Origin of the sequence: Mesorhizobium tianshanense, from assembly GCF_007830515.1 — a bacterium.
GTDB classification, from domain to species: Bacteria; Pseudomonadota; Alphaproteobacteria; order Rhizobiales; family Rhizobiaceae; genus Mesorhizobium; species Mesorhizobium tianshanense.
The window spans coordinates 1-57,671 of sequence record NZ_VLKT01000040.1 but is presented as its reverse complement, the minus strand read 5'-3'; the positions used below and the strand labels follow the sequence as shown (position 1 = coordinate 57,671).

The following is a 57,671-nucleotide window of genomic DNA, read 5'->3' as shown; positions in this document are numbered from 1 at the left end:
GCCGACAGCTTCAACCGGCGCAAGGTCATGCTGATTGCCCAGACCTTCATGCTGGTCGTCTCGGTTCTGCTGACCGTCTTCACCTACCTTGGCCTGATAACGCCCTGGACGTTGCTCGCCTTCACCTTCCTGATCGACAGCGGCACGGCGCTCAACAACCCGTCATGGCAGGCCTCTGTCGGCGACATGGTGCCGCGTGCCAAGCTGCCGGCTGCCGTCGCGCTCAACTCCTTGGGCTTCAACCTGACGCGCAGCGTCGGCCCGGCGATCGGCGGCATCATCGTTGCCGCCGCGGGTGCTGCGGCGGCCTTTGCCGCCAACGCGCTGAGCTATGTCGGGCTCATCATCGTGCTGGCTCGCTGGAAGCCGGACCTGCCGGCCTCGACGCTGCCGCGCGAGACGCTGGGCGCGGCGATGGGCGCCGGCCTGCGCTACGTCGCCATGTCGCCCAACATCGGCAAGGTGCTGGTCAGGGGCGCGGCCTTCGGCTTCAGCGCCGGCGCGGTTCTGGCGCTGTTGCCGCTGGTGGCGCGCGACGTCGTCAGAGGCGATGCCTTGACCTACGGCGTCATGCTCGGCGCTTTTGGCATCGGCGCCGTCGGCGGCGCGCTGATCAGCGTCCGGCTGAGGCAGATGCTGTCCAGCGAGACGATGGTGCGCATGGCCTTCGCCGGCTTCGCGCTCTGCGCCTTCAATGCCGCCGTCAGCGACCACGCCTGGCAGACGTCGCTCGGGCTGCTCATCGGCGGCGCCTGCTGGGTGATCGCACTGTCGCATTTCAACGTCACGGTGCAGATGTCGACGCCGCGCTGGGTCGTCGGCCGGGTGCTCTCGGTCTATCAGACGGCGACCTTCGGCGGCATCGCGCTCGGCAGCTGGATCTGGGGTGTCGTCGCCGATGCGCATGGCGCCGAACTCGCGCTGATCGCGGCCAGTGTCGCGATGCTGGCGGGCGGCGCGATCGGCCTCTTGCTGCCCTTGCCGCAGCAGGCGGTGCTCAACCTCGATCCGCTGAACCGCTTTAAGGAGCCGCATCTCGGCCTCGACCTCAAGCTGCGCAGCGGCCCCATCGCCATCATGATCGAGTACATCATCCGTGAGGAGGACGTGCCCGAATTCCTCGCCACCATGGCCGAACGCGGCCGCATCCGTCGCCGCGACGGCGCCCGCAACTGGACGCTGGCGCGCGATCTCGAAAATCCCGCAATATGGATCGAGCACTATCACACGCCGACATGGCTCGAATACATCCGCCACAACAAGCGGGCCACCCATGCCGACGCCGTCATCGGCGAGCGTATACGGGCGCTACACAGCGGCGACGAGCCGCCCCGCGTCCGCCGCATGATCGAGCGCCCGACCACCGCCGGCACGGCGATCGTCATGCCGAAAGGACCGATCGAACATTAGGCAGTAGTCTGCCGTCCTACCCCTCGCCCGACAAATCCCGCCGCGCCTTGTCGAGCTCCTCGGCGTAGCGCCGCATCAGATGGCCTTCGGTCAGAAGCCCGACGACGACGCGGTTCGTGAAATCCTCCACGACCGCCAGTTCCTCGGCGCCGGCGCGCTGAAAGGTCTCGGCCGCGGACTGAACGTTCATGGTCGGTACCAGAACGGCGTCCTTGAACCTGGCCAGCGACACCACCGGCGTCTCGCCGTCGGACAGATCGCTGTGCAACTCCACGACGATCAGCACGCCCATATAGTGCCGGTCGGCATCCACCGCGACGACGCGCTGGGCCGAACCGAGCGGCACTTCCTGGCGAAAGGCCGCAAGCGTTTTCGAGGCATCGATGGTGCGGACGTCCTTTCGCATCATGCTTCCGACCGTCAGGCTGCGCATCCAGCCGACATCATGCGCGCTGCGGATCGTCTCGCCGCGCAGATGGAAACGCCATGTCGAGAAGGAATAGCCGAAGGTTTCGCGCACCAGGATCGCCGCCATGATCGAGGCCGCCAGCACCACTCCGGTGAGTGTCAGGTCACGGGTCGATTCCAGCGCCAGGAACGTCATCGTCAGCGGGCCGCCGACGACGCCGACGGCCAGCGACGTCATGCCGACGACAGCCGCGACCGCGGAATCGATGCCGGTCGCCGGCGAGACGAAAGCCATGATTTCGGCGAACATCTTGCCGAGCAGAGCACCGAGGAACAGCGAGGCGAAGAACAATCCACCGCGAAAGCCGGAGCCCAGCGAGATTGCCGACGCGGCGAGCTTGAGCACGAAAACGCTGGCCACCACGGCGAGCCCGTAATTCATCGCGAATTCGCGATGCAGCGCGCCGTGGCCGCTGGACAGGACCTGCGGCGTGATCAGCCCCAAGAGCCCGACGATGCAGCCGCCGATGAAGGGGCGCAGCGAGGCATCGACCGCAAGCCGTGCGAAACCGCGCTCGACCAGGCTCACCAGATGCATGACGGCAATGGAAGCGCCGCCACCCAACAGCCCGAGCAGCAGGAACGGCAAATACTGGCTGAGGGTGAGCTCCGGCAGACCGGAGAGCTCCAACGGAAACGGAACGCCGCCGAAGACCTCGGCGGTCAACGAGGCGCAGATCGCGGCGGCCATGACTGGCGCGACATTGGCGACCGAGTAGATGCCGATGACCAGTTCGAAACCATAGAAGGCACCGGTCAGCGGCGCGTCGAAGGCGGCGGCGATCGCGCCGGCTGCGCCGCAGCCGACCAGGATGCGGACATCGTTGCGGCGCAGCCTGAAGAAGCGCGCCAGCCGCGATGCCAGGCCGGAACCGACTTGCGTGTAGCCGGCCTCCAGCCCGACCGAAGCACCGAAGCCGCTCGAGATCATCGTCTGCCCGGCAATGATGAAGGTGTCGGTCAGCGACATGCGCCCGCCATAGAGCGCATTGGCTTCGATCGGATCGACCGGGGTGCGGAACTTGCGCACTCTCAGCCAGATCACCGTCAGCCCGAGCAGGATGCCGCCGATCGCCGGTATCAGCGCCTGCACCGGTTTCTCCAGCGAAAACATCGCTGAAAGTCGCCCGCCGGGCTGAACGTCGAATAGTAGTTCGTGCAGGTACAACACCAGCTCGCTCATTCCCGTGACCAGCACGCCCGCCATCACCCCGACCACGCCGGCCAGAACGACGACGACGATGCCGCGCGCCTCAAGCAGCGGCAGCGATCGGATCAGCACCGCGCGCAGCCGGCGGGCATAGACTTGTGGTTCGTTTTTGGAAAGCACCGGAGCGGCTCGCCGATATTCAAAGGGGGGTGGTGCCTGATACGCCCGGCGACATCGCATGGCAACCGCGATGCCGGCCCCGGCAGCAAGTGTGGAAAGCACGGCTTCGATGCGGCGATAAGACCGTCTTCGTCACGTCGAACCGCGTTGACGTAAACGTCAACCCAAAGCTATATGCGCCCAGCGCCAATGCGCGACAAACGCAACGAGACGAGGAGAACGGCATGAGCGTTCAGGAAATTGCCGACAAGATCAGATCGCGCGTGGCGAGTGCCGGGTTCGATCGTTCCGTGAAATTCGATACCGGCGCTGACGGCGTCATCGTCATCGATGGCGCAACTATCTCGACCGACGACGCGCCGGCCGACTGCACCATAAAGCTTTCGCTCGACGATCTGGATTCGCTGATATCAGGCGAGCTCAACCCGACCATGGCGTTCATGACCGGCAAGATAAAGGTCGAGGGCGACATGAGCGTCGCCATGGCGCTGAGCCAATTGATCGGCTGAGCCGCTCACCGATGAAAGCAGAACGCCGCCCGATAGGCGGCGTTTTTGCATTTATTCTTCAAGCGGCGAAAGTCAGAGCCACCGGCGCCTTCTGCTTGCGCCCCGCGGCCTTCAGCGTACCCTGGGCGCCGCTCAGCGCGCCGTCCACCAGTTCCAGCGCCAGCAGGCGGTGCCGCTCATAGGGCCCCGGCATGGAGAGGGCGCCGGTCTTGGCGGCCGAGAACCCGAAACGCCCATAGTAAGGGGCGTCGCCGACGAGCAGGATCGCGGCGTGGCCGAGACGCGCGGCTTCAGTGACCGCATGGCGCATCAGCGCCGAGCCGATGCCGGCATTCTTGATTGTGGGGTCGACGGCGAGCGGGCCAAGCAGAAGGGCTGCCCGACCGCCCTCGCCCAGCACGACATCCCACAGCCGCACGGTGCCTGTAACAGTGCCCGATGCATCGCGTGCGACAAAGGCCAGGCCTTCCGAAGGCCGGCGGCCGCGCCGCAGCTTTTCCGATGATTTTTTCCGGCGGCTCAAGCCCATCGCACGGTCGAGCAAAGCTTCGCGCGCCGGAACGTCGGCAGCGGTTTCGGCGACGATGATGAAAGCGCCGGCAATCTCCCCCCTTGAGGGGGAGATGTCGCCGAAGGCGACAGAGGGGGTCGCCGCGCATGAAGCGCCGGCCCCATACAGACCAAGAAAGGTCGAGCCAGCCGAACTGACCCCCTCTGGCCTGCCGGCCATCTCCCCCTCAAGGGGGGAGATCGGCCAATCGCGCTGCGCAGCGCCTTCAACAATGAAATCTGCAATTTCCATTTCCGTAATCCCTGGCGAGCGGAGATCTGTTCCACAGGCGAGCCGGAGCGGGCGATCTCTTCGCCCGCCTCGGGTGATCTGAGCAACTCTTACGAGCCGTCAGATCACGTAGGATCGGAGAGGCTCGAAGCCGTTGAAGGCAACCGAGGCGTAGGTCGTCGTGTAGGCGCCGGTGCCCTCGATCAGCACCTCGTCGCCGATGGTCAGCGACAAGGGCAGCGGATACGGCGTCTTCTCGTACATCACGTCGGCCGAATCGCAGGTCGGGCCGGCGAGCACGCAAGGCGCGGTCTCGGTGCCGTCATGCGCGGTCACGAGCGGGTAGCGGATCGCCTCGTCCATCGTCTCGGCGAGACCGCCGAACTTGCCGATGTCGAGGAACACCCAACGCACATTGTCGTTGTCGGCCTTCTTCGAGATCAGCACGACTTCCGACTTGATGACGCCGGCATTGCCGACCATGCCGCGGCCCGGCTCGATGATGGTTTCCGGGATGGCATTGCCGAAATGCTTGCGCAGCGCCGTGAAGATCGCCTGGCCATAGGCCTGCGCCACCGGCACATCCTTGAGGTAACGGGTCGGGAAGCCGCCGCCCATATTGACCATCTTCAGGACGATGCCTTCTTCGGCGAGCGTCGAAAACACCTTTTTGGCATCGCCGAGCGCACGGTCCCAGGCGGCGAGGTCGGTCTGCTGCGAGCCGACATGGAACGACACGCCATGCGCGTCGAGGCCGAGCGTCCTGGCGTGGCGCAGCACGTCGACCGCCATCGCCGGCACGCAGCCGAACTTGCGCGACAGCGGCCACTCGGCGCCTTCGCCGTCGGTCAGCACGCGGCAGAACACACGGGCGCCGGGTGCTGCGCGGGCGATCTTCTCGACCTCCTCGACGCAGTCCACCGCAAACAGCCGGATGCCGAGCTGATAGGCGCGCTGGATGTCGCGCTCCTTCTTGATGGTGTTGCCGAAGGAGATGCGGTCCGCCGGCGCACCGGCGTCCATCGCCATCTCGACTTCGGCAACGGAAGCGGTGTCGAAGGACGAGCCCATCGCAGCAAGGAGGCGCAGGATTTCCGGCGCCGGGTTTGCCTTCACCGCATAGTAGATCTTCGAATCGGGAAGCGCCTTCTCGAAGGCACGGAAATTGTCGCGCACGACATCGAGGTCGACGACGAGGCAAGGGCCGTTCGGACGTCGGGTGGCGAGGAAGTCAAGGATGCGCTGGGTAGCCATCGGGGTCTCTCCATCAGCGCCGTTCGGCGCGCACAAAGGCTGCGGGACGCGGGCTGTCGGCCTCGCGAACACGCGGTGGACAAAGGCGGGACGTCAAATCCATGGAACCAGCCGGTGGAGACCCCGGAACCATGAAGCGCCGTCTCGCGGCGGTGAACCTTGGCCTTGCCCGGCCTCGGTTCGCTTTGTCTGCCTTGGCTTGGATGGGAAACCCGTCCGCACTGCCGGCAATGAAGGTGTGCCTCTTCAGTAACCCCGGTCTTTGGACGACCGGCAGAACACCAGAAAGGCCCGCACCGTCGTTGCTTCAAGGTGTCCTCGGTCTGGCGGTTGGCCGCTAAACCGACTGGAGGGGTTGGCTCCAGTTACCTTACCGATTGCCCTCACCATTCGAGGATCGGCGGACACCCACAGGCACGTGCGACTTTGGGCAAGCGCGATATAAGAGCGAAGGATTTCACAATCAATAAAAATCGTATGCCAGGTTGTAAAATTTCCAGCGGCGAACAATGTTGGACAGACTGTATCCGGATATCGAACGCATGACAGGCACTCGCGGCCCTCTGAACGCTTTTCTCGACCTCGACCAGATTCCCGTCGCCAGCGCGCAATCCGGCCCGCTTGCCGGCTTGCGGCTGGCCGTCAAGGATATTTACGACGTTGCCGGCTATCGCACCGGTTGCGGCAATCCGCAGAAGTATCGGGAGGCTTCGCCCGCCGCGGCGACCGCGCCGGCGATCCAGGCGCTGCTTGATTCGGGCGCGCGCTTCGTCGGCAAGACGCAGACCGACGAGTTGGCCTTCTCCCTGATGGGGCTGAACGCGCATTTCCCGTCGCCGGTCAATCCGGCAGCACCCGACCGCATCACCGGCGGCTCGTCATCCGGATCCGCCGCCGCGGTCGCCGGCCGGCTCGCCGATATCGCCATCGGATCCGACACCGGCGGCTCCATTCGCGCGCCTGCGAGTTTCTGTGGTCTGATCGGCCTCAGGATCACGCACGGGCGCATTTCGCTCGACGGCACCATGCCGCTCGCCCCCTCCCTCGACACGTTCGGGTGGTTTGCCAAGGACATGGCCACCTACGACAAGGTCGGCGCGGTGTTGCTCGGCGACGATCTCCATCGCCACGAATTGCAGCGTCCTCTCACCCTGGATGCGCTGGACGGGCTCATGCTCGGCCCGCAGGAAGCCGATGAATATCGCGGCATGGTCCGCCATGTCTCTTCGGTAATGGGCACACCACGGACCAGCGCGCAGCTCTCGCATTCCACCGACGATCTCTACTGGTGTTTCCGCAAGCTGCAGGGGTACGAGGCCTGGCAAAGCCATGGCGCCTGGATCTCGCAGAGCGACCGGATGCTAGGCCCCGGCGTCAAGGATCGCTTCGAGCATGGCGCGACCATCGACGCGGCAACCGCGCAACATGAAAGGGAACGTCGCGTTTCGTTTCGTCTTGAACTTGCCGACCTGCTTGGCGAGGACGGCGTCCTTGTGCTGCCGACCGTTCCGGGTGCCGCCCCGCTCAAGGCCGATTCCTTCGACGATTTGCAGACGTATCGCGAACGCGCGCTGAGACTGCTGTGTCTTTCCGGCCTGTCCGGCTTTCCGCAGATCACGCTGCCGCTGGGCCAGGTCGACGGTGCCCCCTTCGGCCTTTCGCTGCTTGGACCGAAGAACAGCGACCGGCAACTGATGGCGCTTGCCGCGCGCATCCTTGCGACCCATCAAAAAAGGACCGCATGACATGGACACACTGACCCGCATGCGCGCCTTCATCGACGTGGTCGAGGCCGAAGGTTTTTCAGCAGCGGCGCGCAAGATCGGCCGCTCCAAGGCGCTGCTGTCGAAATATGTGCGCGAGTTGGAGGACGAGCTCGGCGCGCTGCTGCTCAACCGCACCACGCGGCAGTTTTCGATGACAGAGGCCGGCCACACCTATTACCGGCGCGCCTCGGAAATCGTGCGCGAGGTCGACAGCCTGGCCGATGCCGTGCGTGAATCCTCTGGCGACGTGCGCGGCAGGATCAAGCTTTCGGCGCCGCGCACCTTCGCTGACGCACCGATCGGACAATCGCTGATCGATTTCGCCAAGCAGCATCCCGACATCGTGCTCGACATTCGTCTCGACGATCGCTTCGTCGACCTGGTCGAGGAAGGTTTCGATCTCGCCGTGCGCATTTCGCGGCTGGAAAACTCCTCGCTGATCGCCAGGCGTCTGGCGCCGTTTTCGGTGCGGCTCTGCGCATCTCCCGAACTGATCGCGAAACATGGCATGCCGGTGCGGCCGCAGGACCTTAGCCGCGTTCCCTGCATCATCGACACCAATGGCCGCTGGCTGACCAACTGGCCATTCAAGGGCGACAGCGGCGATACGGTGAGCGTCTCGGTCTCCGGTCCGATCGAGGTCAACAGTCCGATGGCCGCAAGGGCCGCCGCCGTGGCCGGATTGGGATTTTCGATCCTGCCGGATTTCATCGCCGCGCCCGACATCGAAACCGGCCGGCTGGTGACCGCGCTGGATGACCGCATCCTGCCGGGTGGCGGCATCTTCGCCGTCTATCCGCACCGGCGCTATTTGCCCGCGAAGGTTCGCGTCTTTGTCGATTTCCTGGTGCAGTGGTTCAAGACGACCGACAGCGCATGAGCCTTCTGTCGTCTATCGGTCCCATTTTCGCCCGCTTTCTGGTAACTCTCGATATTTACCCAAGCTGATGGAATCGCGACCGAGGATGCACCTGAAACGGCAAGCAATCATGATGGCTTCGGCCATGGCGGCGATATTTGCCACGGTCGGGCCAGCCGAGGTGCATCCCCACGTCTTCGCCGAGGCCCGCCTCGAAGTGGTTCTTAGCCCGGATCACCAAACTGTGAAGGCATTGCGCCATCTCTGGCGCTTCGACGATTTGTTTTCGAGCACGGTGATGATGGAGTTCGACAAGAATTCCGACCTGAAGCTCGACGACAAGGAGCTGAAGGAAGTCGCCGACACCGTCCATGCTTCGCTGGCGGAGTTCAATTACTTCCAGCTCGTCACCGTCGACGGCAAGGACGAGGCGATGAACCCGCCCCCGCAGCTGATGGCAAATTTCGAAAACGACCAACTCATCATCCTGTTCGAATCCGAACCGAAGGCGCCGACCAAACTGGCCGGCAAGATCGACATCGGCGTCTACGATCCAACCTTCTACACAGCGATCGATTTCACCGAGGATGCCAACCTGCAGGTCGATGGTTTGCCGTCGACATGCACGAGCAAGGTCGTCCGTCCGAACCCCGACGAGGCGCTCGCCCAGAATCAGAAGACCTTGACGGACGCCTTCTTCAACGATCCGACAGGCACCGACATGAGCAAGATCTTTGCGACCAAGCTCGAACTGAGCTGTCAGTCAGAAGGATAATCCGGTGACGAAACCGTCCCTGCGTTTGGCGTTCGGCTTTTTGGGCATCGCCCTTGTGATGACGCACTTCCTCGGTGCCGCCCATGCCCAGAGCTCGCTCGGCATCGGCACCAATGACGGGATAGCGCCCACCACCGGCCCGTTCGCCCATATCCTGATGTGGATCAATCTGCGCCAGCAGGAATTCTACCGAGCGCTGGCAACGGCGATGAAGGCGATGCGCGAGGACGGCAGCAAGCTGTGGCTGCTCATCGGCCTGTCTTTCGCCTACGGCATTTTCCATGCCGCCGGCCCCGGCCACGGCAAGGCGGTGATCTCGTCCTACATGGTGGCGAACGAAGTCGCGCTCAGGCGCGGCATCATGCTGTCCTTCGTCTCGGCCCTGTTGCAGGCGCTGACGGCGATCGTCGTGATGATACTCGCCTATTTCGTCCTGCGCGGCACTGCCATCTCGATGACCGACGCGGCATGGTTCCTCGAAGTCATGAGCTTTGCCTTGATCACCCTGTTCGGCGCCTGGCTTTTGTGGCGCAAGGCCGGCCCCGCCGTCCTTCGCCTGTTCGGTGCAAACCCCGCCTACAGCCTGTCGGCCGCCAATGCCGGCCATTCGCACGCAGGGCCCTCGCATTCCGCGCATGCGCATTCGGCGCATTCCCACGCGCTTCACGACCATGACCACGATCATGGCGCGCACGACCACCATCATGGCCATGGCGGGCACGACCATCATCATCATGCGGCAGGCGAAGTCTGCGAGACGTGCGGACATTCACACGCGCCCGACCCGGCGCTGCTTTCCGGCGACCGCTTCGGCTGGCGCACGGCCTGGTCGGCAGTGGCTGCGGTCGGCATCCGGCCCTGCTCTGGCGCGCTGATCGTGCTGAGCTTTGCCTTGCTCAACGGACTGTGGTTCGGCGGCATTCTGTCGGTGCTGGCCATGGCGCTCGGCACCGCGATCACGGTCGCGGCCCTGGCGACGCTGGCGGTGACGGCCAAGAACTGGGCGGTCTATTTCGCCGGCGACGGCCGCTTGGGCAACCGCATCCACTCGATCGTCGAGATCGGCGGCGCAGCCTTCGTCTTCCTGTTCGGGCTGCTGTTGTTGTCGGCAAGTTTGAGCGCTGGCGGATAACGCCTTTGCGCGTCCGATTGGACGCGCAGCGCCCCTAGCTTGCGACCTTGCCGTCCAGCTCATCCTCGATATGGACGCGGATGATTTCGTCGAAGCTGGTTTCGGCGGTAAAGCCAAGCTCCCTCGACCGCCGCGCCTCGAACCGTGTCGGCCAGCCCTTGACGATCGCCCAGATCGTGTCGTCGGGCACCTCGCGGATCAGCCCCACCGCCCTGGAGCCGGCGACGCGTTCCAGCGCCTCGATCTGCTGGCCGACCGAGACGCCGACACCGGGCATCGTCAGATTGCGGCGCGGCCCCACGGTGCTGCCGTCGATCCCGGCGGCATGGATCAGGAAGTTCACCGCCGAGCGCGGGCTGGCATGGGTGTGCACCACCGATCGCGACACCGGCAATATCGCCTCTTGGCCGCTCAACGGCTCGCGGATGATGCCGGAGAAGAAGCCCGAGGCCGCCTTGTTCGGTTTTCCGGGCCGCACACAGATGGTCGGCAACCTGATGCCGATGCCGTCGAAGAATCCGCGCCGCGTATAGTCGGCGAGCAATGCTTCGCCCATCAGCTTCTGTGTGCCGTAGGAGGTCAATGGCGTCGGATGGAATTCGTCCGGAATGACATCCGGGAACGGTGCGCCGAACACGGCGATCGACGAGGTGAACACGACGCGTGGCGCATAGGACGCCAGCCGGACGGCGTCGAACAGCGCCCGTGTGCCGTCGAGATTGACGCGGTAGCCAAGATCGAAATTGGCTTCCGCCTCGCCCGACACGACGCCGGCGAGATGGAAGATCACGTCCGGGCGCGACGCGACCAGCCTTTCCGTCGCGCCCGCCGCGGCAAGATCGCCGGTATGGATGGCGACATCGACGCCCTCGATGACCGGTGCCTGTGGCGGCACAATATCGTGAAGGTCGAGCGCGGCGATCTTCTGGCCGCGGAGCGTTCCGTCCTTCGCCAGCCGAGCGATGAGCTTGCGGCCGACCATGCCTGCCGCGCCGGTAATCAAAACACGCATATCAATGATCCTTTTTGCGTTGGCTGCGGCCACGCAGCCAGAACACGATGAAGATGGCCACCATGAAGACAGCGGCGACGACGCCGGCAAGGATGGTCGAGACGTTGCCGATCGCCAGCATCACGGTTGGCAAATAATAGGCAGCGATGCCGAACACGAGCAGCACCCAAAAGGCGCCGATCGCCGCATTGCGCGTGTCGCGATCCATCACGCGACCCCGACACGGCGGAAATTCAAGCTCATTGCCAATGCCATGGAGTTCCCTGCGTCAGTGATAGTGGCCATGATGCGGAGCCGCGTCATGCACATGATCGTGCTCGTCATCGTGGCCATCGTGGCTGTCGGCGCACTGTCCGAATTCCGGTTCGACGGTGGCATGGCTGATGCCGTGTTCGGCGGCAAGCCGCTTCTTGATGGCGCTGACCGCTTTGTGGGCATCGACGCCATCATTGAGGCAGGCATGCAGCGTCGCCATGTTCTTGGCCCCGTCGAGCGACCAGACATGCATGTGATGCACTTCGCAAACGCCCTTGACTGTCCCCTCTATATCCCTCGCGATCAGGTCGCGATCGAGGCTCGCCGGCACGCCTTCGAGCAGGACATGGGCTGCTTCGCGCATCAGCGACCAGGCCGTGGACAGGATCAGCAGCGAGACGAGGACGGACAGGATCGGATCGATAGGCGTCCAGCCCGTCGCCAGGATGATCAGCGCAGCTATGATCGCTGCCGCCGAGCCGAGCAGATCGCCGAGCACGTGCAGGATGGCGCCGCGCATGTTCAGGCTTTCACGGTCGCCGCCATGCAGCACGAAGAAGGCAGCGATGTTGACCAGCAGGCCAGCGATCGCAACGACCAGCATTGGCCCGCCGAGCACGGGCGCAGGCGTCAGCAGGCGTTGCCAAGCCTCATAGATGATCCACAGCGCAATGGCGAAGATGGCGATGCCGTTGGTATAGGCGACCAGCGTTTTGACCCGGCCGAAGCCGTAGGTGAGGCGTTCGGTCGCCGGCCGGCCGGCAAGATGAAAAGCATACCAGGCAAGGCCGAGCGCGATCGAATCGGCGAGCATGTGGCCGGCATCCGCCAGCAGCGCCAGCGATCCGGTGAGGAGACCGCCGAGCGCTTCGGCGACCATGAAACCGGCGGTCAGGCAGGCCGCGATCAGCACCCGTTTCTTGTCGGTCGAGCCATGCACATGGCCGGCGCCGTGGCTGTGGTCATGCCCCTGCGAACCATGGTCGTGGCTATGCGCCATCTGCGAACTCCTGTCAGAGCCTGGCCCATCCCGGCAGAATCGGGGTGGGGGCCTTATATTCTTGTTTGACCGTGATCTTGCCCGAACTGGCTTCCACTTTTCGGGATCATGGTCAGGCGCCGAACTCGGCGCGGAAATCCTCGAGCCGTCGCTTCTGCCGGCCGTCGCCATCGAAATTTGCCGGATCGAGCCATGCCTCATAGGCTCTGCGCAGTGCCGGCCATTCCTTGTCGATGATCGAATACCACGCGGTATCGCGGTTTTCGCCCTTGACCACAAGATGCTGGCGGAAAATGCCCTCGAACTTGAAGCCGAAACGCTCCGCCGCGCGCTTCGACGGCTCGTTGCGGTTGTTGCATTTCCATTCGTAGCGGCGATAGCCAAGCTCGTCGAAGATGTATTTCATGAACAGAAACTGCGCTTCCGTCGCCGCCGGCCTGCGCGAGATCAGCGGCCCCCAATAGATGTTGCCGATCTCGATCACGCCATAGGCCGGATCGATGCGCATCAGCGTCTGGCGTCCGGCGACCTTGCCGCTGGCCTTGTCGATGACGGTGAAGAACAGCGGGTCCTCGCTGGCTTCGACCTTGTCCAGCCACGGCTGGAAGGCAGCGCGGGTCTCCGGCGGATAGTCGGGCAGCCAAGCGAAGCGGCCGTCGGCGTCGGGCACCGACGATGCTTCGAACAAGCCGTCACCGTGCTTTTCGGCGTTGAGCGGTTCCAGCCTGACAGTGCGCCCCTCCAGGATTTTGCGTTCGGGCCGCGGGCGCGGCTGCCAATTCTTGAGATTTTCCGTCACCCAAAGCTCCAATCCGTTTGACTTTTGCGAAAGGACGCTCACAAAAACGCTCGCTCGGTGAAAGAACCACACGGACGGGAAAAATGCTCCACACGATTTCGGCCTTCGATCGTCTCGGCGAGGAAAATGCCTTCGCGGTGCTGGCTCGTGCCACCGCACTTGCTCATCAGGGCCGCGATATCGTCAATCTCGGCATCGGCCAGCCCGACTTCAAGACGCCGCAGCACATCGTCGAGGCGGCGATCAAGGCGCTGCGCGACGGCCACCACGGCTACACGCCGGCCAACGGCCTGCTGGCGACACGCGAAGCGGTGGTGCGCCGCACGCTGACCACCACGGGCGTGGAGGTGTCACCCGAGGCGGTGATGATCCTGCCCGGCGGCAAGCCGACCATGTTCGCCGCGATCCTGATGTTCGGCGAACCGGGCGCGGAGATCCTCTATCCCGATCCCGGCTTTCCCATCTATCGCTCGATGATCGAGTTCACCGGTGCTGCTCCGGTGCCGGTGCCGATGCGCGAGGAGAACGGCTTTGCCTTCTCGGCTGAAGAGACGCTGGCGCTGATCACGCCGAAGACCCGGCTGCTCATCCTCAACTCGCCGGCCAACCCGACCGGCGGAGTCACCCCCCGCGCCGAGATCGAGAAGCTGGTCAAAGGGCTGGAAGCGCACCCGGACGTAGCCATCCTCTCCGACGAGATCTACGACGTGATGACCTACGACGGCGAGACGCATTGCTCGCTGCTCAACTTTCCCGAAATCCGCGACCGGCTGATCATCCTCAACGGCTGGTCGAAGACCTGGGCGATGACCGGCTGGCGCATGGGCTGGTCGATCTGGCCGAACGGCGACAAGAGCGCCCACCTCTACGACAAGGTGCGCAAGCTGGCGGTCAATTGCTGGTCCTGCGTCAACGCGCCGAGCCAGTATGCCGGCATCGCCGCCATCGACGGCCCGCAGGACGACGTCGCCAAGATGATGCGCGCCTTCGACCGCCGCAGAAAGGTCGTGGTCGAGGGGCTGAACGCTTTGCCCGGCGTTTCCTGCGTCACGCCGAAGGGCGCGTTCTATGCCTTCCCCAACGTCTCCAGAACTGGCTGGAAGGCCAAGAAACTGGCGTCCGCCCTGCTCGAGGACACCGGCGTGGCGCTGATCGGCGGACCCGATTTCGGCATTCTCGGCGAAGGCTACATCAGGCTGTCCTACGCCAATTCCGAAGAGAACATCCTGCGCGCGCTGGAGCGGATCGAGGCGTTTCTGGGCAAGTGAGGCAGCTCGCTGTCGACGGCGACAGAATTCACGACCGAAGAAAGGTGACATCAGATGTTTTATGCCATCCTCGCCTATCACGTGGAAGAAGCGGTCGCGGCGTTGACGCCGGAAGAGGATGCAGCGCTGATGACGGACCTGCTCCAGATCAACGAACGGCTCTACCGTGAACGCACCCTTGGGCCGGCGGCGCGGCTCGGGGCGACACAAGACGCGTGTACCTTGCGCGGGCCGGGCGCCGGAATGGTCATTGACGGACCCTTCGCCGAGACCAAGGAGCAATTGTTGGGTCTCTACGTCGTCGACTGCGCCACGCGGGATGCCGCGATCGCGATTGCACGCGACCTTCGCCGCGTCAATCCGACCGCCGTTTACGAAATCCGTCCCATTTCGCTGTATCTTCCCGGCGTGCCGTTTCCGGTCACACCATCCTAATGAGGCCGGCCCCTCACCCTCGTCCAACGAACGGCATCTTTGTCGCCATCACGGTCATGAACAGCACATTGGCGTCAAGCGGCAGGCTGGCCATATGGACGACGGCATCGGCGACGCGCTGAACGTCCATCACCGCTTCGGCGGCGATGGACCCATTGGCCTGCGGCACTCCGACCGTCATCGCCTGCGCCATGTCGGTCAAAGCGTTGCCGATGTCGATCTGGCCGCAGGCTATGTCATAGGGCCGGCCGTCCAGCGCCAGCGTCTTGGTCAGCCCGGTAATTGCATGCTTTGTCGCGGTATAGGGCACCGAGCCCGGCCGCGGCGCGTAAGCCGACACAGAGCCGTTGTTGATGATGCGGCCGCCCATCGGCTGCTGCCTGCGCATGGCACCGAAGGCGGCGCGGGCGCACAGGAACGAGCCGGTGAGATTGACCCCGACAATGTCGTTCCATGCCTCGACCGGGATCTCGTCGATCAATGTCGACTTGTAGCCCATGCCGGCATTGTTGAAGAGCAGATCGACACGGCCGAAAGCCGCCGCCACCGTCTCGAACAGGTCGTCGACCTGGTCGGCCTTGCTGATGTCGCAGGCGACCGCCAATGCCTTGGCTTCCGTCGATCCGGCCTCGGCGATCGCCTTGTCCAGAACCGGCTTGCGGCGTCCACAGAACACAGTGTTCCAGCCAGCCTTGAGCAGCGCCGTGGCGACGCTTTTGCCGACACCTGTACCGGCGCCGGTGACGATGGCGGTTCTGTAATCTGTCATGACTGTCCTCTTACAGCGCCGCGTGCCCGTTTAGGACGCGCAAAGGACGCTACTGCACCTCGATTTTTGAGCAAATTGATTTTGCGCATGATCCCTTCAAAAAATCGATTCCGATTTCGGGTTATGCGCCAGCCAGTTCCGACAAAAAGGGCGGCCATTGGCGGCCGCCCCGATCCGAACCAGGCTTGGGAGGAGGAAAGCCGATCCGACTGTCTAGAATCATGCGCTTCCTGGGTAAATGAGACGTTAACGCAAAAGGACGCCGGATTCCCGCTCTCCGAACTGAAGCCTACCGGCGCGAATTGGCGGCGGCGTTGCCGGTTGCCTTGCCTGACGCCGGCACCCCTGACGCCGGCACCTTTGCCGCCGACACTGTCGCCTCGACATGGTCGACCAGCGCGTCCGGCAGGCCGAGCCGGCCGGCGAGCAGGTCGAGATAGCCGCGTTCGGCACGCGTATCCGGATCGATGGTGAGGCGCGAGGCGGTATAGAGTTCGAGCTTCTGCGCGTCGCTTTGGGCGCCGGCGACCAGCGTATCCAGGTCGAGCGGCGTTTCCAGCTCCGACATCAGGAATTTCTCCGCGTCGGTGCCGATGCCCGCGACGCTGAGCTTGCCGGCGATCTTTTGCCGCTCGTCGTCGTCGATATGGCCATCCGCCTTCGCCGCCGAAATCATCGCCCGCACCAGCGTCAGCGTGAATTCATCCTCGCCTTGCGGCGCCTGCGAGGGGTGGAAGCTGGTATCGGCGGGCGGCGGCAGCAATTCCGGTTCGCCGGCTGCGGGCGTCTCCGCAGGCGCGTTGCCGTTCTTGTAATTCTGGTAGGCCTTGTAGGCGAGGCCGCCGATCACGGCCAGGCCGCCGAGCTTCACCGCAGTGCCGGTGACTTGACGGCCAGCGCCGGTTCCAAGCAGCACCGCGGCCAGCGCACCGGCCGCCAGCGGGTTGTCCTTGGCCATCTGCACCGCCTGACCCCCTTTGTCGCGGACGGTCGACCCCGTTCCGGGGATTTGCGAGCCGAGCAGATCGTCGAGGAGCTTCTTGGGATCGAACATCAATGCCTCCAGAATTGGCCCGGTCGAACGTGCCGGGTTAGGTTTCGGACGTCGAAGACGTAGGGCCCGCATATTGACATTACAATGACGGGCTTTGCCAATGATGGCAGAACGAAGTGATGTCAGGACCTGCCGTGTCCTAACGGCCGATATGCGGGCCCCTGCCTTGCGCCTGCGCAAGCTCGACCTGGCGCTGGCGCTCGGCGTAGCGCGCGCGATCCTCGTCTGAACGGGCGTCGAAGCAGTGCGGGCACGAGACGCCGGCAGCATATTTCGGCGACAGCCGGTCCTGCCCGGTCAGCGGATGCCGGCAGGCGCGGCACAGTTCGGCCTCACCCTCAGCGAGGCCGTGCGACACCGAGACGCGCTCGTCGAAGACGAAGCACTCGCCCTGCCAGAGGCTCTGTTCGGCGGGCACCTCTTCGAGATATTTCAGTATGCCGCCCTTGAGATGGAACACATCCTCGAAGCCGAGTGACTTCACATAGGCCGTTGCTTTCTCGCAGCGTATGCCGCCGGTGCAGAACATGGCCACCTTCCGGCCGACCAGATCGGCTCGGTGCTGCTCGACCCAGGCCGGGAATTCGCGAAAGCTCGTCGTGGCGGGATCGACCGCGCCCTTGAAGGTGCCGATCGACACTTCGTAGGCGTTGCGCGTGTCGATGACGACAGTGTCCGCATCCGAGATCAGTGCGTTCCAGTCGACCGGCGCGACATAGGTGCCGGCGCTCGCCGCCGGATCGAGATCCGCGACGCCCATGGTGACAATCTCGCGCTTCAGCCGCACCTTCATGCGATGGAACGGCATCTGCGCGGCGCTGCTGTATTTGACCTCGAGACCGGCGAGACCTTCGATGGATTCGAGATGATCAATAAGCGCGGCGACCGCCGCTTCGCTGCCGGCGACCGTGCCGTTGATGCCCTCATGCGCCAGAAGCAGCGTGCCTTTGATACCGCGTCCGCAGCAGAAGGCGGCGAGCGGGGTACGCAACGCCTCGAAGTCGTCGAGCCGGGCAAACCTGTAGAGCGCGGCGACGCGGAAAGGTTGATTGGGCAGTGTCATCGTTGAAGCCACTAAACGCTCACGAAAGCCGATTCAAGGCAGGGCGAGTAAGAGCCTCTCTTTGATGGCCTTGAAGGCCGGGCTGACGGAACCGCTGGCAGTGCGTGACATCGCGACACGCTTGCCTTCGTGGACAGAAAAACAGCCTTCTGCTAATCGGTTGAACTGCCCCAGTGCCCAGCCGGAGAGACAGAGCGAATGTCAGCCAAGACCCAAAAACTCCTGTCGCTGCTTAACGGCCAGCCGGTCATCCCGGTGCTGAAGATCGCCAATGTCGCCGACGCCGTGCCGCTGGCGCGCGCGCTGGCGCGCGGCGGCCTGCCGGCGATCGAGATCACGCTGCGGACCGCCGACGCGCTGGAGGCGATCCGGCTCGTGGCAAGCGAAGTCGAGGACGCCATCGTCGGCGCCGGCACCATTCTGGACGCCCGCCAGTTCGGCGCGGCGGCGGCAGCCGGCTCGAAGTTCATCGTCAGCCCCGGCATCACCCGCGAGCTTCTGGCGGCGGCGAAGGACAGCGACGTGCCGTTGCTGCCTGGCGCCATCACGCCCGGCGAGATCATGGCCGCCCGCGAGGCAGGCTTGCGTTTCCTGAAGTTCTTCCCGGCCGAACAGTCGGGCGGCATCGCCTCGCTCAAGGCATTCGCCTCGCCGCTCGCCGATGTGCAATTCTGCCCGACCGGCGGCATCACCGGCAAGAACGCCGCCGACTATCTGAGCCTGCCGAACGTCATCTGCGTCGGCGGCTCCTGGGTGGCGCCGGACGACCTGGTCAAGGCCGGCAAGTGGGACGAAATCGAAGCCTTGGCGCGCGCGGCGAGCAAGCTCGGGCGGTAGAGCCAATCTCTCTCACTAGCGGGAGATTGGCGGTATCGCCGACGTTCTTTTCTGCGGACAACAAAAAGCCGCGCGGGCTGCCCGGCGCGGCTTTGTATTGCTCGGTCGATCCGCTATTTGGTCTGGAAGCGGGCGACCGACAGGAACTTGACGGCATTGCCGGTGAATCGGTTGGCGTCGGCCGACTGATCGTCCGGCTGGAAGCCCGCGGTGTAGACCTCGCTCGGCGGCGTGTGCACGATGTTGTAGGCATAGCGCGGCGCCGTCGTTGCGCTGGAAACGGTGGCGACCTCCTCGCCGCTGTTCAGCGCCCAGCGCGCAGCCTGCGGCTCGGCGGGGATCACCACGGCCTTTGGACCGGGCTTCAGATCACGGGCGGTTGCCCTGGCTTCCTTGCGGGTGGTCTTCACACCCGCCCCGATCGCTGCGGCCGGATCGGAGCCGGCCGGGCGGGAAAAGACAGCCTTGCGCGGCGATGCGGCATCGACGTTCGCCGGATCGATGGAGATCGAGCTCGGCTGGGAGAGCGAAGCGACCTGGTATCCGTCGGTTGCGCTGACCCGCTCGAGGACGGCCTTGACCTCGTCGGGCTGGACCTGGTCAGTCGGCGTCAAGTCAGGCCGCGCCGACGGCAGCACCGAGAATGCATCGGTAGCGGTCTCGCCATGCCCGGCCGTATCAGCCAGCGCCAAAAGCACATCCTTGTCCTGCGGCGCAAGGTCGGCCGCTGCAATGTCGGCCGGCAGCGAGTGATCGGGACGCCAGGTCGGCAATGGAATGTTGGTGGCGGCAACCTGCGTCGGACCGGTGGCAACGGACGGGTCGGCTATGCCGAAGGGAACGCCTGCCGGCGCTTGCGCGGTCGCCACAGCCTGTTCGGTGGTGGCGGTGGCATCCGCCACGCCGAACGGCACGTTTTCGGGCGGCTGGGCGCCGACGTCGGTCTTCGGACGCGGGGCGAAATCAGGCAACGGAACGCTGCGCGCCGGCAGCGCGGCGATGATCGTTTCCGGCGTGTCCTCCTCCGGTTCCGGAGCAGGCGCATCGGCGATTTGCGGAATCTCGGCGCGCTTCGCATCCTGAGGCGACACGATGGCAATGCCCGGGAGCTGGCTGCTCTTGGCGGCCGGCGTCGGTTTCGCGCTCGCCATCTTCACGTTCTTTGACTTCGGCGTTGGCGCGGCTGCAACATCGGCGCTGTCGTCCGCCTCGTCTTCACCGCCGCCGAAGAAAGCCGCCAACAGACCGCCGGATTTCTTGGAACCGCCACCTGCGCTGGCCAGTTCGATGGCGGGAGTGCCGGCGCCCTTGCGCGCCTTGTAGGAGGCGAGCGCCTGCGAATAGCCGGGCAGCGGCTTGCCGTCGCTCGGCACATGCAGCGTCTTGCCATCGGGGAACACGCGCGCCAGTTCCCGGCGGCTGATACCCGGCCAGTGGCGCACATTGCCGACATCCATGTGGACGAAGGGCGAGCCGGACGAAGGATAGTAACCGACGCCACCGCCCTGCATCTTGAGGCCGATGTCGCGCAGTTTCTTAAGCGGCACGCCGGGAATGTAGAAGTCCATGGCTTTGCCGAGCATATGCTGGCTTTTCTTGGCGACGCCCCTGCTGCGGCCGCGCAGCATCGAGTTCGTTGACGGCGAGCGATAACCGCACACGACCTGGATATAGTCTCTGGAGCCGCTCTGCCGATAAGCCTCCCAGACCAGGTCCAGCAGGCGCGGATCCATCTTGGTCGGCTCGTTGCGGCGCCAGTCGCGCAGCAAGACATTGATCTTTTTCAGACCGGCCTGGTCGTAGCGGCCGCCGCGCTTGAAGACGATTTCCGCCTTCTCCTTCGTGTGGAGGTTGTAGAGTTTCAGTGAGCGTGACTGGGCGCTGGCGCCGGTCGCAGCCGCTGCAAGGAAGCCAAAGGCGAGAATCACCGCTGCCAGCCATCTCGGCCAGACGCTCATGTGATAGTGCCGCACGTCTGTGTGTCGTTCGACTTTGTTCAAATCAAAAGGCCTTGCAGGCTGCCGTTTGTCCCCGGATTTGACCAAACGGATGCGGTGGTGTTCACACCCGAATATCGATCCTAATGGTTAATCATCGCTTATTGAAGCCGAAATGCGGTAACACCGTGGCGATATCCCGTCAAAAATATTACGCAGGGTTTCTTGGTAAACTGCTGGTTTAGATCATGTTTCGGCCTTTGCCCGCAACACGATCTGTTACCGGACGCCTCAATGCGTGAACACTGCCGCAAATGCCTCGCCCCGGCACGCGTCACGCCCCATCGATGACTGTCAATCTGTCCTGATGCCAAACTGGCAAGCTGGCCGGACCTTGCCTCGTCAGGAAGCGAGCCGGTCGACACGGCCTGTTTCCGGGTCGATGCCATACTCCTTGAGCTTCCTGTAAAGCGTGGAACGGCCGATGCCGAGGCGGCGGGCGACTTCGCTCATCTGGCCGTTGTAATGGTCGATGGCGAGCTTGATCATTTCGAGTTCGACATCGGCCAGCGCGCGTACATTGCCGCGTTCGTCGAGCGCCCGCAGCGTACCGAAGCGGGGCTGCGGCCTGGCCGGCGAATCGAGCTCGGCCGCAGCGATGCCGTCATCGGCCGCCGTGTCCCCTCCACGCGGCTCGACGGCCAAAGGCAAGGCGGGATGTGGCAACGCGCCATGCGCATCGAGATTGACAGTGCCCTCGACCTGCGCCCGGATCTGCGGAAACTCCTCCTCGGTCAGCACGTCGCCCTCGCAAAGCACCGAGGCCCGGAAGACGGCATTTTCCAGCTGCCGGATGTTTCCCGGCCAGTCATAGGCCTGCAGCATGGCGAGCGCCGCGGCCGAAATGCCGTGCAGACGGTGACGTGTATCGGTGGGCGAGACCTTCTCCATGAAGTGCTCGACCAAATACGGGATATCGTCGCGACGATCGCGCAGCGGCGGCACGAAGATCGGATAGACGTTCAGCCGATAGAACAGATCCTCGCGGAACTTGCCGTCCTTGACCTGCTGCAGAAGATTGCGGTGTGTCGCCGAGATCAGCCTGATGTCGACCCTGACGGTCGAACGCCCGCCGACCGGATCGACCTCACCGTCCTGTACGGCGCGCAACAGCTTGACCTGCACGTCGAGCGGCAGATCGCCGATCTCGTCGAGGAAGAGCGTGCCCGAATGCGCCTCGACGAACTTGCCCGTGTGTTTGTCGGTGGCGCCGGTGAACGAGCCCTTCTCGTGGCCGAACAGGATCGATTCGACCAGATTGTCGGGAATGGCGCCGCAATTGACGGTAACGAAGGGTTTTGAACGACGGTCGCCGCTGCCCTGGATGGCGCGCGCCACCAACTCCTTGCCGACGCCGGATTCGCCCTCGATAAGGATCGGGATGTTGGACGCGGCCGCCTTCTGGCCGAGACGGATCACCCGGTCCATCGCCGGACTGTGCGTGATCATGTCCTTGAAGGTCAGATTGCCGCCGCGACGCCGCGACGTGCGCTTCACTTCGCCCTCGACCGCCTCGACCTTGAGCGCATTGCCGATCGACGCCTGCAGCCTGTCGGGAGAAGCCGGCTTGACGACGAAATCGAAGGCGCCGTGACGCATGGCCGAAACGACGGTCTCGATGCCACCCTGGGCGGTCTGCACGATGACCGGAACATGGATACCGCGCTCGCGCATCGCCTTCAGCACGCCGATGCCGTCGAGGCCCGGCATGACCAGGTCGAGGATGATCACCGAGACGTCGCTCGCATTGGGCCCGTCGAGAACATCAAGACCAGCCTCGCCGCCATCCGTGACAATCGCGCTGTGGCCGAATTTCGTCACCGCCGCCTCTAGCAGCCTGCGCTGCACGGGATCGTCATCGACTATGAGTATGGAACCTGTCATGACTGGTTCAACGATGCCCGCCCATTTTGGCCGCCTTGGGAAAACCTGCTCTATGGATCATCTTGGCACAGGGTTCTAAACAAGGTTTCAAAAAACCCGGTGAACGAATTCCTTAGCATTTGACCGGCCTCTGATTCCCCTCGAATTTTGGCCCCTCGAATCTTGGTTCTGGAAGATATGGCAATGCGCATGGTTTTTGGTCGGCAGCTTGCGGCGGCGGCATCGTCCGGTCCGGCGGAGCTTGGCAACCTTCCGGAATGGAACCTCGCCGATCTCTATGCGGGCATGGACGCCCCCGAACTGAAGCGCGACATCGCCAAGGCGGCGACCGGTGCCACCAGCTTCGAGAGCCGCTGGAAAGGCACGCTCGCCGCCGAGGCGGCGCGCGGCGACGGCGGCAGGCTGGGCGAGGCGCTTGCCGCCTATGAGGCGCTGGAAGAACTGATCGGCCGGATCGTCTCTTATGCCGGGCTGGTCTATGCCGGCAACACGACGGATCCGCAGCGCGCCAAGCTCTATGGCGACATTCAGGAGAAGATGACCGACGCAAGCGCGCATCTTCTTTTCTTCGCGCTGGAACTGAACCTCATCGACGATGCCGCGATCGAGACCGCGCTTGCTGCCGATCCCGCCTTCGCCCACTACCGGCCCTGGGTGCTCGATCTGCGCAAGGACAAACCGTACCAGCTCGAGGACCGGGTCGAGCAGCTTTTCCACGAGAAGTCTATTACCGGACGCGGCGCCTGGAACCGCCTGTTCGACGAGACGATGACCGATCTGCGCTTCGACGTCGATGGCGAGGAGCTGACCCTGGAGCCGGCGCTGAACCGCCTCCAGCACGCCGATGGCGAGGTGCGCCGCCGGGCCTCCGAAGCACTGGCCGCAACCTTCCGCAAGAATCTGCGCACCTTCACGCTGGTCACCAACACGCTGGCCAAGGACAAGGAGATTTCCGACCGCTGGCGCGGCTTCGAGGACATCGCCGATTCGCGCCATCTCGCCAATCGCGTTGAGCGCAGCGTGGTGGATGCGCTGGCCTCGGCCGTTCGCGACGCCTATCCGCGCCTGTCGCACCGCTACTACCAGATGAAAGCGCGCTGGCTCGGCATGGAGGTGATGAACCACTGGGACCGCAATGCGCCGTTGCCAGATACCCCGCAAGCGATCATCGGTTGGGACGAGGCCAAGAACACGGTGCTTTCCGCCTATCGGCGCTTTTCGCCTGACATGGCGGAAATCGCCCAGGTTTTCTTCGACCGCAACTGGATCGATGCGCCTGTCAGGCCCGGCAAGTCGCCAGGCGCCTTCGCGCATCCGACCGTGCCGTCGGCGCATCCCTATGTTCTGCTCAACTACATGGGCAAGCCGCGCGACGTGATGACGCTGGCGCATGAGCTTGGCCATGGCGTGCATCAGGTCCTGGCTGCAGGCCAGGGCGCGCTGATGGCTTCGACGCCGCTGACGCTGGCCGAGACGGCGTCCGTCTTCGGCGAGATGCTGACCTTTCGCTCGCTGCTGGACCAGACCACTGACAAGCGCGAGCGCAAGGCCATGCTCGCCCAGAAGGTTGAGGACATGATCAACACGGTTGTGCGCCAGATCGCCTTCTACGAATTCGAACGCAAGGTGCATGCCGAGCGCAAGAACGGCGAGTTGACATCCGACAAGCTTGGCCAGTTCTGGCTGGAGGTGCAGGCGGAAAGCCTTGGGCCGGCGATCAAGCTGCGCGAGGGTTACGAGGTCTTCTGGACCTATATTCCACACTTCATCCATTCGCCCTTCTACGTCTACGCCTATGCTTTCGGCGACTGCCTGGTGAATTCGCTCTATGCGGTCTATCAGAATGCCGAGCGTGGCTTTCAGGAGAAATATTTTGCGATGCTGCGCGCGGGCGGCACCAAGCATCATTCCGAGCTCCTGGCGCCCTTTGGCCTAGATGCCACCGACCCTGCCTTCTGGCAGATCGGGCTTGGCGTGATCGGCGGTCTGATCGACGAGCTCGAAGCGCTGGACAATTGATGCACAGTGCTGACCGTCCCGGGCCAACAGAACAGTTTAGCCGCAATGCATATTGAGGCCGTTCTATCCTCACTTAAATATTGTTCTTGAATAACTCTCCCTGGAATTTTTCCGTTAGCTTTCCGGAAGCTGTATGATAGCGTCCCGCCTCAAGCACAGTCGGGGCGTGCGGCTCAGGCCAGGAAAAAATCTCAGGCCGGTCACGACACTTCGGCGAATGCGACAGCGGCCGTTGGCCATGGCAGGGAAAGCCGACCGCCGACAGCTCGATTTAAGCCGGCTGTTCCGCGAACAGCGGAGCCACCATTGAATGGTCCTTGTGCCAAGGTCACCACTCCAGGCCACGGCGGATGGATCGGACTGGAGAGAGACAATGGGCACTTTTTTCTACATGCTCCTGGCGTTCCTGGTAGGTGTGTTGGTTGGCTGGTTCATCTGGGGACGCCTGCGTGGCGAGCTCGACAGCTTGCGCGGTGACATGGACCGCACGCGCGGCGAGCGCGACAGGTTGCGCGCCGACGCCGACCGCCTGACCGGTGAGCTGGATGTATGCCGCGGCGCCCGCGCCGACCTGGAGCGCCAGCTGGGCGAGGCGCAAGGCGCCAAGGCCGGCGCGACAAAGGCAGCAATCCCGGCACCGTCGGCATTGATGTCGACATCCTCGCCGGCCAAGACCGAGCCGGCCAAGTCCACGCCTGCCAAGTCCACGCCTGCCAAGTCCACGCCTGCCAAGACTGGGTCGGGCAAGTCCACGCCGGCCAAGACCGCGCCCAAGAAACCGGCGGCCGTCACGGCGGCAGCCGCGCCAAGGGCAAGTGCATCGAAAGCGGCTGCGTCGAAAACGAGCGCCACAGCCAAGAAGGCCGCGCCGGCGGCAAAGAAAGCCGCCGCAGGCAAGGCAACAGCGGCGGCAGCTGATAAAGCCGACAGTCTGCGTCGCTTGATCGGCATCGGCCCGGTCAACGAGCGGAAGCTGCACGGGCTTGGAGTCAGAACCTACGCGCAGATCGCCGCCTGGACAGCGGCGGATATCAAGCGGATCGAAGACGTTCTCGAGTTCGACGGCCGCATCGAGCGTGAACACTGGATCGAGCAGGCAAAACTGCTTGCCGCCGGCGACGAGAAGGAATTCACGCGCCGCTTCCCGACCGCGGGGACCGCGAGCAACACCTGAATTGCCTGCCGGCACCGAGCACATGACAGACTGGCGGTGCCCTCGAGGTGCCGCCAGTTTGCTTTTCGACCAGGTCAGCCTTTGCGCCTTGAGGCGCCGCTCTCTCGATTGCGCGCGATCGAGCCCCCATATAGAGCGATAGCTGGCGCCATCGATCGCAGCATCCGAGTCCCATGTCCCTGCCCTCTGCAATTTTCCGCAATGACGAGCGCGCGCATCAGCTCGTTTTCGACCGTCCGGCCGGCATCATCGTGGCGCATGAGGCGGAGGATTTCCTGCCGGCGCTGGAAATCGCGCAGGCCGCCCATGATGCCGGCAAATGGCTGGCCGGATATTTCTCCTACGAGGCCGGCTACCTGCTCGAGCCTAAACTCGTTCCGCTGCTGCCGGGCGGACGCCGCGCCCCGCTTGTCTGCCTGGGGATCTTCGACGCGCCTGTCGAACAAGCGGTCATGCGCGGCAACGCGCCGGCGACCAACGGCCCGATCTTCGACGCAAGGGCTGCCTGGTCTTCAGAAGAGTACGCAGAACGCTTTGCGCGGCTCCACAATCACATTCGCAAGGGTGATTGCTATCAGGGCAATCTGACCTTTCCGGTTCATGCAAGATGGTCGGGCGATCCGTTGGCCGCCTTCGACGCGCTGACCGAGCGCCAGCCGGTGAAATACGGTGCGCTGATCGCGCTCGGCGATCCGGTCGTTTTGTCGCGTTCGCCGGAACTGTTCTTCGAGATCGATGCCGAAGGCATGATCGAAACGCATCCGATGAAGGGCACCGCCCCGCGCGGCGCGACCAAGGCGGAGGACGAGCGGCTGAAGGCATTCTTGCTCAATGACGAGAAGAACCAGGCCGAGAACCGGATGATCGTCGATCTCCTGCGCAACGACATCTCGCTGATCAGCGAGGTCGGCACGCTGGAAGTGCCGGAGCTTTTCCGCATCGAGAGCTACCCGACCGTCCACCAGATGGTGAGCCGCGTGCGGGCCAGGCTCTTGCCCGACCTCACCATCCGCCAGATCTTCGCTGCGCTGTTCCCATGCGGATCGATCACCGGCGCCCCGAAAATCCGCGCCATGGAAATCCTGCACGATCTGGAAACCACGCCGCGCGACGTCTATTGCGGCGCCATCGGCTGGATCGCGCCCGGCGGTACGATGCGCTTTTCGGTGGCGATCCGCACCATCTCGCTCTTTTCCAGTGGCGAGGCAGTCTACAATGTCGGCGGCGGCGTCGTCTTCGATTCGACGGCCGAGGAGGAGTATCAGGAGTGCCTGCTGAAAGCGCGCTACGCGACGGGAACACCGCCGATTTCGAGCTGATCGAAACCATGCGCTGGGAGCCGGGCCAGGGCTTCCTTCGTTTCGACCGCCATCTTGCACGCCTTTATGGCTCGGCAGCAGAACTGGGTTTTGCCTACGATCCGCAGAAGGTCGGCGAGACGCTCAGGAACGCCGTCGACCGGCCCGATATCGCCTTGCGCACACGCCTCGTCCTGTCGCGCAGCGGCAAGGTGACGGCCACGGCGCTGCCTTATGAGCCGCACGCAGCCGACAAGGTGTGGAGGCTGCAACTGGCGCGGGTGCGGCTCGATTCGAGCGACACGCTGTTGCGCCACAAGACGAGTCGCCGGGACATCTATCAGCGGGCGCGAGCCGAATATCTGATCAGCCGGGCCGACGAGGTGCTGCTGGCCAACGAGCGTGGCGAAATCTGTGAGGGCACGATCACCAATCTCTTCGCCGATTTCGGAGACGGCGCGCTGGCCACGCCGCGGCTCGATTGCGGCCTGCTGCCTGGCGTATTGCGCGGCGAATTGCTGGATGAAGGCCACGCCCGCGAAGCAATCTACACCTTGGACGATTTGAAGTCGGCCAAAGCGCTGTTCGTCGGCAATTCGCTACGCGGATTGATCCCGGCACGGCTGGGCTGAAACGCAACCGAAAAGGCACCGGACGATAGTCGCCGGAGTGGACCACTAGACAAACATGCGTTCCCGACAGCCGACCCACACGCCCTATGACGGCTCATCAAAACCCTTCGCCATCGGGCTGAAGCCGCTCGACCTCGATGAATGGATCGAGATCGACGGGCATCTGCTGACCTATCTCCCCGAGAAACGGCGGCTCTATGCGGAAATCCCCGACAGGATCTTCATCGAGGAGGACGGCACGCGTGAGGCCCAGCGCGAAGTGCTCGATCTGCTCGGCGCGCATCTTGTGGCGAAATTTCCCGAAACCTACCGGCCTGCCTGTGCAGGGATCGAGGTGACCGGCGCCAAAGGCAGCATTGATGGTGCCGATACTGCCGGCGGGTTCAACGATGCCCCGCTTGTCGCAGCCTCATTGCTTGTCCACGAGGATCTGATCCTGATGCGCCGCGACGAAAATGGCTGGCGTCTTGTCGCCGGCTCGCTGTGCTTTCCCTCGTCGTGGTCGCTGATCGAAAAATTCGGCAGACCGCTGCAGGAGATTCATGCGCCGGTGCGGGCTTCGGCCCAGGCACGCGCCCGACCGACCTCATCAATCGCGTGTTCGACGGTCTCCAGGGCCAGGCCGTCGAGCGCTACAATTGGTCGATCCAGTCGGGCGACGCGCTCTACCATCCGCTCTCAGACCTTGAGCGCATCGACCGCGCCACCAACCGCCCATCCAGATTTCCGGACGGCGACATCGACGCCCAAGCGTTCATCCGCGTCGAACGGCAGACGCTGAGGAAACTTCCCGTCTCGCGTGACATCCTGTTCACGATCCGTGTCCATCTCGACCCGCTCAATGTGCTGGCGCGCCATCCCGAGCGGGCAACGCTAGCCGCGTCTTTCGCCGAGCAACTGCTGGCGCTCGACCTTGCCCAACTCGACTACAAGGGCATGACCGCCGACCGTGATCGGCTGGTCGCCTTCCTTAACCAAATGGCCAACGCAGCGTAGCCGCGGTTGGCGCTTTTCGCTGGTTTGTGACAATGATCTGTGGTTGTAGCGCTTGGCCGTCCGGCGAGAATGCCCGGCTTTCCAGCCTGTTTTGAGGAGTGTTCGATAAAATGGCGAATGAAAACTGGCCCGTTTACGGTGAGATCACCGGCCCTGTCGTGATGATCGGCTTCGGTTCGATCGGACGGGGAACGCTGCCGCTGATCGAGCGCCATTTCAAGTTCGACAAGTCGCGCATGACGGTCATCGATCCACTCGATACCGACCGCAGGCTGCTCGACGAGCGCGGCATCACCTTCATGCAGGATGCGGTGACCAGGAAGAACTACAAGAAACTTTTGACGCCGCTGCTGACCAAGGGTGGCGGCCAGGGCTTTTGCGTCAACCTTTCCGTCGACACCGGTTCGGTGGATTTGATGCGGCTCTGTCGCAAGCTGGGTGTGCTTTACATCGACACCGTCGTAGAGCCATGGCTCGGCTTCTATTTCGACACCAAGGCCGACAATGCCAGCCGCACCAATTACGCGCTACGCGAATCCATGATCGAAGAAAAGCACGCGCACCCCGGCGGGGCGACCGCAATCTCCACCTGCGGGGCCAATCCAGGCATGGTCTCGTGGTTCGTCAAGCAGGCGCTGGTCAATCTCGCCACCGACCTCGGGCTGGAGTTTTCCGAACCGGCCCAGCACGATCGCGAGGGCTGGGCCAAGCTGATGAACAAGGCCGGCGTCAAGGGCATCCACATCGCCGAGCGCGACACACAGCGCACCAAGAAGCCGAAGCCGATGGACGTGTTCTGGAACACCTGGTCGGTCGAAGGCTTCATCTCGGAGGGCCTGCAGCCGGCCGAGCTCGGCTGGGGTACGCATGAGACCTGGATGCCGAAGAACGCCAAGAAGCACAAGCATGGCTCGAAGGCCGCGATCTTTCTGGAGCAGCCGGGCGCCAACACGCGTGTGCGCAGCTGGTGCCCGACGCCCGGACCGCAATACGGCTTCCTGGTGACGCACAACGAGTCGATTTCGATCGCCGACTTCTTCACCCTGCGTGGCAAGAAGGGCAAGGTTCAATACCGCCCGACCTGTCACTACGCCTATCATCCCTGCAACGACGCCGTGCTGTCGCTTCACGAGATGTTCGGCGCCGCCGGCAAGGCGCAACCCGTGCATCACGTGCTCGATGAAAACGAACTGGTCGACGGTGTCGACGAGCTCGGTGTGCTGCTCTACGGCCATGACAAGAACGCCTACTGGTACGGCTCGCAACTGTCGCTGGCGGAAGCGCGCAAGCTGGCACCCTATCAGAACGCCACCGGCCTGCAGGTCACGTCGGCGGTGCTGGCCGGCATGGTCTGGGCGCTGGAAAATCCCGAGGCCGGCATCGTCGAGACAGACGAGATGGACTATAAGCGCTGCCTGGACGTGCAGAGCCCCTATCTCGGGCCGGTCAGGGGCCACTACACTGACTGGACGCCGCTCGACAGTCGCCCGGGTCTGTTCCCGGAAGACCTCGACAAAAACGACCCATGGCAATTCCGCAACATCCTCGTTCGATAGTGCAACATCCTCGTTCGATCGTTATATCTCGCTGTCTTGCAATCGCCCGGAAATCGGGCGATTGAAGGGGGGCGGACCGATAAGAGGATTTTGATGATGACGATTGCGCGCAAATTGCTTTCGGCCGGCATTGCCGCGACCACTGCCGTCGTCCTGGCGGCGTGTACCACCGCCGGCCCGGGCGGGCCGCCAGTGGCCACGCGGAACGCGGTCGAAGGCTCGTGGATCGACGCGCAAGGCACGGGCCTGTCGACCTTCGCTGCCGGCAGCTTCAACACCGTCGCCACCGACACCGGCCAGAAACTTTCCGACGGCAGCTACACCATGACAGGCGCTACTTCGGTCGAGATCCATGGCACCTCGCTGATCCGCCAGACGCCGATCAGCTTCAACTGCCTGCTAGTATCCACCAGCCAGCTCAACTGCACCAGCGCGAGCGGGCAGAACTTTGTCCTGACGCGACGCACCTGAGCCGATACTGAACCGCTTTCGCAAGGCACGGCGGCTTAAAGACCGCCGTGCCTTTTTTGCGCCGGCAAAGCTGACCCCGATTCCGCTTGCATGAGCCGACACGCGATGTGAGCATGGACAAAAAGCTGGCTGTTATGCTCCAGTCAAGCAGAGGGGTTAAACACCTCTGCGCATGACCCGAAAATCGGAATCGATTTTCGCTGGGGATCATGCGCAAAATCAAAATTGGCACAGCGTCCTTTGCGTGTCCTAAATGGTGCGCGGCGCTGTACTCAGGTCATCGGGGAGACGAAGATGAAGAAGATCGCCGCCATTGCCGCCCTGTCGGCGTCCGCGCTTGGCCTGTCGGCCGGCGTGTCCTTTGCCGACTACACGCTGAGCATACTGCACATCAACGACTGGCACAGCCGCATCGAAAGCAACAACAAATATGAATCGACCTGCTCGGCCGAAGAGGAGACCAAGGGCGAGTGCATCGGCGGCGCGGCGCGGCTGATAACGGCGATCGCCCAGGAGCGCAAGAAGCTGGAAGGCCAGAACGTGCTGCTGCTCAGCGCCGGCGACAATTTCCAGGGTTCGCTCTTCTACACGACCTACAAGGGCAAGACCGAAGGCGAATTCCTCAACCAGATGAAATTCGATGCCATGGAGCTCGGCAATCACGAGTTCGACGATGGCGAAGCGGCGCTGGCGCCGTTCCTGGACATGATCCAGTTTCCGGTGCTCGGCGCCAATGTTAAGGCAGACGCGCAATCCAAGCTCGGTGACCGCGTGAAACCGTCGATCGTGGTCGAGGTCGGCGGCCAGAAGATCGGCATCATCGGCGCGGTCACCAACGACACGCCGGAGCTCGCCTCGCCAGGCCCTAACGTCACGATCGAGGACGACGTCAAGTCGATCACAGCCGAGGTCGAGAGGCTGAAGGGAGAAGGCGTCAACAAGATCATCGCGGTCACCCATATCGGTTATAAGCGCGAGCGCGACGTCATCGCCAAGATTCCGGGTGTCGACGTGGTGGTCGGCGGTCACAGCCATTCGCTGCTGTCCAACACCGACCCCAAGGCGGAAGGCCCCTACCCGACGATGGTCGACAATCCGGACGGCTACCAGGTGCCGGTCGTCCAGGCGGCCTCCTATTCGAAATATCTCGGTGAGTTCAAGGTCGTGTTCGACGACGACGGCATCGTCAAGCAAGCCAGCGGCGACCCGATCTATCTCGACAAGTCGATCACCCCGGATCCTGCCGTGCTTGCCCGGATCAAGGAGCTCGGCGCACCGATCGAGGCGTTGAAGAACAAGGAAGTCGCCGAAGCCACCAAGACGATCGACGGCAGCCGCGAGAATTGCCGCACCCGCGAGTGCGAGATGGGCAATCTCGTCTCGGACGCCGTCCTCGATCGCGTCAAGGGTCAGGGTGTCGAGATCGTCATCTCGAATGGCGGCGGGCTGCGCGCCTCGATCGACCAGGGCACTATCACCATGGGCGAGGTGCTGACCGTACTGCCGTTCCAGAACACACTGGCTACCTTCCAGATTTCCGGCAAGGATCTGGTGGCCGCGCTCGAAAGCGGTCTTAGCCAGATCGAGGACGGCGCGGGACGCTTTCCGCAGGTTGCCGGCCTGAAATACGCATTCGACAGATCGGTTGCCCCGAATGCCGGGCGCGTCAAGTCGGTCGAGGTCATGGAAGGTGGCGCGTGGACCTCCATCAAACCGGACAAGGATTACCTGGTCGCCACCAACAACTATGTGCGCCAGGGCGGCGACGGCTACAATATCTTCGCCGAGAAGGCCAAGAACGCCTATGATTACGGTCCGGGCCTCGAACAGGTGGTCGCCGATTATCTCGGCGCGCATCGGCCCTACACGCCGAAGCTCGATGGCCGCATAACCGAGATCGCGGCGGAACCGGCAGCTCCGGCCGCGGAACCGGCCCAGGAACCGGCAAAGCCGACCGAGGCTGCGCCTGCCCCGGCCGAGCCGGCAAAGCCGGCCGAGACGGCTCCAGCCGCAATCGCGGAGCCGGTGATGCCCGAACTGCCGACGGGTTCGGGCGACATCGCCACGACACCGCCGACCGTCCCGGCGGAACCCGCCCCGGCAACGCCGCCACCTGCCGAGCCCGCAAAACCAGCCGAGACGGCGCCTGCGGCCACCGAAACGGCCAAGCCCGCAGAGGCAGCGCCCGAACCGGCCGAACCTGCCGAGGCGATGACGCCGGCCGGAAGCAGCCACGTGGTCGTTGCCGGCGACACCTATTGGGATCTGGCGGCAAAAGCCTACCGCGATGGCGCCAAGTGGAAAATGATCTCCGACGCCAACAAGGATTATAAGCCACGCCGGCTGCCCATCGGCGCAACCTTGACCATACCGCCCGACGCGAATTAGTCCGGCAGCCGGAATTTGAGAGCACCCGCCCGAGAAACGGACGGGTGCAGCTTTTTCAAGGTGCGGCCAGACGCTGCATTGAAAACAGGCGCGGCATCGCTAGTTTCGCGCGATGTCCGGAGAACCGCTATGACCCTCGATCCCAAAGCCGCGAAGGCCCTCGGCCCGCTGCCGCCAGGACAGCCGCCGGCCGGGGCGGGCAGGATCGGCGTCTTGCTGATCAATCTCGGCACGCCCGACGGCACCGAATTCAAGCCGATGTGGCGCTATCTCAGGGAATTCCTGTCCGATCCGCGCGTCATCGAGCTCAACAAGGCGATCTGGTATCCAATCCTCTATGGGCTGGTTCTCACCACGCGGCCGAAGAAGTCCGGCGCCAACTATGCCAGGATATGGAACCGGCAGCGCAACGAGTCGCCGCTGCGCACCTACACCCGCACCCAGGGCGAAAAACTCGCCGAGGCGCTGCGCGACCTGCCCAACGTCGTCGTCGACTGGGCGATGCGTTACGGCAATCCGTCGACCGAGAGCGTGGCCAAAGGGCTGGTCGCGCAAGGCTGCGACCGCATTCTTTCCTTTCCGCTCTATCCGCAATATTCCGCGACCACGACCGCGACCGCCAACGACCAGTTGTTTCGCGCGCTGATGAAGATGCGGCGTGCACCGGCGATCCGCAGCGTGCCACCCTACTATGCCGAACCGGTTTATATCGAGGCGCTTGCACGTTCGATCGAGCGCCACCTGGCGACCCTCGATTTCGAACCGGAGGTGGTCATCGCCTCCTATCACGGCATTCCGAAACCCTATTCCGACAAGGGCGACCCCTATCAGGCCCATTGCCTGGAGACGACCCGGCTGCTGCGCGAAAAGCTCGGCTGGGACGAGAAGAAGCTGATCACCACGTTCCAGTCGCGCTTCGGGGCGCAGGAGTGGCTGCAGCCCTACACCGACAAGACGGTCGAGAAATTGGCCGGGGAAGGCGTGAGATCGATCGCCATCGTCAATCCGGGCTTTTCTGTCGACTGCATCGAGACGCTGGACGAGATCGGCAGGGAGGCGGCCGAGACCTTCCATCATGCCGGCGGCGAGAAGTTCGCGCACATCCCTTGCCTCAACGACAGTGCCGAGGGCATGGCGGTGATCCAGGCGATGGTGCGGCGCGAACTTTCGGGCTGGATCTGAAGCGGTCATAATCAAGCGCCGCTAGCCGGCTGTCTACGCACGACAATCCACAATCACCTGATTGTAACATTTCTGAAACACACTTAAGTGTTTGGTGAAGTCGGTTGCGTTGAAACGTCTACCGCATCGGCCCGAAAGTCGGAATCGATTTTCGGGGAACACGATGTGCAGGTATAAAGAGTAGGAGCGTACTTTGTACGTCCAGTATACGCCCGTCGCTCCAATGTGGCCGGCATCTGAGGGAGAGCCAAATGGATTTCAGTGGTTTCGATATCGCGCTTGTTGTTCTTGCCGCTCTTGTCGTGCTCGTGCTTTTCAAGGGCATCCGGACGATCCCGCAAGGCTACAATCATACCGTCGAACGCTTTGGTCGTTACACCAGGACATTGAGCCCCGGCCTCAACCTCATCGTGCCGTTCGTCGACCGCATCGGCGCCCGGTTGAACATGATGGAGCAGGTGCTCGACGTCCCGACCCAGGAGATCATCACCCGCGACAACGCCACCGTCGGCGTCGACGGCGTCGCCTTCTACCAGGTGCTCAACGCCGCGCAGGCCGCCTACCAGGTCGCCGGTCTCGAGAACGCCATCCTCAATTTGACGATGACCAACATCCGCACCGTGATGGGCTCGATGGACCTCGACGAGCTTTTGTCAAACCGCGACGCCATCAACGAGCGTCTGCTGCGCGTCGTCGACGAGGCGGCGCATCCCTGGGGCATCAAGATCACCCGCGTCGAGATCAAGGACATCAACCCGCCGGCCAATCTTGTCGAATCGATGGGTCGCCAGATGATGGCCGAACGCAACAAGCGCGCGCAGATCCTCGACGCCGAAGGCCTCAAGCAGTCGCAGATCCTGGAAGCCGAGGGCCGCAAGGAAGCCGCCTTTCGCGACGCCGAGGCGCGCGAACGCTCCGCCGAGGCCGAGGCCCGCGCCACGCAGGTGGTGTCGGAGGCGATCTCCAAGGGCGACGTGCAGGCGCTCAACTACTTCGTCGCGCTGAAATACACCGAAGCGCTGACCAGGATCGGCTCCGCCACGAACAGCAAGGTCGTGCTGATGCCGATGGAAGCTTCATCACTGATCGGCACGCTCGGCGGCATCGGCGAGATCGCCAAGGAAGTCTTCGGGAGCGAAGGCGCTGCCGCACGGCAAGCCTCACGCCCGCCCGTGGTTCGCCCCAGCCAGACCTGAGGTCGACCCCATGTTCGACCGCATCATTTCCGAACTCGGCCCTTGGACTTGGATGGTTCTCGGCTTCGTTCTCCTCGTCATGGAAGTCATCGCGCCGGGCATCTTCATGCTGTGGATCGGCATCGCCGCGCTGCTGATCGGTGCAGTCTCCCTGCTCATCTGGGATGCAGGTTTCTGGACCTGGCAGGTTCAGGTTCTCGCCTTCCTCGCGATGTCGCTGGTTTCAACCTATGTCGGCAAGAGATTGGCGGGTGGACGCCATGACCCGACCGACCAGCCGCTGCTCAACCGCCGCGGCGCACAAATGATCGGCAGAATGGCGACGCTTGCCGAGCCGATCAAGGACGGGCGCGGCCGTATAAAGCTCGGCGACACGATATGGCGCGTCTCCGGCCCCGATCTGCCGGCCGGCACGCAGGTGCGCGTCACGAGCGCGGCCGATACCGATCTGGAACTGACGGTCGAGGCGGTTTAGGACTGGTCCACCCCATCCTGGCGGGGTGACTTTCAAACAGAACCTGAGGTTCGTCAGGCGGCGCCGATCCTCAGCAGGTCGTGCAGATGGACAAGTCCGATCGGCCGTCTGCCCTCGACCACCATCAGACTGGTGATGGCTGAGGTGTTGATCGTCTGCAGCGCCGTCGCCACCAGCGTGTCCGGCCCGGCCGTCTTCGGCTCCTTGGTCATGACCTGATCGACGCTCATCGCCAGAAGATTGCTGCCGATGTGGCGCCTGATGTCGCCGTCGGTGATGATGCCGATCAGCGCACCGTCCGCGGCGGTGATCGCCACGCAGCCAAACCCCTTGCGCGACAATTCGAGGATCGCCTCGCGCATTCCGGTGCCGGAAGGCACCAGCGGCAGCCTGTCGCCGACATGCATGATGTCGCGGATCTGGGTCAGATTGGCGCCAAGCTGCCCGCCCGGATGGAAGGTGCGGAAATGATCCGGCGTGAAGCCGCGCGCTTCGAGCAGCGCGATGGCCAGCGCATCGCCGATCACCAGCTGCAGCAGCGTCGATGTCGTCGGCGCCAGGCCATGCGGGCAGGCTTCCGGCGCGCGCGGCAGCAAAAGCACCACATCGGCCTCGCGCGCCAGCGCCGATTTCTCCCCGGCGGTGATCGCGATCAGCGGGATCGAGAAGCGCCTGGAATAGGCGATGATGCCCTTGAGCTCCAGGCTCTCGCCTGACCACGACATGGCGATGATGGCGTCGTCCCTGGCGATCATGCCGAGGTCGCCATGATTGGCTTCGGCAGGATGGACGAAGAAAGCCGGCGTACCCGTCGAAGCGAGCGTCGCGGCGATCTTCGAGCCGATATGGCCGCTCTTGCCGACGCCGGTGACGATGACGCGGCCCTTGATCTGCGACACCATCTCGACGGCGTGCGCGAAAGGCTCGGTCAATCCGTTTTCGAGCGCGGCCGCCAGCGCCGCGATACCGGCCTGCTCGGTCGCTACCGTTCTGAGCGCCGAGGCGATCGAAGCCTGCCCGTCGGGCCGCTTCCTGTCTGGGGATTCCGCATGCATGGCTGATGCGATTAGCGCTTTGCCGCGCGCCTGTCCAACGGAATTGCCAACCGGCAAGGGCTGACAAGCGGCCGCCTCAACCCTCCGTTAACCATCCCCATTTACGGTTCGGTAAGTATGGCGCGCGTGCGCCGCGCAAGCAGTGGTGGCGATGTCCGGGGCCCAGCCTGAAAAGAACGGAAGGCGAAACGGCAAGGCGGTCTGCGCCTTGCTGCTGGCGACGAGCGTCTTCGCCGTGCTGCGGCCAGCGCAGCCCTACGCCCAGGTAACCGAGCTGCGCGGCGAGGTTTCGGAATCGGCAATTCTGGACGACCAGCAGCGTAAGACCAGGCAATTGAGCATGGCTCAGGATCAGACGGCACAGGCAGGCGCAACCACCCAGGGCAATGCGCCGGCACCCGCCTATCAGCCGGCCAGCCCGGGCGCCGGACTGGATGACGACACCTCGCCCGCGACCGGCAGCATCTTCGATCCGCCGGAAGCCGCCGACGATCCGTTCGCCGACACCCCCGCTCCCGTCCCGCGGCGCCGTCCAGCGAGCGCGAGGCAACGCACGGCCGATCAAGACGAGGTCGACGCCGTCGAGAAAAAAAATGCCGCCACGACTTTACCCACGGCGGATGACACGGACACCGCCGAGACGGACCAGGACGCCATCAATCGTCGTGCCGTGACCATCGATTCCGCTGACAGGCAAGAGCTCGATCCGGGCGCCGAGCGCACCGAAGCCATCGAAGGTCGGGACAAGAGGACCGAGGACGACCCGTTCGCCGCAACCGGCGTCAAGCTGGGCTCCTTCGTGATCAGGCCGACGTTCGAGCAAGGTCTGACGGCGTCGTCGAATGCCGATATAAGCAGCGAGGGCAAGCCGGCCCTGCTGTCGGAAACGACGCTGCGCTTCAATGCCATCTCAGACTGGCGAGAAAATTCAGCTGTCATCGACGGTTACGGCACCTTTCTCAAGACCATATCGGGCGACGAGATTCAGGAGGCGCGGGGCCGTGTCGAGGGCACGCTCAATGTCGACCTCGACAACGATCTGCGCGCCATCGCCAGGCTCGGTTACGAGGCGGCGCCGGAATCGGCTTCGTCGCCGGTCGTCATCGAAGGCACCGTCGAGCAGCCGGTGCGCCAGACCATCAACGGCAGCCTCGCCGTCGAGAAGGATGCCGGCAAGATGCGCTTTGCCCTGATCGGCGCGGTCGCACGCGACATCTATGGCGACGCCGAGCTTTCGATGGGCGGATCGCTGTCGCAGAAGGAGCGCGACTCGACGCTTTATACCGCCACCTTGCGCACCGGCTATGAGATTTCTCCCGCCATCACCCCCTTCACCGAGGTCGAAATCGGCCGCCGGGTCTATGATTTGCGTGTCGACTCCAATGGTTTCGAACGATCCTCGACGCGGCTTGGCGTTCGGGCCGGCGCCGAACTCGACCTCGGCGAGAAGCTTGCCGGCGAGTTCTCGGCCGGCTGGCTGCGGGAGGCGATCGACGACGACCGACTGCCGGCGATTTCAGGCGCCACGGTGAACGCCGACCTCAAATGGTCGCCGGAACGCGGCACCACGATCGGCCTCACCGGACAGACGACCGTCGAGGGCACGACGACCGCTGGACAAAGCGGCGACATCCTTTATTCCGGTCGCCTCACCGGCGAGCGGGAAATCCGCGCCAACCTGACCGGGAACGCGGCTTTGGGCGTGGACTGGCGCGATTACATCGGGTCCGACGGCCATGATCTGACGCTGAGCGCCGAGGCCGGGCTGACATGGTGGCTGAACCGGTATACCGGACTGACCACGCGCGCCAGAACCGAAAAACAGACCAGCAACCTGGAAGGCCGCGACTACACGGCCCACAGCATCTTCGTCGGGGTGACGCTGCAGCGGTAAAGCAAGCCGTCGAAGGCTTGGGTGCAGGACAATCGCTTGAGATTGTGCTCAAGGCCTGCATTCCCTGAATACATAGATCCTAAACCGCCGCGCCCTGCTGCTCCGAGGGCTGGAGCTCGTCGAGAAGCTTGCGGATGACGCCTGCCATGTTCCCGTTCACGTCCTTGCGCCACAGCGCGAAAGCGACATTGGCCTCGACAAAACCTTCCGGAGAGCCGCAATCGAACGTGCGTCCGCGGTAATTGTACCCATAGAACGGCTGCTGCTGCTTCAGCTTCAGCATCGCATCGGTGAGCTGGATTTCGTTGCCGGCACCCTTTTCCTGATCCTCGAGGATTTTGAATATCTCCGGCTGCAGGATGTAGCGTCCGTTGATGTAGAGATTTGAGGGTGCCGTGCCGGTCTTCGGCTTCTCCACCATGCCGGTGATGCGGAAGCCGTGATGCGTATCTTCGCCGCGGCCGACGATGCCGTATTTATGGGCCTCGGCGGGGTCGCATTCCTGGACCGAGATGATGTTGTTGCCGGTCTCCGCATAAAGCTCGACCATGCCCTTCATGCAGCTTTTCTCCGACTGCATGATCATGTCGGGCAAAAGCAGCGCGAAGGGCTCGTCGCCGACGAGCTCGCGGGCGCACCAGACGGCATGGCCAAGGCCAAGCGGCACCTGCTGACGCGTGAAGCTGGTCTGCCCCGGCGAGGGTTGCAGCCGTTGCAGGCGGGCGAGTTCGTCGTCCTTGCCGCGCTGGGCGAGCGTGTCATAGAGTTCGAACTGGACGTCGAAATGGTCCTCGATGACCGCCTTGTTGCGGCCGGTCACGAAGATGAAGTGCTCGATGCCGGCTTCGCGTGCCTCGTCGACCACGTATTGGATGACTGGCCTGTCGACGACGGTCAACATTTCCTTGGGTATGGCCTTGGTGGCCGGGAGAAACCGCGTACCAAGGCCGGCAACCGGGAAAACTGCCTTGCGAACTCTCTTCATGCTGTCAATTATCCGCTTGTAAGACTGTTCGGCAATCCCGTTACGAGACATTTTCGCCGGAATCGAAGATTATGGAACGACAGGTCAGAAACTTCCGTAGTGCGTAAAGCACGAACGCGTCTTTTCGTTCCCAACGGCACCTATGGTAAACTAAATGCTAACCGGGTTCGGCGATGAATGATCTTCCTGTGATCAATAAGGAGGAAAAGATGTCCGTTCGCAATGCCGCAAAGCGCTTCACAAGCGTCGTTGCGGCCGCCAGCCTTTCGCTGGCCTTGCTGATGCCCACCGGATCTGCCTTTGCTGACGCCGGTTTCCGGCAATGGGTGGTGAGTTTCCGCGCCACCGCGGTGCAGAACGGCGTTTCCGGCGCCGTTTACGACCAAGCATTCAAGGGCATCAGCGATGCCGACCCGGTGGTGCTGGAAAAGGCGCGTTATCAACCCGAATTCACCGCGCCCGCCTGGGACTATTTCGACAACCGCGTCCATGACGAGTCGGTCGCCGTCGGCCGGCAGATGGCCAGGAAGTGGAAGCCGTGGCTGGACAGGATCGAAGCCAAGTACGGCGTCGACCGCTACATCCTGCTGGCCATCTGGTCAATGGAATCGAACTACGGCGAAATCCTCAAGCGCGACGACGTCATGCGCAACGTCGTGCGTTCGCTGGCAACGCTTGGCTATGCCGACCCGAGACGATCGAAATTCGCCCGCACCCAGTTGATCGCGGCGCTGAAGATCCTGCAAAGGGGCGACATCGACAAAAGCCACCTCAGCGGCTCATGGGCCGGCGCCATGGGCCATACCCAATTCATTCCCACCAGCTATCAGGCCTATGCAGTCGACATGGACGGCGACGGCAGGCGCGACATCTGGAATTCGATCCCCGATGCGTTGGCAACGGCCGCCAACCTGCTCAGAAAGAACGGCTGGCAGGCCGGCAAGACCTGGGGCTATGAAGTCAGCCTTCCCGAGGGAAGGAAGTTCCCGGCGGGTTCGAAATCACTGTCGCAATGGCAAGCGCTGGGTGTCACGCGCGTCAACGGCAAGCCGTTCAAGAATGGTGCGGAGAAAGCCACGCTGAAGGTGCCGGGCGGCCGCGGCGGCCCAGCCTTCCTGATGATCAAGAATTTCTCGGTCATCAAGCGCTACAACAATGCCGACAAATACGCGCTTGCCGTTGGCCTTCTTGCCGACGAAATCGCCGGCTACGGTGGCCTTGTGCAGGACTGGAAGCGGCCTTTCACGAAGCTCACCTTCGAGGAGAGGCAGGAGCTTCAGCAGCGGCTTTCCCAGTACGGCTACTATGACGGCAAGTTCGACGGCAAGATCGGCGAGGGATCGAAAGCCGCCATCAAGGCCTTCCAGGCGAAGGCCGGCTTGACCCAGGACGGACATCCGAGCATGGAAGTGCTCAAGTCGCTCAGGCAGAATTAGCCCTCATAGGGGCAGGCCGAGAGCCGCTCAAGGAATGGAGAGGGAGATTGGTTTCGGCTGCGCGTATCCGGGTGATCCTTCGCCGCGTGCCGATCCTGATTCTGGCCGTTGCCGTTTTGGCCGTCAGCACTGCCGCCGCCTTTCACACGCCGGCCGTGGCGCAGGAAGAACAAAGGCGGGGCTGGTCGCTGCGCGACCTGTTGTTTCCGCGCCGATACGAGCGGGTGGAGCCGCCGCGAGAGATCCAGAGGGCTAGGCCGCCGAAGGCAAAGGCAAGAAAGTCGCGCGCCGCGCCGCGCCGGCCGGCTGAGCCGACAACCCCGATAGTCGAGAAGGCGCCGGACGCCCGCACCGTCCTGGTTGTCGGCGATTTCATGGCGAGCGGCCTCGCCGAAGGTCTGGATATCGCTTTTGCCGAAAGCACCAGCGTCAGGATCGTCGCTCGCAGCAACGGTTCGTCCGGATTCGTGCGTGACGATTTCTACAACTGGCCCGAAGAGATCAAGTCGCTGATCGAGACCGAAAAACCCGCGGCCGTGATCGTCATGATGGGCTCCAACGATCGGCAGCAAATGCGCGTGAACGACGAGCGCGAACAGCCGCGATCCGAAGCCTGGACCAAGGAATACGAACGTCGGACCGAAGCGTTCGGCAAAGCCATTGCATCGGCCAAAGTGCCCTATCTGTGGGTCGGCATGCCGGCATTCAAGGCGCCGAAGATGACCTCCGACATGCTGGCTTTCAACGACATCTACCGCTCGGCGGCCGAAACTCATGGGGGCGAATTCGTCGACATCTGGGACGGGTTCGTCGACGAGGATGGCGCCTTCGTCACCAGCGGCCCTGATATCAACGGCCAGCCGGTGCGCCTGCGCACCGACGACGGCATCTATGTGTCGAAAGCCGGCAAACGCAAGCTCGCCTTCTATGCCGAAAAACCCTTGCTGAAAATCCTGGGAATAACTGCGCCCACGGGCACAGCGGCAGCCTATGCGCCAGCGGGCGCTCCCGTCGAGGCGCCGGCCGCGCCTATCGCCGTCGATCGCACCGTACCGATGCTGCTCGGCGATCCGGCGCTCGATGGCGGGTCGGAACTTCTCGGCGCCGCCCCGCCGGCAAAGGCGGACAGGAATTTGCCCGGCGAAAAGCTCATCGTCGAAGGCAAGGCGTCCGATGCATCGCCCGGCCGCGCTGACGATTTTTCCTGGCCGCCCAGGCCGCAATCAGCGGCGGCAGCTGCAACCGAAGCGACCACGGCGATCAGTCCATAACCTGTCCCAGGCCAGGCACCGAAAGGCAGAAAGCGCCTTACGATCGCTGCGAGAGTTTCGCAACGGACTCATCGCGGCAAGACGGTCGATCCCATCAGCGCCTCGTCGATCGAACACGCCGCCTGCCGGCCCTCGCGGATCGCCCAGACGACCAGCGACTGGCCGCGGCGCACATCGCCCGCCGCATAGAGCTTTTCGACGCTGGTCTTGTAGTCGCGGTCGTTGGCTTCGACGTTCTTCGAGCGGCGGCTGTCGATGGCGGTCTTCATCTGGCCGTCCAGTTCCGACACCGGCCCAACGATTGCCGGTCCGGCAAAGCCGATGGCAATGAAGGCGAGATCCGCGCGGATGACGAATTCCGTGCCGGCGATCGGCTTGCGCTTTTCATCGACCTCGCAGCATTTGACGCCGGTCAACTGGCCATCCTCGCCGATGAATTCGAGCGTCGCCACCTGGAATTCGCGCTCGGCGCCTTCGGCTTGCGAGGACGAGGTGCGCATCTTCGTTGCCCAGTAGGGCCAGACCGTGAGCTTGTCTTCCTTTTCCGGCGGCTGCGGCCGGATGTCGAGCTGGGTGACACGCACGGCGCCCTGGCGGAACGCGGTGCCAACGCAATCGGATGCGGTGTCGCCGCCGCCGACGACGACGACATGCTGGCCGCCGGCGACGATCGGCGGCGAGGGCCACGCCACCGACTGGATCGGCTCGCCACCGATGCGCTTGTTCTGCTGTACCAGATAGGGCATCGCGTCATGCACGCCGTCGAGATCGTCGCCGGGAATGTTGGCCGGGCGCGGCGTTTCCGAACCGCCGCAATAGAGCACCGCATCGTATTCAGCGAGCAGCTCCGCCACCGGCTTGTCGACGCCGACATTGACGCCGCAATGGAAGCTCACGCCCTCGCCCTGCATCTGCTCGATACGCCGATCGATATAGTGCTTCTCGATCTTGAAGTCGGGGATGCCGTAACGCATCAGCCCGCCCGGCCGGCTCTCGCGCTCATAGACGTGGACGTCGTGGCCGGCCCGGCCAAGCTGCTGGGCGGCCGCCATGCCGGCCGGCCCCGAGCCGATGACCGCGACGCGCTTGCCGGTCTTCTTTTCCGGCGGATAGGGCCGGATGTGACCGGTTTCATAGGCCTTGTCGGCGATCGCCTGTTCGATCGTCTTGATGGCAACCGGAATGTCCTCGAGGTTCAGCGTGCAGGCTTCCTCGCAAGGTGCTGGACAGATGCGGCCAGTGAATTCCGGGAAATTGTTGGTCGAATGCAGGTTGCGGATCGCATTGTCCCAGTCGCCATTGTAGACGAGGTCGTTCCAGTCCGGGATCTGGTTGTGGACCGGGCAGCCGGTCGGCCCGTGACAGTACGGAATACCGCAATCCATGCAGCGCGCGGCCTGTTTCTCGACCTCCTTGTCCGACATCGGCAGCGTGAATTCGCGGAAATGCCGGATGCGGTCGGAAGCCGGCTGGTACTTGTGCACCTGCCGGTCGATTTCGAGAAACCCTGTTACCTTGCCCATAGTCCAGTCCCTGCTGTCCAGATGGCGCGCTCGACGACGCACCCGTTAGCCTCATAAGGCAGCCATGGCAACCTTCAGTCCGAGGCCAGGATTGTTGATGAAGGCGTCGACCGGGAAGCCTGGCTTCCCGGCAACTCCCAAAGCCTATTCCGCCGCCACGCCCATGCGCATGCGTTCCATCTCGATCAGCGCGCGACGGTATTCGACCGGCATGATCTTCCGGAATTTCGGCCGGAAAGTCGCCCAGTTGTCGAGGATCTCGCGGCCCCGTACCGAACCAGTGTAGTGGACGTGGTTCGAGATCAACTGATAGAGCCGCTCCTCGTCGTGGCTGGTCATGTCGCCGGACACGTCGACGCGGCCTTTGTGATCGAGGTCGCCACCATGATGAAGCAGTTTTTCCATCAGGTCGTCCTCTTCCGGAACGGGTTCCAGCTCGACCATCGCCATGTTGCAGCGCTCGGCGAAATCACCCTTCTCGTCGAGCACATAGGCGACGCCGCCCGACATGCCGGCGGCGAAGTTGCGGCCGGTCTGGCCGATGACCACGACGATGCCGCCGGTCATGTATTCGCAGCCGTGGTCGCCGACACCCTCGACGACGGCGGCGACGCCGGAGTTGCGCACGGCAAAACGCTCGCCGGCGACGCCGCAGAAATAGGCCTCGCCCTCGGTTGCGCCGTAAAGCACGGTGTTGCCGACGATAATGGACTCGGCCGCGACGATCTTGGCCTCTTCCGGCGGACGGATGACGATGCGGCCGCCCGACAGGCCCTTGCCGACATAGTCGTTGCCGGCGCCGATGAGTTCGAACGAGATCCCGCGCGCCAGGAAGGCGCCGAAGGACTGGCCGGCGGTGCCGGTGAGCTTCACCGAGATCGTGTCCTCGCGCAGGCCCTTGTGCTTGAAGCGCTTTGCCACTTCGCCAGACAGCATGGCGCCCGTCGAACGGTCGACATTGCGGATCGGCAGCTCGATGCTGACCGGCTGTCTGGCTTCGAGGGCCGGTTTGGCGAGCTCGATCAGCTTGCGGTCGAGCACGTCGTCGATCGGATGCTTCTGCCGCTCGGTCCAGCGCACCGCCTTGTGCGGGGCGTCCGGCTTGAAGAACATCTTGCTGAAATCGAGCCCGTTCGCCTTCCAGTGCTGGATCAGCGCCCGCTTTTCCAGGAGATCGGTGTCGCCGATGATCTGGTCGAGATGGGTGCAGCCCATCTCGGCGAGCAATGCCCGGACCTCTTCCGCCACATAGAAGAAGAAGTTGATGACGTGTTCGGGCGTGCCCTTGAAGCGCTTGCGCAATACCGGGTCCTGCGTCGCGACGCCGACCGGGCAGGTGTTGAGATGGCATTTGCGCATCATGATGCAGCCGGCCGCGATCAGCGGCGCGGTCGAGAAGCCGAATTCGTCGGCGCCGAGCAGCGCACCGATGACGACGTCGCGGCCGGTGCGAAGGCCGCCATCGACCTGCAGCGCCACGCGCGACCTGAGGCCGTTGAGCACCAGCGTCTGATGCGTCTCGGCAAGGCCCATTTCCCATGGGCTGCCGGCATGCTTGAGCGAGGTCAGCGGCGAGGCCCCCGTGCCCCCGTCATAGCCGGAGATGGTGATGTGGTCGGCGCGCGCCTTGGCAACGCCGGCCGCAACCGTGCCGACACCGACCTCGGAGACCAGCTTGACCGAGACATCCGCCGCCGGATTGACGTTCTTCAAATCGTAGATGAGCTGCGCCAGATCCTCGATCGAATAGATGTCATGGTGCGGCGGAGGCGAGATCAGGCCGACGCCCGGCGTCGAGTGCCTGACCTTAGCGATGGTGGCGTCGACCTTGTGGCCGGGCAGCTGACCGCCCTCGCCGGGCTTTGCGCCTTGCGCGACCTTGATCTGCATCATGTCGGAGTTGACCAGATATTCCGCCGTCACGCCGAATCGCCCGGAGGCGACCTGCTTGATCGCCGAACGCTCGGGGTTCTTGCCGCCACCCGGCAGCGGCAGGTAGCGGTCGGCCTCTTCGCCGCCCTCGCCGGTGTTCGACTTGCCGCCGATGGCGTTCATGGCACGCGCAAGCGTCGTGTGCGCTTCCCTGGAGATCGAGCCGAAGGACATCGCTCCGGTCGAGAACCGCTTGACGATATCGGCCGCCGGCATGACCTCGTCGAGCGCGACTTTCTTGCGCCCGGTTTCTTCCGCGAGCCTGATCTTGAACAGGCCGCGAATGGTCTGCGCCCGCGCCGTCTCGCTGTCGATCTGGGCGGAATAGTCCTTGAAGGTGTCCCATGAGCCCTGGCGCACGGCGTGCTGCAGGGTGGCGACAGCATCGGGCGACCATATATGCGCCTCGCCGCGCATGCGGAACATATATTCACCGCCCACCTCGAGGCTGTTGCGCAGCACCGGGTCGTCGCCGAAGCCGTCGGTGTGGCGGCTGACTGTCTCGGTCGCGATCTCGTCCAGCCCGACACCTTCGATCAGCGTTGCGGTGCCGGTGAAATACTGCTGCACGAAATCCGACTTCAGCCCGATCGCGTCGAAGATCTGCGCGCCGCAATAGGACTGGTAGGTTGAGATGCCCATCTTGGACATCACCTTGAGGATACCCTTGCCGATCGACTTGATGTAGCGGGTGACGACTTCATAGGCGTCGACCTCCGCCGGCAGCTCACCACGCTTGTGCATGTCGAGCAATGTGTCGAAGGCCAGGTAAGGATTGATCGCCTCGGCGCCGTAGCCGGCAAGACAGCAGAAATGATGCACCTCGCGCGGTTCGCCGGACTCCACGACCAGACCGACGGAGGTGCGCAGTCCCTTGCGGATCAGATGGTGGTGGACGGCCGCCGTCGCCAGCAGCGCCGGTATGGCGATACGATCCGGCCCGAGCTGACGGTCGGACAGGATGATGATGTTGTAGCCGCCGGCGACCGCCGCTTCCGAGCGCTCACACAGCCGGTCGATGGCGCCTTGCATGCCGGCGGCGCCCTCGTTCGAGCCATAGGTGATGTCGATCGTCTTGGTGTCGAAACGGTCCTCGGTGTGGCCGATCGAGCGGATCTTTTCGAGATCGCCATTGGTCAGGATCGGTTGGCGCACTTCAAGCCGCTTGCGGCGCGAATTGCCGACGAGGTCGAAGATGTTGGGCCGCGGCCCGATGAAGGACACCAGGCTCATCACCAGCTCCTCGCGGATCGGGTCGATCGGCGGGTTGGTGACCTGGGCGAAGTTCTGCTTGAAATAGGTGTAGAGCAGCTTCGATCTGTCCGACATCGCCGAAATCGGCGTGTCGGTGCCCATCGATCCCACGGCTTCCTGGCCGGTGGTCGCCATCGGCGACATCAAGAGCTTGGTATCTTCCTGGGTGTAGCCGAAAGCCTGCTGGCGATCGAGCAGGCTGACATCCTTGCGCAGCGCACGCGGTTCGACCGGCTTCAGGTCTTCGAGGATCAACTGCGTGTTGGCGAGCCAGTTCTTGTAGGGGTGCCTGGTCGCGATCTCCGACTTGATCTCCTCGTCGGAGATGATGCGGCCCTTCTCCAGGTCGATCAAAAGCATGCGACCGGGCTGCAGCCGCCACTTCTTGACGATCCGCTCCTCCGGAACCGGCAGCACGCCGGCCTCGGAGGCCATGATAACGCGGTCGTCGTCGGTGACGATGTAGCGCGCCGGGCGCAGCCCGTTGCGGTCGAGCGTCGCACCGATCTGGCGGCCATCGGTGAAGACGACCGCCGCCGGCCCGTCCCAAGGTTCCATCAGCGCGGCATGATACTCATAGAAAGCTTTGCGATCGGCATCCATGAGCTTGTTGCCGGCCCAGGCTTCCGGGATCAGCATCATCATGGCGTGGCTGAGGCTGTACCCGCCCTGAAACAGGAATTCGAGCGCATTGTCGAAGCACGCGGTGTCGGATTGGCCGTCGTAGGAAATCGGCCAAAGCTTCGAGATATTGTTGCCGAACAGCTCGGAGTCGACGGACGCCTGTCGCGCCGCCATCCAGTTGTTGTTGCCGCGCACGGTGTTGATCTCGCCATTGTGGGCGACCATGCGATAGGGATGCGCCAGCTTCCACGACGGGAACGTGTTGGTCGAAAAGCGCTGGTGGACGAGGATCAGCGCCGTCTCGAAACGCGGATCGATCAGGTCCTTGTAGTAGGCCCCGACCTGATAGGCCAGGAACATGCCCTTGTAGACGATGGTGCGCGCCGACAGCGACACGCAATAGGAACCGATGTCCTTGTTGTCGTTCTCAGCGTAGATACGGCCCGATATGACCTTGCGCAGCAAATAAAGCCTGGCCTCATACTCCTCGTCGTCGGTAATGTCTGCCGTGCGGCCGATGAAGACCTGCCGATGGAACGGCTCGGATGCCACGATGTCCGGAGCCTTCGACAGGGACGAATTGTCGACGGGAACGTCACGGAAACCGATCAACGGAAGCCCCTCGGACTGAGCCGATTCGGCGATGATGTCCTCGATATGGGCGCGAAGCGTAGCGTCCTGCGGCATGAACCAGTGTCCGACGCCGTACTGACCCGCCGGCGGCAGGTCGATGCCCTGGGCTGCCATTTCCTCGCGGAAAAAACGGTCTGGAAGCCGCACCAGAACGCCGGCGCCATCGCCTACGAGCGGATCGGCGCCGACGGCGCCGCGATGCGTCAGGTTTTCGAGCACGGCGAGACCGTCCTGGACTATCTGGTGCGACTTCACGCCCTTCATGTTGACGATGAAGCCGACGCCGCAGGCGTCGTGCTCGTTGCGCGGATCGTAAAGGCCTTGCGCGGCGAAACCGGCATCGGTTCGCCCAATATTGGTCAGGGACGGATTTTTGACGGCTGGCGCTTTCGTCTGCGCGGCCGGGCCGTTCATCGCAGATGGCGTCATGTCCGTCATCGTCCTATCCTCCATTCCCAGCCCTTAGGGGCGCTGGTTTCCATCGGGAAGCGCATGGGCTTCCCTCTCATCCTTGCGGCACGTCTTGCGAAATCCTTGCCGAACCAGGTGGCTTTCCACATGGTTCGCATCCGGCAATCGTACAGGCCAGAGCCAGACTGTCTACCTGTCGCTCGCGGCAACAGCCGGAGAGGCCCGATGATACGCCAATCCAGCCTGTTTTGCGCGACAAAATAAGACAGCACTACTGTCCTAAATTTTTATGACAGAAATTGCGGATGCGCACAAGACCGATTCACAACAATCTTGGGCATTCGGCGACAGAAAATTACGCACGGCTATGCCAAAACGTAACCTTCGGTCGCTTGTCTCTGTCCTCGCCTCTCTCTGGCTTTACCGCTTTTCCGGCGCTTGGCACTTGCGAGCGGCATGCGAAAGCGGCCAAGGTTGCATCGACTTTCCCAGAACAGGCAAACGCATGATCTTCGCTTCCGACAATTGGGCAGGCGCCCATCCCGATATCGCCGCGGGCCTGTCAGCCCATGCCGGCGGCTTTTCCACCGCCTATGGCGACGGCGCCCTCGACCAGGCCGTCTACCAGCGCTTCAACGAAACCTTCGAGCGCGAGGTCGCGGTGTTTTTCGTGGCGACTGGCACTGCTGCCAATTCGCTGTCGCTGACCACCTATAACAAGCCCGGCGGCATTTCCTTCTGCCATCGAGAATCGCATGTCATCGAGGATGAATGCGGCGCGCCGGAGTACTTTACCGGCGGCTCACGGCTTTACGCCGTCGACGGTGCGCTGGGCAAGATCGATCCGAACAAGCTGGAAAGGGCAGTGGGCCGGTTCGCGCCTGAAATCGTCCATTCCGGGCGCCCGATGGCGGTGTCGATCACCCAGTCGACGGAGGTCGGCACCATCTATACGCTGAACGAAATCGCCAGGATTTCCGAGGTCACCAAGCATCACAAACTGCCGCTGCACATGGATGGCGCCCGCTTCGCCAATGCGCTGGTCGCGCTCGACACAACGCCGGCGGAGATGACCTGGAAGCGCGGCATCGACATCCTCTCCTTCGGCGGCACCAAGAACGGCTGCTGGTGCGCCGAGGCTATCGTGCTGTTCGATCTCGACCGCGCCGGGGAACTGGCCTTCCTGCGCAAGCGCGCGGCGCAATTATTCTCGAAATCGCGCTTCGTCGCTGCGCAGTTCGAAGCCTATTTCAAGGAGGGCTTATGGCTCGACACGGCTCGGCACGCCAACGCCATGGCCGCGCGCCTTGCGGCAGCGATCGAGGATTCCCCGTCGGCGCGTCTGGCCTGGCTGCCGCAAGCCAACGAGGTCTTCGCGGTGATGAAAAAGGCAGAGGCTGGAAGAGCGCAAGTGGCCGGCGCGGCCTTCTATGACTGGCACAAGCCGCATGGCTTTGAAGGCCATATAGGCGAGGACGAGGCGCTCTACCGTTTCGTCACCAGCTTTGCCACCACAGGCGAAGACATCGACAGTTTCGGCAACCTGATCGCCGGGTAGCGGCACTCGTCCACCAATAAAAAGGGCGGCCACCAATAAAAAGGGCGGCGCTTGGCGCCGCCCTTAGTCTCTGTGGAGACCGTTTTGGTTACGCAGCTTACGCGGCGTTCTTGGCCTCGATCTGCTTGGCCTTCGCCGAAGACGCGGTGATCGCGATCTTGCGGGGCTTCAGCTCCTCGGGAATGTTCCGCTTGAGGTCGACGAAGAGCAGGCCGTTCTTCAGCGTGGCGCCGACGACGTCGACATGGTCGGCAAGCTGAAAGCGGCGCTCGAAGGCGCGCGAAGCGATACCGCGATAAAGCAGTTCGGAGCCTTCGCCATTGCCCTCTTCCTTGCGCTCACCCTTGACGGTCAGCACATTGCGGTGGGCTTCGATCGAAATCTCGTCTTCCGAGAAGCCGGCGATCGCCATCGAGATGCGATAGGCATCCTCGCCGGTGCGCTCGATATTGTAGGGCGGATAGGTCTGCGCGCCGTCGGGCTGCGCAAGCGAATCGAGCATGGTGAAGAGCCGGTCGAAACCGACGGTCGAACGATAGAGCGGGGAAAAATCAACGTGACGCATGGATGTGTTCTCCTGTTGAGCAACAAGGTTTGCGTATGGCCGCTGCGAAACCCGTGACGGCGTTCCGGATGGGCCAGCGGCCCCGACATTGGCGGCCGCACTCAACATTTGGGGAGTAGCCGAAAGCATTTCAAGATTTCTCGATGAACGGCAGATGAACCGGGGCTTCGGCGGACGTTCAGCTTGGCGGCGCTAGACTGTTTCCAGGATCAAGCAACAGGCGGCGGTTACGGCGCCGCACGTCCGCCGGGCGCGCAAGGGACGCTGTAACACTTTGATTGCGCATGATCCCCAACGAAAATCGGGTCCGATTTTCGGGGTCATGCGCGAGGTGCCGCGACGAGGCCGACCGGGTGTAACGTCCCTTCCTCCCGGATCGACAGAGGCCGGAAGCAGTCGCAAGCTGCTTCCGGCCTTGCTCGTTGCCTGCGCTCCATCCACCCGGAACTCCTTTGCTTTTGGTGCATGGGCGTCTATCACCATGCCCTTGCTTGCATCCGATGCAGGCCTCAATGCCGGCCCCAACACAGGCCCCAATACCGGCAATGACACACGAAAACGAAGTACCGAATGACGGATCTCCTCCACGAAGTTCCCCTCTTCCACGAAATTCCGGGCAATCCGTCACCGGAAAATGCGGCCGGCGGTTTCTTCACCACGCGTGACGGCAAGAAGATCCGCTACGGCCTCTTTCCCGCCGTTACCCGCCCGATGAAGGGCACCGTGGTCGTCCTCACCGGCCGCAACGAGTGCATCGAGAAATATTTCGAGACCATCCGCAATCTTGCCGACCGCGGCCTCGGCGTTGCGACCCTCGACTGGCGTGGCCAGGGCGGTTCCGACCGGCTGATCGGCGACCCCCAGCGCGGCTATGTCCGAAGCTTCTTCGACTACACCAGCGACCTGGAACAGTTCTTCGAGGAGATCGTGCTGCCCGACTGCCGGGGGCCGTATTACATATTGGCCCATTCGGCAGGGGCGGTGATTACGCTGCTTGCCGCGCCCTCGATGGTGAACCGCGTGCGCCGCATGGTGCTGATCGCGCCGTTCTTGACCGTGCCCGACCTGCCGGTCTCGATAAAGACCGTTCGCCGCCTCTGTTCGCTGTTCTGTTTCCTGGGCCTTGGCCGGCTTTATGCCGCCTGGGGGCCACGGCCGAAGGAGCCCGCACTCTTTGCCACCAACAAGGTGACATCAGATCCGGAACGGTATCGGCGCAACACGCTGATCTACGAGACCTATCCGCAACTGGCGCTCGGCGGCCCGACGATCCGCTGGCTGAAAGCAGCCGCGGAAGCGTCGGTAACCATCAGCGATCCCGACTTCATGGCCAGGATCCGGATCCCCTTGCTGGTGATCGCCGCCGGCGCCGATCAGGTCGTCTCGACCAAGGCCGTGGAAGCCTATGCCAGACGTCTGCGTCTCGGCTCGCTGCTGACGATCGATGGCGCACGCCATGAAATTTTGCAGGAAGCCGACATCTATCGCGAGCAGTTCCTTGCCGCCTTCGATGCCTTCATCCCCGGAAGCGACGACACGGCCTAAGGCGCGTCACATCCGAAAGGAACCACGCGCCGCGCTTTAAGTTCTTGTTCCTATACATGTCGTTATCCCGTGTTTCGGCATGGTTGGGTCATGCGCTGGCCGTTGACTCGGCTTGCCGGGCGAAATCCATGATCCAGTTGGTTTCCCAGCTCTTGCCGCCATCCGGTGAAAAAGCCTGCTCCCAACGCGCCGAGTTTTCAGTGATCCGCGACCAGAGGAAGCGAACCTGGATCGTGCGGCCGTCGAAGACGTCTTCGCACAGGAACGTGCCGACCTCAGCCTCGAAGGTGCCACGCATCGGGACATCCATTGTCGACGGATTGCGGCCGTCGATCCACCAGATCGACCATTGTCTCGCCGCCGGATCGAACGTCCGCAGCGTGGCGGCGCGATAGGCGCCGCCGGGTAGTTCGATGACGTTATCGTCGACATTGCCGAGACCACCAAGGATCGGGCGCACGTCGCATGTCCCCCCAAACACCTCCCAGTTCGTGTCGCCTTGCAGGCGCTTCCGCAACCTTCGATGGCTGACGTTCCAGCATCCGTGGAAGAAATCGAAGTCGGCCCGGCCGTCGGCCGGAGCATCCTCGGAACGGCTGGTCGTTGACTGCGTCGGCATGAATCCCCCCGGTGACATCACCTCCCTAGCACAGGTCTACTGAAGTCATCCTGTCAGGAGGGATGGACAATCCCGGGGCTGTGGGTCAGCCGCGCAGCGCGGCCATCGCGGCGGCATGAAGCTCCGGCGTCGCCGCGGCCAGGATGTCGCCGCCCTTTTCCGCCGGTCCGCCTTCGAAAGTGGTGATGACGCCGCCAGCCTTTTCGATGATCGGGATCAGCGCGACGATGTCGTAGGGTTTCAATCCGGGGTCGGCGACGATGTCGACGCTTCCCGCCGCGACCATGGCGAAAGCGTAGCAGTCGGTGCCGTAACGGGCGAGTTGGACCTGCTGCTCGAACAGGTCGTAGCGTAGGCGAGCGTCTCCCTTGAACAGCGCCGGCGTGGTGGTGAACAGCGTCGCCTCGGCGAGGCTCGTCGTCTTGCGTGTCGTCAGCCTTCGCGGCCCGCCTGGACCTTCGTAGTGGGCGCCGGAAGCGTTGGCGTAGAAAAGCTCGCCGGTGAACGGCTGCGACATCATGCCGGCAACGGCATCGCCGTCGACCGTCAGCCCGACCAGTGTTCCCCACACCGGCAGGCCCGAAATGAAGGCGCGCGTGCCGTCGATCGGATCGATCACCCAGATATGCCTGCTGGAAATGTTCTCGCTGCCATGCTCCTCGCCGAGGATACCGTGATCGGGATACTTCGCCGATATGAGCGCCCGGATGGCCCGCTCGGCCTCGCGGTCGGCCTCGGTGACCGGGTCGAAGCTGCCTTGCTCCTTGTTGGCGACCGCGCCTTGGCTGCGAAAGCGCGGCAAGGTTTCGGCCGCGGCGGCATGTGCAATGCGCCGCATGAAATCGATGCTGATGTCCACCTGATTCTCCCGCGTTGCAGCGTGCTGAGACAGTCGTTTGCCTGTGGTTTTCCGCCAAAACAAGGGCGCGCGGAAACTTTTGCGCCGCGGCAACTGTTGCTGAAATGCAACGCTGGCGCCCTCGAAATGCAATTTCCACATCAGAGTGAATTAAAAACGTCTGCCGGCGCCTTGACATTTGTGCAGCGCACAATAGTTTTGTTCTCGGACAGGTTTTCCTGTTCATGCCCTCCTTGGGCGTTTCCTCCCTAGACTTCGACCGTGTCGTGCAAACGATGCGGTCTTTTTTTCGGCGCGATATTCAGCGGACGGTGCGCCTTTTGCGACCCGCACGGCGACGCCTTTATCCGGCGCAAGAGTTCATGTCTGGCGACTTCGCCCCAGGATCCCTTCGGCGCAGACCCCTTCCAAATCGATTCCGCTTTTTGGCGTCATTCTGCGGCAAGCGGCAGATCGATGAAATCCTGATGGGGCATCGCCATCAGGTCGGCCGCGAAATGTGCAAGGTCATCGGCGAGCGCATCGAAGCCGGCGGATTTCTGGAACGTCCGCTCGTTCATGTAAAGCCCGCGATTGACCTCGATCTGCAGTGCATGGAGATGGCGCACCGGGCGGCCATAATGCTCGGTGATGAAGCCTCCGGCATAGGGCTTGTTATGGGCGACGGTATAGCCCATGCCGATGAGCAGGCCGATCGCCGTCTCGGTCAACGCTGCCGAGGCGGACATGCCGAACCGGTCGCCGATGATGAAGTCAGGCCTGAGACCGCTGTCGCCGACTCTGATGCTCGCCGGCATTGAGTGGCAATCGATCAGCACGGCAAAGCCGAACCGCGCATGGGTCCTGGTCAAAAGCCTTTTCAGCGTCTCGTGATAAGGCTTGTAGACAGCCTCGATACGCGCGATGGCTTCCGCCAGCGGCAAGCGGCCGGAATAGATGTCGAGTCCCTCTCCCACCAGCTTGGGCACGGTGCCAAGTCCGCCGGCCACGCGCGCCGAGCGGATATTGCAGAAGGACGGCACGGGTTCGGCGAACATGCGCGGGTCGAGTTCCCAAGGCTCCCGGTTGACGTCGAGATAGGCGCGCGGAAAGTTTGCCGCCAGCATCGGCGCGCCGAGCGCAACGGCCCCGCCGAACAATTCGTCGACGTAGCAATCCTCGGACCGGCGGATGGCGTTTCGGTCCAGCCTTGCCATGGCCAGAAACCGGTCCGGATAGTGGCGGCCGCTATGTGGCGAGTTGAAGAGGAAGGGGACGCGCTGTTCGGCGCCCGACCGGATTTCGAAGGGTGGAACGACCGAAAAATCCTCGGCTGCCGTTTTCAATTTGAACGAACCCGAAAATACGAATGCATCATCGTTGGAAAGTGCCACCTCACCAGCCGCATGTCCAGCATTTCGGCGCCCGGACCGCTTCGTTAAATACGGATCGGGCTCTTCATCGTTCACTTGATGTTTACCGTCACCTCCTCATATACAGGATGGTTAACGGGTTTGCCCCACGGCAGTCTCGGGTGGGTGATTCGGACGGGATAAAATGGCACGCATTCTACTGGCGGAAGACGACGACGATATGCGCCGGTTCCTCGTCAAGGCGCTGGAGCGTGCCGGCTACCAGGTCAGCGATTTCGACAATGGCGCCAGCGCCTATGAGCGGCTGCGCGAGGAGCCTTTCTCGCTGCTGTTGACCGATATCGTCATGCCGGAAATGGACGGCATAGAACTCGCCCGCCGCGCCACCGAGATCGATCCCGACCTCAAGGTCATGTTCATCACCGGCTTCGCCGCCGTTGCGCTCAATCCGGACTCCAAGGCGCCGAAAGACGCCAAGGTGCTGTCGAAGCCATTCCATCTGCGCGATCTCGTCAACGAGGTCGAAAAGATGCTGCAGGCAGCCTGAGCCGATTCTGGCAGGCCTCCGGCGCACCTTCAGCGCTGCGACAAGGCGAGCCTTTCTTTCCCTTTTCCTGCTATTGACGCGCCGGAGCAAAAATGGTGTATGCGCGGCTTCGGATGGGCGTGTAGCTCAGCGGGAGAGCACTGCATTGACATTGCAGGGGTCACAGGTTCAATCCCTGTCACGCCCACCATTCGGTTTAAAGTCATTAGGTTAGCCTGCACGATCTTGCGGTGGAACACCCAAGGGGAACATTCGTGCGCCAGCCGACATATCTTTCTCTCTCTCGCAACGGCGTGTTCTATTTTCGGTGGCCATTGACGAGGGAGCTACATCCGAAGGGCCAAGCATCTAGCGTCAAGGTCTCTCTTCGCACCCGTGATCCGAAGTCAGCCTTGCGCCTATCTCGTTATCTCGGCTACGTCGCACCACTCGTTGAGCGGCAAGGAGCCAAGCACGGTATGCAATACCAAGAGATACGTGACCTGCTGCATCGGCACTTCTCGGGGCTGCTCGCATCACGCAAGCAGACAATGCAGGAAGATGGCCCGTTAAGTGAGTCGGACGTTGCCGCCTTTCAAACAGGTCTAAGCGTGGCTGCAGGCGCGGCCATGGGACAAAATTCGCTAAGCCTGGTCAAGGACGATACCGAGCTTCTAGGTCGCTTCATCGAACACTACAGCCTGTCGCTACAGCCCGGAACTGCAAAGTACGACCAGTTCGGCGTTGAGCTTCAAAAGGCTTATCGCGACTACTGTGAAACGGTGCTGAAAGAGAACGGCGCACTAAGTCGATATGACTTCCACAGCGAGAGACAGACGCCGGCACCGACGAGACTAAGGACCAGGGCTCCAACCTCATTGCGGCAGGTCGCCGAGAAATACACCGCAGAGGAAATACGAGTAGGACGTTGGGTTAAGCGGTCGGAAGATCAGAACCGACAACATCTTGATTTCCTGCTTGCGTTCGTTGGCGAGGGTACGGATGTGCACAACGTCACGGCTGACCACGCTCACTCAATTAAGGATACGCTGCTTCGCTTACCAAGGAATTTGAACAAGAACCCCAGGACACGTGGGAAGGCCCTAGACGACGTACTAGCGATGGACCTCCCTGACAAGCTCAACGTGCGTACGGTAAACTTCTATCTTCAAACCTACAGCCGCATGTTCGCTTGGGCACTGGATGCCAAGCTGGTGGATGACAATCACTTTGCTAAATCTCTCATCCGCGAGAACAAGCGGAAGGCCGGAAAAAGGCAGGCTTTCAGCCACGACCAGATACGGACGATTGAAGCAGCTCTACTGAGCGAACACCCAGAGGGAAAGCCCAAAGAGGCGCACAAGTGGGCATCGCTTATCGCGATCTATACAGGTGCAAGGCTGAACGAGGTTTGCCAGCTTACAGTCGATGATGTGAAGCTGCATGAAGGGGTTTGGTGCTTCGATCTGAATGATGAGGGTGAAGACAAACTGAACCGCGCCGGGTTTTCCGGAGGCCGTTTCGTTTGAGTCACGCGGCCATGGCTGGTTCTTCCAGCATGGCATAGTAGCGTTCCTCGGCTTCG

General features: G+C 63.1%; 46 protein-coding genes, 1 tRNA gene and 1 pseudogene (1 of these 48 running past the window's edge). 28 read left to right on the top strand and 20 right to left on the bottom strand.

Annotation, left to right across the window (positions count from 1 at the left end; all coding sequences use genetic code 11):
• A protein-coding gene (locus IQ26_RS27065) for an MFS transporter (protein ID WP_145721439.1) crosses the window boundary here: on the top strand, positions 1-1,410 show its 3' portion. The gene continues 234 nt to the left of window position 1, outside the view; only the last 1,410 of its 1,644 coding nucleotides appear in the window; its start codon lies beyond the left edge, outside the window; its stop codon occupies positions 1,408-1,410.
• A 16-nt stretch (positions 1,411-1,426) separates the two neighbouring features.
• Here the strand turns inward: IQ26_RS27065 and IQ26_RS27060 are convergent, their stop codons facing one another.
• A complete protein-coding gene (locus IQ26_RS27060; protein ID WP_145721438.1) occupies positions 1,427-3,208 on the bottom strand; it encodes a chloride channel protein in 1,782 nt (593 codons plus the stop codon).
• Positions 3,209-3,432: 224 nt separating this feature from the next.
• Between IQ26_RS27060 and IQ26_RS41610 the strand changes: the two genes are divergently transcribed.
• Complete coding sequence (locus IQ26_RS41610; protein ID WP_145721437.1) at positions 3,433-3,717, top strand: SCP2 sterol-binding domain-containing protein; 285 nt, start codon at positions 3,433-3,435, stop codon at positions 3,715-3,717.
• A gap of 58 nt (positions 3,718-3,775) precedes the next feature.
• Here the strand turns inward: IQ26_RS41610 and IQ26_RS27050 are convergent, their stop codons facing one another.
• Together IQ26_RS27050 and odc2 are read right to left on the bottom strand one after the other, a co-directional pair.
• Entirely contained in the window at positions 3,776-4,342 is a 567-nt protein-coding gene (locus IQ26_RS27050; protein WP_240547252.1) for a GNAT family N-acetyltransferase, read from the bottom strand.
• 276 nt (positions 4,343-4,618) lie between these two features.
• Positions 4,619-5,752, bottom strand: coding sequence for an ornithine/lysine decarboxylase (gene odc2, locus IQ26_RS27045; protein WP_145721436.1), 1,134 nt, complete (start codon positions 5,750-5,752; stop codon positions 4,619-4,621).
• A 542-nt stretch (positions 5,753-6,294) separates the two neighbouring features.
• Here odc2 and IQ26_RS27040 point away from each other — a divergent pair.
• The 4 genes from IQ26_RS27040 to IQ26_RS27025 all read left to right on the top strand — a co-directional run bounded on the left by IQ26_RS27040 (position 6,295) and on the right by IQ26_RS27025 (position 10,284).
• Positions 6,295-7,497, top strand: a complete 1,203-nt coding sequence (locus IQ26_RS27040; RefSeq protein ID WP_145721435.1) for an amidase — start codon at positions 6,295-6,297, stop codon at positions 7,495-7,497.
• Position 7,498: 1 nt separating this feature from the next.
• Positions 7,499-8,398: a LysR family transcriptional regulator gene (locus IQ26_RS27035; protein WP_145721434.1), complete on the top strand. Its 900-nt coding sequence runs from the start codon at positions 7,499-7,501 to the stop codon at positions 8,396-8,398.
• A gap of 85 nt (positions 8,399-8,483) precedes the next feature.
• Positions 8,484-9,152, top strand: coding sequence for a DUF1007 family protein (locus IQ26_RS27030; RefSeq protein ID WP_145721433.1), 669 nt, complete (start codon positions 8,484-8,486; stop codon positions 9,150-9,152).
• Between the two features lie 58 nt (positions 9,153-9,210).
• On the top strand, positions 9,211-10,284 hold the full coding sequence (locus tag IQ26_RS27025; protein ID WP_145721451.1) for a nickel/cobalt transporter: 1,074 nt from the start codon (positions 9,211-9,213) through the stop codon (positions 10,282-10,284).
• A 34-nt stretch (positions 10,285-10,318) separates the two neighbouring features.
• Here IQ26_RS27025 and denD read toward each other — a convergent pair whose 3' ends face one another.
• From denD to IQ26_RS27005, 4 genes are all read right to left on the bottom strand, one after another.
• Positions 10,319-11,296, bottom strand: a complete 978-nt coding sequence (gene denD / locus IQ26_RS27020) for a D-erythronate dehydrogenase (protein WP_145721432.1) — start codon at positions 11,294-11,296, stop codon at positions 10,319-10,321.
• A gap of 1 nt (position 11,297) precedes the next feature.
• Positions 11,298-11,504, bottom strand: a complete 207-nt coding sequence (locus IQ26_RS27015) for a hypothetical protein (RefSeq protein WP_145721431.1) — start codon at positions 11,502-11,504, stop codon at positions 11,298-11,300.
• A 60-nt stretch (positions 11,505-11,564) separates the two neighbouring features.
• A complete protein-coding gene (locus IQ26_RS27010; RefSeq protein ID WP_145721430.1) occupies positions 11,565-12,551 on the bottom strand; it encodes a cation diffusion facilitator family transporter in 987 nt (328 codons plus the stop codon).
• Positions 12,552-12,663: 112 nt separating this feature from the next.
• Positions 12,664-13,350 carry a GNAT family N-acetyltransferase gene (locus IQ26_RS27005; RefSeq protein WP_145721429.1) on the bottom strand — a complete coding sequence of 229 codons (687 nt, stop codon included), beginning with the start codon at positions 13,348-13,350 and terminating at the stop codon, positions 12,664-12,666.
• An 83-nt stretch (positions 13,351-13,433) separates the two neighbouring features.
• On the opposite strand from IQ26_RS27005, the gene IQ26_RS27000 reads away from it, so the two are divergent.
• Both IQ26_RS27000 and IQ26_RS26995 read left to right on the top strand, forming a co-directional pair.
• The gene (locus IQ26_RS27000) at positions 13,434-14,618 is read left to right on the top strand and encodes a pyridoxal phosphate-dependent aminotransferase (RefSeq protein ID WP_145721428.1); all 1,185 of its coding nucleotides are present in this window, start codon (positions 13,434-13,436) and stop codon (positions 14,616-14,618) included.
• A 54-nt stretch (positions 14,619-14,672) separates the two neighbouring features.
• Entirely contained in the window at positions 14,673-15,053 is a 381-nt protein-coding gene (locus tag IQ26_RS26995; RefSeq protein WP_145721427.1) for a YciI family protein, read from the top strand.
• 13 nt (positions 15,054-15,066) lie between these two features.
• Here IQ26_RS26995 and IQ26_RS26990 read toward each other — a convergent pair whose 3' ends face one another.
• From IQ26_RS26990 to trhO, 3 genes are all read right to left on the bottom strand, one after another.
• Positions 15,067-15,822, bottom strand: a complete 756-nt coding sequence (locus IQ26_RS26990) for an SDR family oxidoreductase (RefSeq protein WP_145721426.1) — start codon at positions 15,820-15,822, stop codon at positions 15,067-15,069.
• 289 nt (positions 15,823-16,111) lie between these two features.
• Entirely contained in the window at positions 16,112-16,876 is a 765-nt protein-coding gene (locus IQ26_RS26985; protein WP_145721425.1) for a tellurite resistance TerB family protein, read from the bottom strand.
• A 139-nt stretch (positions 16,877-17,015) separates the two neighbouring features.
• Positions 17,016-17,939 (bottom strand): oxygen-dependent tRNA uridine(34) hydroxylase TrhO, encoded by a 924-nt coding sequence (gene trhO, locus IQ26_RS26980; RefSeq protein WP_145721424.1) that lies wholly within the window; start codon positions 17,937-17,939, stop codon positions 17,016-17,018.
• A gap of 198 nt (positions 17,940-18,137) precedes the next feature.
• Here trhO and IQ26_RS26975 point away from each other — a divergent pair, with 198 nt between their 5' ends.
• Positions 18,138-18,776: a 2-dehydro-3-deoxy-phosphogluconate aldolase gene (locus tag IQ26_RS26975; protein WP_145721423.1), complete on the top strand. Its 639-nt coding sequence runs from the start codon at positions 18,138-18,140 to the stop codon at positions 18,774-18,776.
• 113 nt (positions 18,777-18,889) lie between these two features.
• Here IQ26_RS26975 and mepK read toward each other — a convergent pair whose 3' ends face one another.
• Both mepK and IQ26_RS26965 read right to left on the bottom strand, forming a co-directional pair.
• Positions 18,890-20,734 carry a peptidoglycan L,D-endopeptidase MepK gene (gene mepK, locus IQ26_RS26970; RefSeq protein ID WP_145721422.1) on the bottom strand — a complete coding sequence of 615 codons (1,845 nt, stop codon included), beginning with the start codon at positions 20,732-20,734 and terminating at the stop codon, positions 18,890-18,892.
• A gap of 381 nt (positions 20,735-21,115) precedes the next feature.
• Positions 21,116-22,657 (bottom strand): sigma-54-dependent transcriptional regulator, encoded by a 1,542-nt coding sequence (locus IQ26_RS26965; protein ID WP_145721421.1) that lies wholly within the window; start codon positions 22,655-22,657, stop codon positions 21,116-21,118.
• 183 nt (positions 22,658-22,840) lie between these two features.
• Between IQ26_RS26965 and IQ26_RS26960 the strand changes: the two genes are divergently transcribed.
• From IQ26_RS26960 to IQ26_RS26910, 11 genes and pseudogenes are all read left to right on the top strand, one after another.
• Complete coding sequence (locus tag IQ26_RS26960; protein WP_162458083.1) at positions 22,841-24,676, top strand: M3 family oligoendopeptidase; 1,836 nt, start codon at positions 22,841-22,843, stop codon at positions 24,674-24,676.
• Between the two features lie 373 nt (positions 24,677-25,049).
• On the top strand, positions 25,050-25,850 hold the full coding sequence (locus tag IQ26_RS26955) for a proton-conducting membrane transporter (protein WP_145721420.1): 801 nt from the start codon (positions 25,050-25,052) through the stop codon (positions 25,848-25,850).
• 173 nt (positions 25,851-26,023) lie between these two features.
• Positions 26,024-27,169 carry an aminodeoxychorismate synthase component I gene (locus IQ26_RS26950; protein WP_145721419.1) on the top strand — a complete coding sequence of 382 codons (1,146 nt, stop codon included), beginning with the start codon at positions 26,024-26,026 and terminating at the stop codon, positions 27,167-27,169.
• On the top strand, positions 27,118-27,780 hold the full coding sequence (locus IQ26_RS26945) for an aminotransferase class IV family protein (protein ID WP_145721418.1): 663 nt from the start codon (positions 27,118-27,120) through the stop codon (positions 27,778-27,780). The genes IQ26_RS26950 and IQ26_RS26945 overlap by 52 nt, the downstream gene beginning before the upstream one ends.
• A 55-nt stretch (positions 27,781-27,835) precedes the next feature.
• A pseudogene (locus IQ26_RS26940) lies at positions 27,836-28,776 on the top strand (heme-dependent oxidative N-demethylase family protein).
• 110 nt (positions 28,777-28,886) lie between these two features.
• A complete protein-coding gene (locus IQ26_RS26935; RefSeq protein WP_145721417.1) occupies positions 28,887-30,332 on the top strand; it encodes a homospermidine synthase in 1,446 nt (481 codons plus the stop codon).
• Between the two features lie 96 nt (positions 30,333-30,428).
• Complete coding sequence (gene omp10 / locus IQ26_RS26930; protein ID WP_145721416.1) at positions 30,429-30,803, top strand: outer membrane lipoprotein Omp10; 375 nt, start codon at positions 30,429-30,431, stop codon at positions 30,801-30,803.
• 294 nt (positions 30,804-31,097) lie between these two features.
• Complete coding sequence (locus IQ26_RS26925) at positions 31,098-33,191, top strand: bifunctional metallophosphatase/5'-nucleotidase (protein ID WP_145721415.1); 2,094 nt, start codon at positions 31,098-31,100, stop codon at positions 33,189-33,191.
• Between the two features lie 129 nt (positions 33,192-33,320).
• Positions 33,321-34,373 (top strand): ferrochelatase, encoded by a 1,053-nt coding sequence (gene hemH, locus IQ26_RS26920; protein WP_145721414.1) that lies wholly within the window; start codon positions 33,321-33,323, stop codon positions 34,371-34,373.
• 251 nt (positions 34,374-34,624) lie between these two features.
• Positions 34,625-35,569 carry an SPFH domain-containing protein gene (locus IQ26_RS26915; protein WP_145721413.1) on the top strand — a complete coding sequence of 315 codons (945 nt, stop codon included), beginning with the start codon at positions 34,625-34,627 and terminating at the stop codon, positions 35,567-35,569.
• Positions 35,570-35,579: 10 nt separating this feature from the next.
• Complete coding sequence (locus IQ26_RS26910) at positions 35,580-36,044, top strand: NfeD family protein (RefSeq protein WP_145721412.1); 465 nt, start codon at positions 35,580-35,582, stop codon at positions 36,042-36,044.
• A gap of 53 nt (positions 36,045-36,097) precedes the next feature.
• On the opposite strand, the gene IQ26_RS26905 is transcribed toward IQ26_RS26910, so the two are convergent.
• Positions 36,098-37,099 carry a KpsF/GutQ family sugar-phosphate isomerase gene (locus IQ26_RS26905; RefSeq protein ID WP_145721411.1) on the bottom strand — a complete coding sequence of 334 codons (1,002 nt, stop codon included), beginning with the start codon at positions 37,097-37,099 and terminating at the stop codon, positions 36,098-36,100.
• Positions 37,100-37,250: 151 nt separating this feature from the next.
• Here IQ26_RS26905 and IQ26_RS26900 point away from each other — a divergent pair, with 151 nt between their 5' ends.
• The gene (locus IQ26_RS26900; RefSeq protein ID WP_145721410.1) at positions 37,251-38,993 is read left to right on the top strand and encodes an outer membrane beta-barrel protein; all 1,743 of its coding nucleotides are present in this window, start codon (positions 37,251-37,253) and stop codon (positions 38,991-38,993) included.
• A 79-nt stretch (positions 38,994-39,072) separates the two neighbouring features.
• Here IQ26_RS26900 and galU read toward each other — a convergent pair whose 3' ends face one another.
• A complete protein-coding gene (galU, locus tag IQ26_RS26895; protein ID WP_208760223.1) occupies positions 39,073-39,987 on the bottom strand; it encodes a UTP--glucose-1-phosphate uridylyltransferase GalU in 915 nt (304 codons plus the stop codon).
• A gap of 200 nt (positions 39,988-40,187) precedes the next feature.
• Between galU and IQ26_RS26890 the strand changes: the two genes are divergently transcribed.
• Positions 40,188-41,414 (top strand): lytic murein transglycosylase, encoded by a 1,227-nt coding sequence (locus IQ26_RS26890; protein ID WP_145721408.1) that lies wholly within the window; start codon positions 40,188-40,190, stop codon positions 41,412-41,414.
• Positions 41,415-41,461: 47 nt separating this feature from the next.
• Positions 41,462-42,685, top strand: coding sequence for an SGNH/GDSL hydrolase family protein (locus IQ26_RS26885; protein WP_145721407.1), 1,224 nt, complete (start codon positions 41,462-41,464; stop codon positions 42,683-42,685).
• Positions 42,686-42,753: 68 nt separating this feature from the next.
• Here the strand turns inward: IQ26_RS26885 and IQ26_RS26880 are convergent, their stop codons facing one another.
• Both IQ26_RS26880 and gltB read right to left on the bottom strand, forming a co-directional pair.
• Complete coding sequence (locus IQ26_RS26880) at positions 42,754-44,208, bottom strand: glutamate synthase subunit beta (RefSeq protein ID WP_145721406.1); 1,455 nt, start codon at positions 44,206-44,208, stop codon at positions 42,754-42,756.
• A gap of 144 nt (positions 44,209-44,352) precedes the next feature.
• Positions 44,353-49,089 (bottom strand): glutamate synthase large subunit, encoded by a 4,737-nt coding sequence (gene gltB / locus IQ26_RS26875; RefSeq protein ID WP_145721405.1) that lies wholly within the window; start codon positions 49,087-49,089, stop codon positions 44,353-44,355.
• 478 nt (positions 49,090-49,567) lie between these two features.
• Between gltB and IQ26_RS26870 the strand changes: the two genes are divergently transcribed.
• Positions 49,568-50,620: a threonine aldolase family protein gene (locus tag IQ26_RS26870; RefSeq protein WP_145721404.1), complete on the top strand. Its 1,053-nt coding sequence runs from the start codon at positions 49,568-49,570 to the stop codon at positions 50,618-50,620.
• Between the two features lie 97 nt (positions 50,621-50,717).
• On the opposite strand, the gene IQ26_RS26865 is transcribed toward IQ26_RS26870, so the two are convergent.
• The gene (locus IQ26_RS26865; protein WP_145721403.1) at positions 50,718-51,185 is read right to left on the bottom strand and encodes an Hsp20 family protein; all 468 of its coding nucleotides are present in this window, start codon (positions 51,183-51,185) and stop codon (positions 50,718-50,720) included.
• 570 nt (positions 51,186-51,755) lie between these two features.
• On the opposite strand from IQ26_RS26865, the gene IQ26_RS26860 reads away from it, so the two are divergent.
• On the top strand, positions 51,756-52,730 hold the full coding sequence (locus IQ26_RS26860; protein WP_145721402.1) for an alpha/beta fold hydrolase: 975 nt from the start codon (positions 51,756-51,758) through the stop codon (positions 52,728-52,730).
• Positions 52,731-52,818: 88 nt separating this feature from the next.
• On the opposite strand, the gene IQ26_RS26855 is transcribed toward IQ26_RS26860, so the two are convergent.
• From IQ26_RS26855 to IQ26_RS26845, 3 genes are all read right to left on the bottom strand, one after another.
• Positions 52,819-53,349, bottom strand: coding sequence for a DUF1579 domain-containing protein (locus tag IQ26_RS26855; RefSeq protein ID WP_145721401.1), 531 nt, complete (start codon positions 53,347-53,349; stop codon positions 52,819-52,821).
• A gap of 85 nt (positions 53,350-53,434) precedes the next feature.
• The gene (gene hisN, locus IQ26_RS26850; RefSeq protein WP_145721400.1) at positions 53,435-54,208 is read right to left on the bottom strand and encodes a histidinol-phosphatase; all 774 of its coding nucleotides are present in this window, start codon (positions 54,206-54,208) and stop codon (positions 53,435-53,437) included.
• A gap of 431 nt (positions 54,209-54,639) precedes the next feature.
• Positions 54,640-55,581 (bottom strand): N-formylglutamate amidohydrolase, encoded by a 942-nt coding sequence (locus tag IQ26_RS26845; protein WP_145721399.1) that lies wholly within the window; start codon positions 55,579-55,581, stop codon positions 54,640-54,642.
• Positions 55,582-55,744: 163 nt separating this feature from the next.
• On the opposite strand from IQ26_RS26845, the gene cpdR reads away from it, so the two are divergent.
• From cpdR to IQ26_RS26830, 3 genes are all read left to right on the top strand, one after another.
• Positions 55,745-56,107 carry a cell cycle two-component system response regulator CpdR gene (gene cpdR, locus IQ26_RS26840; RefSeq protein ID WP_006199474.1) on the top strand — a complete coding sequence of 121 codons (363 nt, stop codon included), beginning with the start codon at positions 55,745-55,747 and terminating at the stop codon, positions 56,105-56,107.
• 115 nt (positions 56,108-56,222) lie between these two features.
• A tRNA-Val gene (locus IQ26_RS26835) sits at positions 56,223-56,297 on the top strand.
• 64 nt (positions 56,298-56,361) lie between these two features.
• Positions 56,362-57,615 carry a site-specific integrase gene (locus IQ26_RS26830; RefSeq protein WP_145721398.1) on the top strand — a complete coding sequence of 418 codons (1,254 nt, stop codon included), beginning with the start codon at positions 56,362-56,364 and terminating at the stop codon, positions 57,613-57,615.
• Positions 57,616-57,671 lie beyond the last annotated feature (56 nt).

Coding starts and splice junctions, on each gene's coding strand:
- IQ26_RS26905 (WP_145721411.1), bottom strand. CDS start 37,099: ATGCATGCGGAATCCCCAGACAGGAAGCGGCCCGACGGGCAGGCTTCG.
- IQ26_RS26880 (WP_145721406.1), bottom strand. CDS start 44,208: ATGGGCAAGGTAACAGGGTTTCTCGAAATCGACCGGCAGGTGCACAAG.
- IQ26_RS41610 (WP_145721437.1), top strand. CDS start 3,433: ATGAGCGTTCAGGAAATTGCCGACAAGATCAGATCGCGCGTGGCGAGT.
- IQ26_RS26890 (WP_145721408.1), top strand. CDS start 40,188: ATGTCCGTTCGCAATGCCGCAAAGCGCTTCACAAGCGTCGTTGCGGCC.
- IQ26_RS26865 (WP_145721403.1), bottom strand. CDS start 51,185: ATGCGTCACGTTGATTTTTCCCCGCTCTATCGTTCGACCGTCGGTTTC.
- IQ26_RS26950 (WP_145721419.1), top strand. CDS start 26,024: ATGTCCCTGCCCTCTGCAATTTTCCGCAATGACGAGCGCGCGCATCAG.
- IQ26_RS27040 (WP_145721435.1), top strand. CDS start 6,295: ATGACAGGCACTCGCGGCCCTCTGAACGCTTTTCTCGACCTCGACCAG.
- cpdR (WP_006199474.1), top strand. CDS start 55,745: ATGGCACGCATTCTACTGGCGGAAGACGACGACGATATGCGCCGGTTC.
- IQ26_RS26955 (WP_145721420.1), top strand. CDS start 25,050: ATGGGCACTTTTTTCTACATGCTCCTGGCGTTCCTGGTAGGTGTGTTG.
- IQ26_RS26975 (WP_145721423.1), top strand. CDS start 18,138: ATGTCAGCCAAGACCCAAAAACTCCTGTCGCTGCTTAACGGCCAGCCG.
- IQ26_RS26870 (WP_145721404.1), top strand. CDS start 49,568: ATGATCTTCGCTTCCGACAATTGGGCAGGCGCCCATCCCGATATCGCC.
- IQ26_RS26910 (WP_145721412.1), top strand. CDS start 35,580: ATGTTCGACCGCATCATTTCCGAACTCGGCCCTTGGACTTGGATGGTT.
- odc2 (WP_145721436.1), bottom strand. CDS start 5,752: ATGGCTACCCAGCGCATCCTTGACTTCCTCGCCACCCGACGTCCGAAC.
- IQ26_RS26985 (WP_145721425.1), bottom strand. CDS start 16,876: ATGTTCGATCCCAAGAAGCTCCTCGACGATCTGCTCGGCTCGCAAATC.
- IQ26_RS26995 (WP_145721427.1), top strand. CDS start 14,673: ATGTTTTATGCCATCCTCGCCTATCACGTGGAAGAAGCGGTCGCGGCG.
- denD (WP_145721432.1), bottom strand. CDS start 11,296: ATGCGTGTTTTGATTACCGGCGCGGCAGGCATGGTCGGCCGCAAGCTC.
- IQ26_RS27015 (WP_145721431.1), bottom strand. CDS start 11,504: ATGGATCGCGACACGCGCAATGCGGCGATCGGCGCCTTTTGGGTGCTG.
- IQ26_RS27010 (WP_145721430.1), bottom strand. CDS start 12,551: ATGGCGCATAGCCACGACCATGGTTCGCAGGGGCATGACCACAGCCAC.
- IQ26_RS27035 (WP_145721434.1), top strand. CDS start 7,499: ATGGACACACTGACCCGCATGCGCGCCTTCATCGACGTGGTCGAGGCC.
- IQ26_RS27000 (WP_145721428.1), top strand. CDS start 13,434: ATGCTCCACACGATTTCGGCCTTCGATCGTCTCGGCGAGGAAAATGCC.
- hemH (WP_145721414.1), top strand. CDS start 33,321: ATGACCCTCGATCCCAAAGCCGCGAAGGCCCTCGGCCCGCTGCCGCCA.
- IQ26_RS26900 (WP_145721410.1), top strand. CDS start 37,251: ATGTCCGGGGCCCAGCCTGAAAAGAACGGAAGGCGAAACGGCAAGGCG.
- IQ26_RS26915 (WP_145721413.1), top strand. CDS start 34,625: ATGGATTTCAGTGGTTTCGATATCGCGCTTGTTGTTCTTGCCGCTCTT.
- IQ26_RS26990 (WP_145721426.1), bottom strand. CDS start 15,822: ATGACAGATTACAGAACCGCCATCGTCACCGGCGCCGGTACAGGTGTC.
- gltB (WP_145721405.1), bottom strand. CDS start 49,089: ATGACGGACATGACGCCATCTGCGATGAACGGCCCGGCCGCGCAGACG.
- omp10 (WP_145721416.1), top strand. CDS start 30,429: ATGACGATTGCGCGCAAATTGCTTTCGGCCGGCATTGCCGCGACCACT.
- IQ26_RS26860 (WP_145721402.1), top strand. CDS start 51,756: ATGACGGATCTCCTCCACGAAGTTCCCCTCTTCCACGAAATTCCGGGC.
- IQ26_RS26855 (WP_145721401.1), bottom strand. CDS start 53,349: ATGCCGACGCAGTCAACGACCAGCCGTTCCGAGGATGCTCCGGCCGAC.
- mepK (WP_145721422.1), bottom strand. CDS start 20,734: ATGAGCGTCTGGCCGAGATGGCTGGCAGCGGTGATTCTCGCCTTTGGC.
- trhO (WP_145721424.1), bottom strand. CDS start 17,939: ATGACACTGCCCAATCAACCTTTCCGCGTCGCCGCGCTCTACAGGTTT.
- IQ26_RS26960 (WP_162458083.1), top strand. CDS start 22,841: ATGCGCATGGTTTTTGGTCGGCAGCTTGCGGCGGCGGCATCGTCCGGT.
- IQ26_RS27025 (WP_145721451.1), top strand. CDS start 9,211: ATGACGCACTTCCTCGGTGCCGCCCATGCCCAGAGCTCGCTCGGCATC.
- IQ26_RS26965 (WP_145721421.1), bottom strand. CDS start 22,657: ATGACAGGTTCCATACTCATAGTCGATGACGATCCCGTGCAGCGCAGG.
- IQ26_RS26935 (WP_145721417.1), top strand. CDS start 28,887: ATGGCGAATGAAAACTGGCCCGTTTACGGTGAGATCACCGGCCCTGTC.
- IQ26_RS26925 (WP_145721415.1), top strand. CDS start 31,098: ATGAAGAAGATCGCCGCCATTGCCGCCCTGTCGGCGTCCGCGCTTGGC.
- IQ26_RS27030 (WP_145721433.1), top strand. CDS start 8,484: ATGCACCTGAAACGGCAAGCAATCATGATGGCTTCGGCCATGGCGGCG.